Raw genomic sequence first — 42,836 nt, 5'->3', positions numbered from 1 at the left:
GTCGATGCAAAGCCTAGAAAAACCTCTGGCGGTAAAGAAGATGAAGATAAACCCGACACCCTACTACCAGGCGTAAGCACCGACGACCCAAATTCGCGAGGCGATACACCCCGAGCCGCCGTAGATGGCTTAGATGACTTAACCGACAACGCCGATTTATATCTCAACAAATTCGATAGCTTCTTCAAAATGCTGGAGATACTAGAACAAGAGCACGGTGTTAAACAAAGTAAGCCCATCGTTCGTAAGCTACCAGAAGTTGGCCGCAGCAAAAGACACTTTATGGATGACGGGTCTCCAAGGTGCATGACCATTGTGCGTATTGAACATCAAAGCAAAGGCTATTTCTTATTAGAGGTGGATACCTCAGATGGCAAAGCTTCCATTGCCACCAAAGTCATCTCAGCGCGAGCATTAGCGCCAAAAGGTAAGTTACGAGACTTTATACCGGAGATAGAAAGAAGATTGCTCAGCAACCAATTCAGTTGGCCAAAGAAATATTTTGATGCGCTGGTTGGAGAAGGCAATCACAAGAGTGTGTCGCATCAGCCTTCAAAAGACAAAGAGAAGCTGACTGAGGAAAAGATCGAAAGATGGGCTGAGCGATTGGTTGGGGAGCTAGGTTAAAGAGTTTTCCATTACACTAACTCTATTCGTTAAGTATCGAAAGCTTCAAAGCCATTTCTATTAGGGTATCAATGCTAGTAAGGATAGTTATTGTGGCCCAAACTTTATTCTGGAAGAAGTAATAAGAGGCTCGTAATTGTAAGCTGCCGGATTGTCCTAGAAATTAACTTTTTGAACTTATGAGTAGAATGCATAAATATCGCTATGAGCTTAATAATAATATGTGCAATTGAAGGTTGTTAGGTTTTTTTTGGTTTCTAGTCATCACGAATGTCCTTTATATATGGCGGATTGTGGTGTATATTGACTAGTTATGTATTTTTGGTAATTTTTAGTCATTATGGTTGGTGAAATAGATATTGTTGCTTTGTCGAAATTAGCTCTTTCTGGGAAAGAGGCTGATATTAGGCTTTATTTGGCAAAAGCTGTTAAGAAATTAAGAGCAACAGACCTTGAAACAAGTAAAAAAATAGAAGAGTTATTAAAGGATAACCCAACTCGATCTAGAGATGTATTACGTAAATCTATGCCAGAAAGTGACGCTGACAGAGTTTTAGAACCGTCAATGGATAGTGCAATACCTTTATTGAAATCTCAAAAAATGTATGAATCTCAAGTTGATGAGCCAATATTTGAACAGTCAATTGAGGATTCGCTTAAACAGGTTCTTAATGAGAGGCGTAATTCTGAGAAGTTATCTCGATTTGGGCTAAGACCCTGTAGCTCATTGATATTTCAGGGTCCTCCAGGTGTAGGGAAAACTCTAACAGCAAGCTGGTTAGCTTCAAAGTTGAAACTTCCATTCTATACGTTGGACCTTACGGCCGTTATGAGCAGTTATTTGGGTAAGACCGGTAGCAATCTCAGATCAGTGATCGATTTTGCGAAATCACACCCTTGTGTTTTGTTACTCGATGAAATTGACGCCATAGCGAAAAAGAGAAGCGATGAAGCGGATGTAGGCGAATTGAAGAGACTGGTAACGGTAATGCTTCAAGAACTTGAAGATTGGCCTAGTGCGGGTTTGTTAGTAGCGGCAACAAACCACCCTGAGCTTGTGGATCCTGCGTTGTGGAGGAGGTTTGATTTTGTAATTAATTTTAACAATCCTTCTGAAGCGCAAACGGAATCAGCAATTAGAAGTTTCTTGGGTAAAGATCTGAAATACTTTCAAAAGTGGCTGCCTTTGTGTGTTCAAGCTTTAAAAGGTACTTCTTATAGCAATATCAAAAAGACGATTGAGAAATTAAGAAAAACTAGGGTATTGACCCCAGAGTTTTTTGAGAAGTCGTTAATGCAGGCCCTCTTTTGCAATTTGGAAGACATGACAAGGCCTGAGCGTATTGAACTAGCTGTAAAACTGGTGTCAGATTTTAATGTGTCTCAAGTTAAGTCGTCTGAGCTTACAGGGGTAAGTAGGGACACGATTAGAAAGAAATTAAAGGAAAAATTAATTTAAGAGGTTAAGTTTATGGCTAACAATAAAAACTATTTGATAGGGAAAGCTGAGGTTTTGACTGAGTTAACGCCTCCTCCAAAAATGAAGCCAGACTCTAGTGGATTATACTCGATAGATGAGGTAATTAAGCGACTTGCTCCTCAAATTAAGCAGGCCGTTAGCCATGTAAACAACCTTTCAGATGAAGCTTGTCCCCGTGATTATGCTGTAACCAAGGTTACATTACATCCTTCATATATTTCTAAAGGACATTTTCCTAAAAAACTGCTTAGGGAAATGGGGGGTCGATCAATAGGAAGTAAAGCTACAACGGTTAAACCCGATAGATGGACACGTAAGGGAGAGCCTGAAGAATCTCCAACTACCAGCATTTTTGTTGCAGGGAAAAGAGCACAATTAGAGGATTTTGCGAGCGAAGTAGAGCATTACAAGCATAGCACTCTGGGAGCTGACGATCTGTCCAGAATTTGGAGTTTTGAAATTGTAGAACCAAGTGAAAAAATTAAACCTGGAACAGGTACTGAGCTTGAAGGTCATTTTGAAGTTGGTTTACAGCTGATACCTGGAACTTCATCTGATTTTATAAAGACTTCATTCTTACAATACGCGAGTAAACTAGGGTTCATCGTAGCAAGAGATTTAGCTGTAACAGTTTCAAATATATGGTTTTTGCCTATTTCAGGCGAAAGAGAAAATTTAGTACATCTTGCAAAGCATTCTTTTGTTAGAGTCCTAAGACCAATTCCAAGGTTAAGAACTTATGTTCCATCGGTGAGATCATCAGGGATCACAGCCACAGCAGAGCTCCCTGCCGACCCTCCTGTAGCGAATGATGTTCGAGTAGCAATATTAGATGGGGGGTTACCTGAGAATTCAATACTTAATCCATGGGTACACAGATACATAAAATCGGATCCAAATTCAAATGACTATGTAACTGGGGTTGAGCATGGGCAAAGTGTTACGTCGGCTTTCTTATTTGGGCCTTTAACTCCTGGGATGCAGGCTGCAACACCATTCTCGTTTGTTGATCACCACCGAGTGATAGACTCTTCAATTGAAAGTGATGATCCATATGAACTTTACAGGGTATTAGGGCATATCGAAGATATTTTGCTTTCGAGGCAGTATGAATTTATTAATCTTAGTTTAGGTCCCAGCCTGCCTATTGATGATGATGAAATCCATTCGTGGACATCTTTGATTGATGAATACTTAGCAGATGGAGAGACTTTCATGGCGGTTGCTGTCGGCAATAACGGCGATGCTAGTAGTGAGTTTCAGCTTAATAGAGTTCAGGTCCCTTCCGATAGCGTTAATGCTATTGCAGTAGGTTCAGCTTGTTCAACAAGAGATACTTGGGGAAGAGCTTCATATAGCGCCGTTGGTCCTGGTAGAGCTCCTGGGAGGGTTAAACCGGATATCCTTGCATTTGGAGGTTCACATAATGAGTATTTCCATGTGTTCGATAATTCAGGTAATACTGATGTTATTCCTGTTCAAGGTACGAGTTTTGCCTCGCCTTATCTTTTGAGAAAGGCCTCTGGAATAAGAGCTTTGATGGGTCACAGTGTTTCTGCGATGGCGATTAAAGCTTTATTAATAAATGCAGCGCAAGCTAAGAACTATGCGGAAACTGAGGTAGGTTGGGGGAAAGTACCAGATAATATTGAGTCCTTAGTTGAGTCGCCTGAGGGGGTTGCGAGAATTCTATACCAAGGAGAGTTGTTACCAGGTAAATACTTGAAAGTACCTTTACCAATGCCAGATACAGGTATTATCGGTAAGGTAAATATTAGAGCGACTTGTTGCTTTTCTACTCAAGTTGATCCACAAGACTCTTCAATGTACACAAAGGCTGGTGTGGAGATTAGCTGGTGCCCCAAAGAAGGTAAGTCGAAAGAGTCTTTCTTTAAGCAACAAAAAAGGGCTACTGAAGCTGAGCTGAGACGTGATGCCGCAAAATGGGAAACTGCATTGCACGCTAACCTAAATAAGACCGGTAGAGGCCTTTATAAACCTTATTTTGAGCTTCATTACATGGCTAGAGATGGCGGCGGTACGATTAGCGGTACGAAGGCTCCAACAATAAAGTACGCCTTCGTAATTACTCTAAATGCTCCGAAACATAAAGATATTTTTAACGACATTCTTAAGGCTTACAATAATGTTTTAACAGAAATAAAGCCTAGGGTAACGATTCCACAACAGATTAGAGTGTAATGATTGGAGTTAATTTTACTCCACTGAAGTATAAAATATAGAGGCCATATGGATAAAAAAGTTGAAGAACAAATTACAAAAGCTTTCGCAAATAAGAAATATGAGTGGAGGACTATTAGAGGGATTGCAACTGAGGCTAAAGCAACTCAGGACGATGTAAGACAATACATTAAAAATCACGGTTCAGATATAGTCAAATCGTCCTCCCGAAATGAAGGAGGGGAGTCATTATATACTTTAAGGAGCCTGTATCGCGAAAATGCAAGTGTAGGCTCTCGTATCTCTTCAATTTTTCGAAATCGAGGTGCTTAAATATGGAGTTTTTAAACTCAATTCAATCTTCAGTTTGGTTTGCTATGAGTGGGGCTCTTGCCATTAAGCTGTTGGAGCTTGCTGAATTACACAAAGTACCAACAGAAGAGCGTCCAGATTTTAAAGACTTGTTGTATTGGCTACCATTTTTCATTTTACCTCTCCTTGGTGGTGGATTAGCTTTTGTATATGTTTCATCAAATACTTTGCTGAGTCCTATTCTTGCTGTAAATGTAGGTTTGTCAGCTCCACTAATGCTTAGGGCTATGGCTCAAGCAATACCTATAGACCCTCCAGTAATTAAAACTCCCCCAGATGCTTAACTCTGCTGTGAAATTAACCTTCTGAGAGAATGAAACTTTATTATTCAGTATTTGGATAGTTGTGAAGGTTTAACCAGCGCCAGTATGAAACTCTATTTTCCCAGCCTTAAATTTCCAAGCCAAAACACAGGCCATTCAGCCCCGCTCAGTATGAAACTATATTGCGGGGCTACATTTTTGTGACTTAGGAATATAGTTTCATCCCAAACAATATAGTTTCACACTGAGTGTTTGGGTTAATTGTTACTTATTCTCTGAACGGGGCAGTTAGTGAGTAATCTGTTCCACTGCTTGATATTTAAACATTGAATGTCAAAACTTTTATTCCACCCTCTTTTTGGCCCAGAGAGCCAATTCGTATTTTTAAGCTTTGCCTTAAGAGCTGATAACTCTGGTGGCTCAAGACAGTTCATGCCAATGAGAACAATATACTTGAGTGGGAGGTTGGGGACACCTTTATCCATACTAAGATAAATTAAACTGTCTCTAAGCTTTGGAAACAGATGAGTTGATATTAACTCTCCACTTTTTAATTCTTTTGAAAACTTATTAAGTTGTTTTTCTCTTTGGGCCTCGGGAATTGCTCCGTTGTCGGGGTCTTTGATTTCTATTAACCAATACTGATTACTCCATTCAACAACAAAGTCGACAGATTTCAGCATGTGAGAAAGCCCGTGCCCATCTCTACCAGACTCATCTAGTTTAATTGCCGATCTAGCTTGTGAGAAGTCGAAGTATAAATCTTGTTCTCGCCAATTTGGGTTTCTGTCCCAATCTCTCATTTAGCATTTCCCAAAGAGTTTATTACTTCTAAATCATATAGACGTAGATATTCGTCCGCTATTTTATTGGGAGTAACACTGTCATACTTTGAAAAGGCGTGAGGCTCGACTCCGTCAGAAGTTTTTTCTAATGCAAAATAGCTAATGTTATTTGCTTGAGCAAAGTCTAATTCTTTAAGAAAGGCGTAATTGTGGGTAGCTAAGAAAATCTGTACGCCTCTTTCTGCCAGCATTACAAGTATCTTGGCTACATACTGCATTAGTGAAGGGTTTAAGTTTGCTTCGGGTTCATCCCAGAAAAGAGTATTGTTACTAAACATTGAACCATTATGGATAAGCTGCCAAATTAGAGCCAACTTTCTATGTCCCTCTGCCACGAGAGACATTTCTAGTTTCGAATTACCAGACTTTAATTGAAACTCATCACCTGAAATACTTACTTTGCCGCCAACAGTCTTTCGTATTAACTCTAATATGGGAGCCTCATCTTTTAAGGGCATTCCTTTTCGTGCTGGCAGGTAAGCTTGTTTAATAATGTCATAGTAAATTTCCTCAAAGGACAACTCATACTTGTCATATAGAGATATGAAGCCCGGTGCGAAAGATAAAACTTCTTTTACTGGGATAAATACAGGATCAGAGGAAGCGTCAAGACTACCCGTCAACTCGAAGCTTTTATGTCGCGTATTATTAAACTCAAGCCTTTTTGAATTACCGGATGTATCACGCAGTATAATTTTTGCATGAGTAGAGCCTTTTTTGCGCCTTACTAATCTGGACACTTGCCCTAAACTTGGACGAAAAACGTTAATTAACTTTTGCTGCAAACCACTAGAGCTGCTTTGTTGCTGCATACAGTACACAAGTTTCATTAAGTGCGTCTTTCCAGTACCATTTTCACCAATAAAAACATTTATTCCTTGAGAAAATGAAAGCTTAGCTTCTTTGAAAGCACCAAAGTTTTCTAAGTAAAGCTCGTCAAACACTTCAACTCCAAATTCAGCGATTACACTGGTTTTAGTCAGATAATTTTTAGTAATCATATAGGATGACTTGGGTAAAACAAGTTGTTAGTGATTTTTAGTTCATCTTTTTTGATAAAGATTGAGTTGCTAACAGCAGTTGCGCTATGCTGAAATTTCAATCAGTTATAGCGGTATATTATGTCTAGGAAGATTGGCCATACTGAGGCGCAATATCTTAAGTGGATTAAAGAGGGACGCGGTACTGGCGAGTATCAGGATTACAAGCCGTGGTTAACGGTTTATGATGCGCCATCCGATGGCCGTGTACATCGAGTCTTTGGTTATAATTTCAAACGAACACAACATTTAATAACTAAATTTGATCTCGGCGTTTCTTTTTAATTGACTTGCCACGTTTTCGGAAAATTAAAAGGTGTTAAAGTTGCCTTTGAAGTAGGAAATATCATCTCGTTCGGTGTAAGTGCTCTCTAACACTTCTCTAAAATTCAGAACATCTTTTAGATTTTCTGTGTTTAAATCATACTTGCCCCACGCATTGGCCTTACCGTCGGCACCTCTGTCGTAAGCCATGCCTTTCATCAAAACATCGGGAACTTGTTTGGCTAATTGCACAAGCTCTATATTTTCATTAAGCTTCTCTACCAAATACGTTTTTTCTTCATCACTGATAGAACCACTTACAACAAGCTGGCCACTTTGCTCAACAGAAAAGCCCCACTCTTGTTGTGCCAGCTGTGGATCTGACTTTTCCAGTTCACTCATAACGTCTTGGTAATGAGATTGCATATCTCTAAATAAACTGGGTAATTCACCAAAATAAAGCGTTTTAGATACTTTCGCAAACCGATCAGGCTCATAAACACTCACAGACGTTACTTCAATCTTGTGAAGATTAGGGTTGCTTGCCAGAGCAGGCTCATCATGCATATTGCTTTGCGCATGTTGCTGTTTGGCTGCAATGTTAATTTCATCGCTAATGGTTTTATTGCTGTCAGTTAATTGCTTTGTGGTATTAAGCAGGGCCTGACTAATGGCTGGGTTACCTATCTTCATAACATATTCCTTATACGTGAAGAGGGTTTATTTATCGGTAGGTTCTTTAAATTACTTTAGTAAAAGTTTTACCGAAGTTACTACAAGAAGTATGTGAAATCACAGACGAATAGTTAGATATTTATAATTATGAATGGCCTCATGGTTTACTTGGCGATATGGCATCAATTGGTTACCTTGAGGTTGCATAAAACTCTACGAAAGAATTGTACTAACTTGGGTGGAGTTACACATTGATGTCTTTTTTCCGACTATTTACTTGTAAATAGTCAGTAAAAAGTCGTTAAGGTAATTGCGCATTTAGCGCCTTTATAAAAGCTTCTGCAGCTGCGGTTTTAGCGCACTGTAAACGAAATGAATAACTGGCAAGCGGTGGACTGAGGGTGAAATCAAGTGGGCTGAGATCGCGCAGATTAAGCTGATGCAAAAACACCCGTTCATCAATAATGATGCCGTCGACACGTTGGCGCAGCAACATTGCAACCACACTTTGAACATCACCCGCTCGAGTAAAGTCTATGCTTGGCAGTATGGATTCTAACTGGGGGTAGCTGAAGCCATTAACTAAACCCAGCAACCCCCCTTTTTCTGCAAATTCGTGCACATTGGTTGCGCTATAACGGCTATTCGCCGAGGTAACCAGAACATCATTCATGGTAACTAGGTGTCGACTCCAAAGATATTGTTCTGGGTTCGTCACTAGCGCCTTAGATTTGGTGCGACAGTCAATTTGAAACTGCGAAAAGGAATCGGTTCGAGCTGCGGGTAATTGAACTATTTCTAGTTGATAACCCAGCTTTTTGGCCAATGTGCGCACCTTATCAACAATAAGCCCTTTGCCAGCGGCTGTGGTATACGGAGGATAGCCGCCGGTTGGGTAACTTAATACAACGCTCTGAGTTGGAGTATGTGTTGTCGTAGTGGTGATCAGTTGGCCTAACATGCTCAGACCTAAAAGCAGTTTCATCAATGTCATTATTACTTTTACGCTTTTGGCATACCTTTAGGTAGTTACAAACGATGCAGGCAGTAAGGATAAATATAGTCGAGGTATGAATATATTGCAGTGTAATAGGAGTTGACACTAAATAATTTTCAGAAAAACTCTGATGGCCTATTCGTATGCTTAGTTGAGAGCCATAAACTAACTTTGCACTGGTGCAAAAGAAGGTCGAGAATAAATGTAAGCCAGTACAATCACCTCAATGCCCGCGACCATCCACACCACCCAAACGGGTGCGCTACTGAGCCCAAGTGCCACAAGCCCAATGGCCATTCCCAGTGTGGCACCGATTTTACCCTTGATTGGGATCACTTGGTATTGACGCCAAGCCTGAAGACTGGGGCCAAATTTGGGGTGAGTAAGTAGCCATTGTTCGAGCTTAGGAGAAGAGCGAGTAAAGCAAGCTAGGGCGAGAATAAAGAAAATGGTCGTCGGCATGACCGGTAACGCGATACCAATAAAACCTAAGCCAACAAATAAAATGCCAGCAACATGGAGCCAAAAGCAGCGATTAAATAGCGGTACGGTTTGTTTGCGCATAGCGACCCTTGAAATACGCCTAGGCTGAAAGTCGTTTTCAACCCAACTGTATAAAAGCATATCACAGCGGCTGAATTTCGCGAGTTTTCAACTAAGCTAAAACAAAGGCGAATACCAGTGGCGCGCTATAAGAAGTGGAGGTGGACGATAACAGCGAGCGATTGGCAACGATAGGGGTAAAGTATGGAAATCAATCTAGAGCGATTAAAGTCGACGTTATTAGCATTGGCTGAGTTTGGTTACAACCTCGAAGACAAAGGGGTATACCGCCAAGGTTTTACTGATGAAGATTTTGCTGCACGAAAGTGGTTAATGGAATTGGCACAAAGCGAGGGGTTCGAGAGCCGAATGGATGGCGCGGGTAACGTTATTATTGCACTAAGTAACCCTGACATTGCCAACCAGCCCGCCGTGATGATGGGCTCACACTTAGACAGTGTTCCTGCAGGAGGGATGTTTGACGGTACGTTGGGAGTGATTGCTGGGCTTGAATGTTTGCGTGTGATAAAGGAAAACGGTATCAAACTTGAGCGTCCCCTTTGGGTGATTGGTACCAGTGAGGAAGAAGGTCGCTTTGGCGGTATGATTGGCGCCCAAGCCTTAACTGGAAAATTAACCCCGCATCAAATACTCACCAGCCACGATGCCGATGGCTACATGCTAAGTGACGCCATGAAAGACCAAGGGTTAGATCCCATGGGGGCGCTCAGTGCCAAGTTAGAGGCGGATCAGATCCATTGTTTTTATGAACTGCATATTGAACAAGGACCTGTGCTGGATCAAAAAGGTATCCAAATAGGTGTTGTGGAAGGGATCTCTGGCGTTTTTAAATGGATCGTTAAGCTCATAGGCAAAGCCGATCATGCAGGTACTGCACCAATGGAAATGCGCAGCGATGCCTTTATGGGGTTGGCTGATTTTGCTTACCAACTGGATCGTATTATTGCTGAAGAGGGAACAGACAGCACCCGGATCACTGTGGGTAAGGCCGAGCTTAAACCGGGTTTTGCCCACACCATTGCCGGTGAAGTAGATTTTACTGTGGTGGCTCGGGATATGGACGAGACGGTGATGCAATACCTCGAAGCGGCTTGCAGAAAAACCCTTTCGGCGATTGCGAGAAAGCACCACCTGATGTTTGAGTATGAGCAGGTTAGCTGGTTGTCTCCGATGAAGTGCACACCAAAAATTGTTGATTTTATTTCCAAAAAAGCAGAAGAGTTGGGTCTCAATTATCAAGTGATGCCCAGCGGCGCAGGACACGACAGTCAGTTTTTCTCAGAGATTTGCCCCACCGGGCTGATTTTTATCCCTTCCGTAAACGGCGTAAGCCATGCTCCGGATGAGTGGAGTCACTGGCACGATGTCGCGGCCGGTGCCAACCTGTTGTTTCAATGTGTTTTAGACAAGGCCGCTAAAACAACAAGCTAGTTTTTGATTTCTGGACAAATTTGAATCATACACTAGTCTTTGATATTACTAGTAACAGTTTGGACAACAGAAAATCAGGGTTATTTCAGATAGTGAAATAATTGATTTTAGGGATATGAGGATGTGGATCGCCCGTTTAGTCATGCTAGTTATGATCACCATGAGCTGCAATGGGCTTGCGGCCTCCCTGAGGGCGAGTGACGAGGTAGCAACGGCGGGTTTTATCACTCTTAATGTTGAAAATACTGCAGTAAAAAGCCCGCAGCACATTCAAGTTCAACACCTTGATAGCGACTTTTCATTAACGCTGAATCTTGCGCCACAGCAACGCGCCGTCACCATCAGCGGCCTAAGTGATGGCAACTACCGCGCCACGCTAATGACAACAGAAAATAACACCATTATTGCCAACACCACCTTCAAGGTTGAGCATCATGCTGTGAACCTAGCGCTGAGCTTATTTGCCTTGGGTCTCTTTCTTTTTCTCATGCTCGTTGCCTTTATCTCTTATGGCCATGTCAAAAATAACAACACAGAACAAGAGGGGGCACTATGATAGATGCCACTCTGGCGCTGGGGTTGGCGCTCGGATTTGCGCTGCTATGGGTCTTGTTTGGTTGGTGGGTCGGTAAAAAAGTCAAATCACACAATGAATTTGCTTTAGCTGGGCGCAATGTTGGGCTGGCGTTTGCCTGTGCCACGGCAATGGCCACTTGGGTCACCAGTAATACTACCCTGGTGGCGCCGCAACTCACCTATCAGTTTGGTATTTGGGGCATGATAGGTTATGCCTGCGCTGCTTTTGGCCTTATTTTATTTGCGCCTTTAAGTCAGCGCATTAAAACACTCTTGCCCCACGGCTATACCAGTGGCGACTTTATTCGCTTGCGCTTTGGGCGTTTTTCATGGTGGGTGTTCTTAATTATTTCATTTGTTTATGCCATGAGCTGGCTGGTGAGCTTGGGCATGGCCGGTGGCATTCTGCTGAATACGTTAAGCGGTTTAGACTACCACTTAGGAATGTCGATCATTCTGTTGATGTGCGTGGTTTATACCTTGTTTGGCGGCTTGAAGGCGGTCATTGCCACGGATTTTATCCAAGCCGTTATTATTCTTGCCGGCGTCGTTGGGATTGCCATTGTGGTGGCTAGCAACATCGGTCTTGAGCCAATTCATCAAAAACTCAGCGCCGATCACCCCAAATTACTCGACTTACTGTTTCCGGCCGCGGTGATGTTCCTATTCAATAATATCTTCTTTGGTCTTGGTGAAATATTTCACAGTAACGTCTGGTGGTCCCGTGCGTTTGCCTTTAAAGGAGGCATTGGCAAAAAAGCGTATTTAACTGCAGGGTTGCTGTGGTTGCCCATTCCTATTGTTACTGGCTTTATTGCGTTGGCGGCCCCGGTTTTGGGCTTGTACCCTGCCAGTGCCGACATGGTAGGCCCGCTGGTTGCGAGCCAAGTGTTGGGGTACGTTGGTTCGATTATTTTATTTATTGTGGTGTTCTCGGCGTTAGCATCGAGCTTGGACTCGTTGTTAGCAGCAACATCAGACTTAATTAACCAAGATATTTATGTGCAATACATTAATCCCAATTCCAGCGACGAGCAGCGGCTAAAAAGCGCCAAATGGATCATCGTGGGACTGGGGCTCGTCACTTGGTTACTGTGCTTGCCCAAAGTGGCAACCCTAGGGGCATTATTAAACTTTGCTGGTGCCTTCGTGGCCAGCACCATTTGGCCCATTGTGTTTGGTTTGTATTTTGCTCGTTTAACTGGCAACAGTGCTGGGCTGGCAATGTTACTGGGCACCTTATCTGGGTTGGTTGGTTATTTTTATATCGGTTTTTATGTCGCGGCACTGACATCGTGTGCCGTGTCTTTGGTAGTTTGTTTGGTTGCTTGGCGAACCAGTCAGCAATCGTTTCATTGGCAAGAGTTGGACGCTCAGAGTAAGGCGGAGGATGTATGATTTCTCTCACTGCATTTTCAAGCTTGGTTTGGATAGCCATTGTACTGAGTTGTTTATGTCCTGTGGTCCTTGCCGTTATGTTCTTAAAAGATCTTAAAAAGAGGCAGTTATGGTAAGTGCGCAGCAAGTAGAGTTTAATCGAGCGCAGCCTGACGTCTACGGGGATGCACACCCTAAGGCGCTACTCAGGACGATAGAAGAAGACTTCGACCGGCTTCACTGTTTAGAGAATAAACATATTATCAGTGTTGACCATTTAGACAGAGACGTATTGATCCAGCTGTTTCGGTTAGCTGCCAAATATGAAAGTAACCCCGCCAGATTTAGCTCGCCTTTGAGCGGGAAAATCTTGATCAGTGCATTTTATGAACCCAGTACACGTACTCGCCTCTCGTTTGAGAGTGCTTGGCACCGCTTAGGGGGCGATATTATGTCGATCACCGACCGTTCATCAACGGGTATCGCCAAAGGTGAGTCGCTAGAAGACGTGGCGGAAATGTTTAATAACTATGGCGACTGCGTGGTGCTACGCGACACATCGGTGGAGTCCATTGAAGAAATGATCCACTGCTTACGGATCCCCATTATTAATGCCGGTAACGGCATTGACGAGCACCCCACTCAGGCGATGTCGGATTTGTATACCATTTTTAAATGGCGACCCAGTTTACTGTTACCAGATAGTGAAAACTTTAAGCCCATTAAAATTGGTGTTATCGGCGTACCGAGTCAAATGCGCACGGTGCGTAGTTTACTGAAAATGTTTGTACACTTTCCACGCATTGTAGAAGAAATATTCTTGCTGTATGACGACAGTGTTGAAGGTGCGGTGACGCCAGAGCAAATTGCTCAGCTTGAGCAAGCGGGTGTCAAGGTCACTATTGCGCACCACCTGAATTCCGTCCTGCCAGAGCTGGATGTGGTTTACATCAACTCAATCGCTTGGGTCGGTGAAAGTTTTGAGACCTATGGTAAGTCGTTTAAATTAGACGCTAATTCACCGTTTAAATCGGACGCCATTGTCTTACACCCCCTTGCCCGTGGTGAGGAGTTATGTACCAGTGTCGATGCCACTCCTCATAATTGGTACTTCAGTCAAGCTCGTGGTGCGGTATTTCTGCGCCAAGCGTTGCTCACCTGCATGGTGCAGCGAGCCAGTACCGTAATGGATGTAATTTAAGGAGTATATATGTGCGGAATTGCGGGTATCTTTGCTAACAACGATCAGATAGAGCTCGACAATCAGCTATTAGTTAATATGGCTGCTATTCAACACCATCGCGGTCCAGACGGCTTTGGTTATAAGCAAATTCATGGCGTAGGTTTTAGCCATGCTAGGCTATCGATTATAGATTTGAATGAGCAGCGCGGCAGACAGCCCTTTTTAAGCTCGGATAATCGCATCATGCTAGCCCACAACGGGGAGTTTTATGATTATGCGCGGCTGCGGGCGGAGCTGGTGGCGCAGGGGGCACGCTTTCAAAGTAAAAGTGACTCAGAAATTGCCATTCACCTGTATCAGCAGTATGGCCTAGAAGGCATGCTCAAGCACTTACGTGGCGAGTTTGCGTTTTCTTTATATGACCAAAAAACCGATACCTTGCATTTGGTACGGGACAGATTTGGCATTAAGCCTCTTTACTACACTCAAACCGAAGATGAAGTGGTGTTTGGCTCAGAGTTAAAAGTGTTGTTTGCCAACCCCAAAGTGGAACGACGTTTCTCCAGCGAAGGATTATTTCATCAACTGATCCAGGTAATGGTGCCGGGGAGTACGGCATTTGCTAATGTTCACCAAGTTAAACCTGGTCATGTGGTGAGTATCACCCGGTCAAAAGAGGGTTTTAAAATTACCGATACGCCATTTTGGGATGTCGATTTTCCTGCCGCCGAGCAGTATAACCACGCCGAAGAAGAAGACTACTATATTGATGGTGTACGTAAAAAGCTGCTAGAGGCGGTGCAACTAAGGTTAACGGCAGATGTACCTGTAGGCTGCTATTTAAGTGGCGGTATTGATTCGTGCGCCATTTTAGGTCTGTCTTCCGCGGCGGCGCAGGCGCCGATTAAGGCCTTTACCATAGGTTTTGACAGCGCCGACTACGACGAAACTCCCATTGCTAAACAAATGGCCGAGGCCACCAAAGCCGATCATCATATTATGTCGTTAAGTGGCGATGAACTGTATGGCTACTTCGAGCAAACCCTATGGCATACCGAGCGCACCATTTACAACACTTTAGGGGTTGCTAAGTATTTGATGAGCCAGCAAGTGAATCAAGCAAATTATAAAGTGGTGATGACCGGAGAGGGATCGGATGAACTGTTTGCCGGTTATCCGGCTTTCCGTAAAGACTTATTTTTGTATGGTTTAGACGAGCTCGATAGCGAGGAAAAAGCGCAGTGGCAAGCCATGCTCGAGGACAGTAATAAGTTGTTTAAAGGCGCCATGCTGTCGCGAGAGCAGTACGACAGTGCCGCGTTGGATGAGGTGGTAGGCTTTACACCAAGCTGCTTACAACCCTGGTTGTCTTGCAGTGACTTTGCCCATCGACTGGTGGCACCAAAACATCGTGAGGCGTTAACGGGCTACGATCCAGGCAAAGCCATTGCACAAACCCTTGATAGCAAGCAGCTGGAAGGACGTCACCCACTTGATAAAGCCCAGTATGTTTGGATAAAGACCATGTTAGAGGGGCAAATTCTCACTTGGGGCGGAGACAGGGTCGATATGGCGAACTCCATGGAAGCCAGACCCGCCTTTTTAGATCATCACCTAGCAGAGTTTGCTTTTAGCATTCCACCTAAATACCGCATCAAAGATAGAAAAGAAAAGTATGTCTTACGTGAGGCAATGAAAGGTTTGCTGCCCGAAGTGCTCTACAAACGTGAAAAGTTTGCTTTTATGGCGCCGCCGGCCCATTCCGATGAGAAAAAGTGGACGGCAATGCGGGTATTGGCTGATAAGTATTTATCCGAGCAGGCCATTGCCGCGTCGGGTTTACTCGACTTTGATGCCGTAAATGCGCTGTTTGAGCTCCATGACTCGCCTGAGGCCGATGATTCATTAAAAGTGCAGCTTGATGCCGTGATTAACCACTTACTTGGAGTGCAGGTACTGCACAGCAAGTTTATTGCTGCCGATTTACCACAACAAGCGGCAGCACAAGCGGAGTCACTCGGTTGGTCTGCATAATTGTCATGATATGGCTTTAGCGAAACTAACATAAACAATAATCAAAAAAGGCTGAGCAACCTAGTTGCTCAGCCTTTTTTAATATATGCGTTTATCGCGTTCGCTTAATAGCGCAAACCGGCTATTAGAAATAATAGCCGAAGTTGATATTAAAGCGGCGCTCTGTTTCGTCGCTGTCGCCGGCAATAGAGCCACCCACAAATGGTTGGTTCTTCGCGTGGACTAAATCAACGTAGGTGAAAAACGCACCTGCCGCTAACGAAACGCCGGTGACATTCATCCAAGTGTCTTCAGAATTATCTGACTTGTCGTAGATGATGCCATAGTCATTGTAGAACTGTAGACCAGTGATTGGGCCAAACTCCACAGGCATGCTGTAAGCGACGTTAAAGTTCGACATAGTGGCTTCTGCTGCGATTGAGTCGTAGAACGCATATGCACCTACCGCCATGCGGTTGACGTTATCGATATCGTAGTTGTACTCACCGTGCTGAAGCTGAATGTTCCATGGGCCCATGTTGCTGTTTAAGTGTAATGCCCAAGCGTTATAGTCACCCGCTCGATCATTGCCATCGTGCAAACCGCCAGCTAGCGCTGAAACACCAAGTTCAGTGGTGCCGCCATCGTGTTCAACGTGATAGGCATAACGACCTGCGAAGGTGTTGTATTCACCAATTGGCTGCGCTGGGTTGTCATATACGCCATCGTCGGCTTGACGGAAACCAACCACATCGTACGAGTAACGGTCGCTACGGTCTTCAACATAGCCATCTACGCCACCAAGCTCGTCATTTTTAAAGAAACCCAGGTCGAGTTGCCAGTTGTCGCTGAGCTTACGCTTAAACACCACGCCCATGTCGTGATCATCTTCTAAGCCGATATAATAAGTGGTGTTAAAGAACCAGTTGTGTGAGTTATAAGGCCAGTTACCGAAAGGGACTTTGGTCATCCCGACCTGAGCTTGCCAAACATCGGCAAAATCATAATCAAGATACGCGTATTTCACTGCGCTCATGTAGTCGAAGAAGCGGATCTCGGCGTTTAAGCCAAACCCACCTACATTGCCCGAGAAGTTCAGTCGGAAAATATCAAAATCGAAGTCACCGCCACGATTCTTGTTATCGTCATCGTACGAGGTGTGGCTAAAGTTGGTTCTCACCGCACCGCCAACTTTGATAGTTGGTTTAGGGTCGGCTTTGGCAACTTCTACCTTTTTCTTCTCGGCTTTAACTGTTTGCTCTTTTTGACTACGAGCCTGTTCTTTCTTTTCAAGCTGCGTCAATTTCTGTTGAAGTTCAGCAAGTTGACGTTTAAGTGCGTCAATTTCTGAATCGCTGGCAAGCACTGAGTTAGAGCTAAGAGCTAGACCCAACGCCAGTGAGATAGTTGATACTTTTAACATAGATATCCCGTTGTTAAATGATTGAGCGCAAAATCTCGAACAAATAAAAGGTTAATGTTTCCAATGCTTATGACAAGCTATGGATAATAATAGCCTAAAAAATGAACTTTTCTGAAATTTCTGGAGCATTATGCCTCTTAGATCATAAACTTTTCTATTTCCAGAGACAAATATTGACCAACAAATAAAGAAAATTTAACAATTTAGTGTGATTCTTGCTCTATTTCGCCAGTGGACTATATTTTTGATATCAATGGTACGGTGTAGATCCATGAATATTTCATACAAACTAAAAGCTTCATTTGCCGCAGCAATTGCCCTTCCTTTAATCATCATCACGGTGTTGGTGATCAGTCAAACGCGCCAACAAGCCGTTGAGAGTTTTGCCCAGCTCAGTGACCGCGAAGCGCTGCAGGTCGATAATGGTATTGTGATGTTTTTTGATGAAATAGCTAAAGACGTTGACTATTTAGCATCACATGGTCGGGTGCAAGCGGCAAAACAAGATGTTAAAACCTATATGTCTACAGCATCAGCCACCATGCTGGACTCCATGGCAAACAGCAGCACCGAACGTGAAGCGTTTTCGTTGTTTGAACACTTTGGCGAGACTCATCCTGGCATTGCTTACATTTACATGGGGAATGAGCAAGGTGGTTATATTCAGTGGCCACAGGGGAATGTGAACGCTAACTACGATCCGCGCCAGCGGCCCTGGTATATGACCGGTAAAGAGGCCGGAGGAGACACCGTACGCACCAATGCCTATTACTGGGCTGCCGATGACATGGTCATTGTGTCCACGGTAAAAGCCATTCAGCAGGGTGGACGCACGGTTGGCGTCACCGGTATGGATGTCTCCCTCAAAGGGTTGACCAAGATCATCAGTGACATCGAGCTAGGTGAAACCGGTTATCTGATGCTGGTGGAGGACACGGGGAACGTACTGGTAGACGTCAAGCATGCTGATTACCGCTTTAAACAATTGTCCCAGGTCGATAATGGCCGTTATCGCGAGCTGGCACAGAACACCGAAGGCTTGTTTGAACTGGAGATCGATGACAAAGACTATTACGCCAATATTTATACTTCTCCGGAGCTTGGCTGGAAGTTTATTGGCTTAGTAGAGCAAAGTGAGGTAATGGCGCCGGCAAATAATATGACGGTTACCATTGTGCTGATCAGTATTGTATTAATCGTGGTGTTTTTATTGTTAGCGAGCTACATTTCGAAGCTGATCTCTGGACCTATTGTCGAAGTGAGTGATGGTCTTACTGAAATTTCTCAAGGAGGCGGCGATCTCACTCAGCGCCTGAATATTAAAACCGAAGACGAAACTGGCAAATTAGCCAACAGCTTTAACTTATTCTTAAACCTAATTGCTGAGCTGGTAAAACAAATTAATGAATGTGCTCAGCAAGTAAGTACCACAGCCACGCTTACGGCCGAGCAATCAGAGCAGCTAAATGGCGCAACGGGTCAACAGCAACAAGCATTAGAAATGGCCGCCACGGCAATTAACCAAATGGCAGCCACCGCTAACGAGGTGGCCGCAAGCTGCGCCAATGCCGCGGAGTTGGCTGGGCAAACGCAACAAGCTTCTGAAATTGGCCAAAGGGTCATTACCCAGTCGGTCGACAGCGTGGCGTCTTTGTCTGAAGTCATTAATAAAGCGACCTCGGATATTATGCAGCTCGACTCCGAAAGCGAGAACATCATGTCGATTTTGAGCGTTATCCGTGGCATTGCCGAGCAAACCAACCTACTGGCTTTAAATGCTGCAATCGAAGCGGCGAGAGCCGGTGAGCACGGCCGAGGGTTTGCGGTCGTAGCCGATGAGGTTCGAGCGTTATCACAGCGGACCTCCGAATCCACCGAAGAAATTGCCTCTCAGCTCGATAAATTACGTAAAATGAGTGAGCAAGTGTCTGGCGAAATGAAGCGTAGTTTGGAGGTCACCGAGCAGACGGTGGAGTTAACCAACTCGGCGCAGCAGCAATTTAGCGAGATAACCCAATCGATAGTGAACATCAGCGACTTAAATACCCAAATTGCCACGGCCGCGGAGCAACAACAACATGTGGCCGAAGACATTAACCGCAATGTTGTCGAGATCAAAAACGCAGCGGATAACGTCAGCGATATTGCCGCGAACACCAACGACAATGGCGTGCAGCTAAAAAGCTTGTCAGATAAGCTCGCGGAATTGGTGGGCAAGTTTAAGGTATAGCCGGCTCAGCTAGGCTCGCTGACGGTGGTTGAAACTATTTCAGTTTCTTTTGATAACAGTTTACTCAACGGCGTTAAGTGGTATGGTAAAACTATCATTGAATTGACCTAGGAATGACCATGGAACTATCACCTTCTGTTGCCATTGAGCGGACTGAATCTGGGCTGGAGTACATCGCAGTAAACTCACCGCTTTGTCAGGCAAAAATCTTTCTTCAAGGAGCGCAATTAACCGAATTTATTCCCGCAGGTAAAAGCAACCTGATTTGGGTATCGCAAGCCGAAGACTACATGGAAGGCAAGCCCGTACGCGGCGGGATCCCTATTTGTTGGCCTTGGTTTGGAGTACACAAAAACAGCGATTGGCCAATTCATGGGGTGGCGAGGAATTTACTATGGCGGGCTGATAGTGTTGAGGAAACGGCAACAGAAATCAGGGTTAAATTAACCTTGCCGATGCTTCAGGTAGACGAGCAATATTGGCCATACGAATCAACGCTGGCGGTGGAGTTTGTGCTGTCAGAGCAACTCACGGTGCAGTTGACCAATACCAATACCGGCAAGCAAGCGTTCACTCTCACTCAGGCTCTACACACCTATTTTCCGACCCCAGAAATTAGCAATACCACGGTCGATGGCTTACAAGGTGCCAGCTACATTGAGTTTGGCGAAGGGCCATTTGCACAAACCGAGGTGGTGGGGTTCGCCAGAGAAACCGACATGGTTTATACCCAAGCAACTGCCACGCAAACGATTAACACGCCAGCAGGGATCATTGAGGTCAAGCGTGAAAATTCACAGTCTTGTGTGCTTTGGAATCCTTGGGTTGAAAAGTCAAAACGCTTAAGTAACTTCAACGACGAAGAGTATCAAACAATGTTGTGCCTTGAGGCGGCGAATGTGATGGAAGATGCGGTGCATTTAGAGCCCGGGCAGAGTCACACCTTGAGTACATCAATTCGTTGGCTATAACGCCTAATTGATAATAATTATCATTAACATATAATAAAAGAGGTTATACCAATTCGCTTAATTAAGTGGATTGATATTAGTCTACGCTAGCAAGGAGCTAATAATGACCCTCTTTTTTTATTGCTTTGCCGCAGTGTGTTTTTACGTCGCAGCGACACTGGCTAAGTGGCGGCGCAAAAAAGTGCAAACAACCGCGAGCTTAGTGGTGCTAAGTAGCGCTGCTTCGTTGGCATTGGCTATGTGGCGCTCTGGCTTAACGGTTGAGCTGGTGCTCATGGTGTTTGTTATTGCCTTTGCGGTATTAAAACTGGCCATCACCCCAGCCAGTATGGACCACCCCTTGTAACGCCGCCAATAAAAGCCTAACTATTGCTCCCCATCTCTTGCTAAGCTTTAGTGACAAAGTAAGTGATTGAGAAAGGATATGCGAATAATACTGGCGGTTTTATTATGGCTATGTTGTTTTAGTGCCAAGGCGGCTTGGCAAACAATAAAAACGCAGCATTTCAACGTACATTTTCCTGCAGCACTGTCGCAATGGGCCTACTCTGCAGCCACTGAATTGGAAGTGGTGCGCACGCAAGTACTGGCGCAGCAAAATCGAGCATTACCTGGGCGAGCTGATGTCATTATTTATGACCCCAGTAACCTCGCCAATGGTTTTGCTCTACCTAGCAGTGATAACCCCATGATGGCATTGCAAGTTACCCCGCCTCAGGCCGACTCGATGATCGCCAATCACAGCAGCTGGCAACAGCTTCTGATACTCCATGAATACATTCATTTGGTGCATATGTCACAGCCTAGCCGCCATGCTTGGCGACAGCGCTGGCGCGATCTTTATGATATTAGCGATTTACTCGATGCGGTATTACCGCGCTGGGTAAGTGAAGGGTATGCTACCTTGTTAGAATCGCGCTTAACAGGCCGTGGGCGACTATACGATAATTACAGCGAAAGTGTAGTTCGCTATTATGCCCAGCAAGGTGCGCTGCCTAGCTACGCCGAACTCAGTAATGACAACCAAGAATATTTATCGGGCTCCATGGCCTACTTAGTGGGAGTGCGCTTTCTTGCTTGGCTTGAAGATAATTATGGCGAACAGACACTGGATGCGGTCTGGACCCGAGCTCAGGCTGTCAAAGAGCGCAGTTTTGAGCAAGCTTTTCGGGGGGCTTTTGCGGCATCGGCCAAAACACTGTATCGCCGCTTTGTGGCAGAGTATACCTATGCAGCCATGCAACAAGAGCGAGAGGATAGCAGTGAGCTGTGGCAGCAGTTTAGCTTTGCGGCTACCGACATTGCCTTGGCGCCCAGTGCAAATAAGTTTCTAGTTGTAGAGCGCGATAAAAAGGGCTATATGGCGCTCAATGTATACAGTAATGCGGCGGATCCAGAGGCGATTAAGCGCTTTGAAGAAGGTAATCAAGCGTTACTCGCCGCCGACCCTGATGATATTGCTGTTGCCGCTCCCAAAGTATTTGCTAAAAAGCGTTTGGCAACATTGGATGCCCGAGATTATGGTGGTATTTATCACCCTCAGTGGTTAGATGAAGATAGCGTCTATTTCGTTGCTAAAACACCGCAATCAGACCAGGCTTATATCAACGATTTATTTGTCTGGCATATTGAAACGGGGGAGACAAAGCGGCTAACTCAGCACATGGGAGTGAGGCGCTTTACCATTGTAGATAAAGACACCCTCATTGCCGAGGTGAGTCGTCAAGGCTTATCCCAGCTCGAGCGTATCGACTTAGCGCAGCAAACCAGTAGTCGCATACTGGATTCACAACTAGGGGATGTCTTTGACTTCCCTGTTTTAAGTCAAAGCCAAGCGACATTGGCATTTGCTAAGGTTTCGCCCAATCAGCGCTGGCAGGTTTTTTTGTATGATATGGCCAGTCAACAGTTTGAAAGCATTCAACTCCCCGCTGAGTATCAATATATGGCGTCTCTTAATTGGTCTTATGACGGTGACTGGCTTTATTTTATTTCTGGTCGCGATGGTCACTTACGCATCTTACGCTACGCACCTAAGGGACGAGTTTTGCAGCAGCTGGCACCCAGTAATAAGCCGTTACAACAGGTTTGGGTTAACCCTGACGAGCAACTGTTTGCTCGCTATGCCACCCCCAGCGGAGTCAAAGTCGATAAGCTCGATAATGCCAATTGGACAAGGCTTGATGATGTTGTTCATCACCAAGCTGAACTGCAAAAAGCGCTTCATCCCCATCGTTTGCCCGCCGCATCAATCGACCTTTCGGCAAAACAGAAGCAGCCCTATTCGGTGTTGCCTCAGGCGACTTCTTTGGCTTTGGGGGCTGCATTTAATAGCGCCTCGTTTGCCAGTGTGAGTCTTGCGGTGAAGGGGCAAGATGTTTTACAACAGCTGGCTTGGCAAGTGGGCGCGGAGCAAAGCATATCCAATAGCGCCTTGGCGGCGGGGTATGGGCAGTTAAGTTACCGTCAAGGGCAATGGCAAAGCCAACTCAATGTGGCCTATCAAGACTGGCAAGTCGATAAGCAGGCAGGTATAGATTATGTTGCCACAAATCACCGCTTTAATCGGCAACAAGCCAGCCTTTTGAGTGCCTATCGATTTGGCGATCCTTTGGCTTTTATTACGCCAACTTTAGGGGTTCACCATTTGGTTCGTGACAGTGCCCAGTGGTCGGGGCTCAGTTATGGCGTTGATGGCGGCTGGCTTAGCGACACTAAGCTACACGGTGCGGCAATTAACTGGTCGGCCTCTCAGTGGTTGGGAGAGCTTCAAGGTTACAGCTATCAAGTTAATGCTCGGTTGAAGCTTTGGCAGGTGGCCCTTTATGGTCAGGTGCAACAGCGCTACAGTCGTGATATACCTCTGAGCTTAGGTGGCGGCAAGACCACCAGTAGTGAATTACCGGCCAGCTTTGATACTGTCAGTGCGCCCGAGTTACCACACTTTTTTCGCAGCGGTCAGCGCTATTTAGGCTACGAATTTGCAACGTCATGGCGCCAAGGCCAGCCCAAGTTATACTATCAACAACACCAGCTTGATGGTGCCGTGGTGGCGCAAAGCTACGGCGTTAAATGGTCAATGCGCTTGTCTGAGCGTATATTGGGCAAAGCGGTGCACTTTGCGCCGGCAGGTTTGACCGATCTTCGCGTGAGTATGGGAGCGGCACGAGTTGAGGGCAGGGATCTAACTGGGGAAAATCGTGCTTGGTTAAGCTTGTGGTATCAGTTGTAATGGTGAGCGGGGCATGGTGCCCCGCTGGTAATGGTTTAATTATGGTCAGCAACAATTTGAACGCCAGAATAGGCATTATAACCTCTGATCATCACCCAATATCTGCCGCCACCATCGCTTTGGTTACAGCTTTCGTCATTACCCCAGCGATAAGGACGGCAATCCCATGTAGCAGTAGTGGGTTGCTCGCCTTTTCGCACATACATGTCGGCATCGCCTGAGCCGCCACTCATGGTAAAGGTGACATTACTAACGCCTTGAGGGGCATCGTAATAATAATACACCTCATCGCCACGAGCCCCCGATAAATCGGTTTTGGCAACACCAGGCTGAAGCTGCTGTTCATTGCCAGGAAGCGAGACGCTGACTAACTGCGAGGTGGTTGCGGTGGCGCCATTGCTGTCGGTTACGGTTAGTGCAACGGTATAGTCTCCGGCGCTGCTAAATTGATGTGTAAGCTGGGCGCCATTGCCTGCAGTGCCATCGCCAAATTGCCAAGCAAAGTCGGTAATCGGGTCGCCAGAGCTGGAGCTCGAGCCATCAAAGCTACAGCTTAAATCGCTGCAGTTATAGGTAAAGTAGGCCACCGGCTGCGGATCGCTGCTGCCATTGTCGCCAACTGGAATTTCGCCCCCAAAATGACTGGATACCTGAGGCCAGATCTGGCTGATTTTCGCCCCTTTATTGGTGCAACCACCCAAGTGGTGTAGAGCAATCACGTTATTGCTTGCCGCTGCCAGCACTGGAGAACCAGAAGAGCCGCCTGTTGTGTCACAGTAGTAGCCAATGTCAGTACCTGTACCGCGACCGTTGGCATTAGGCTCATTGACAGAGCATAAACCGTTGCTATCTTGGTCCGACTCAATCGAAAGCTCTTTGGGGTTACCGGCACCGTGCTGAGGAATATATATCCGCTCGCCTTGTGAAGGGTCGCGGACATCAAGACCAAAGTAACCAAAGGGTGCCGCCTTGGCAAAATCGTTGATGCTAAACAAGGTGTAATCTAAGGTGTAGTCAGTGGCGAGAAAGTCTTTGCCTGTGACTTTTACTACGGTTTCTTTGACGCTGCCGTTACAACTGGTGTGCTGGTAGTTAAACCATACCTCGGTATTGGCAAGCTCTGAGGCGGTTTCAACACAGTGGTTGTTGGTAAACATGCGGTTATCGGGGCCAACGCGCCAACCTGTACATAAGCCGCTACCATTCATTAATAATCTTGCTACCGGACGGGTGCGTTCAAACTCAACGGGGTTAGATTGTGCCCAGCATTGCACGTCACGACGCTCCATAGCTCCGCAGGTTGAAAGCGGACTCGCATCGTTGAGGTTGGCTATGGCTTGCTGTCCGGCTACGCCATGATAATAGTAGTCAATGGTTGCCAGCTTATCGGTTTTACCTGTGCCTGGGGTGTATTCAATAATCACCGTATCATCTGACACCGACATCGCCGAAAAATGTTTCAGGCCATCATCGCCTGCTGCGGCATTGACCGTTGCTGCAACGAGATCGTCTTGAGTGTACTGGTATCGTTCATTGCCGCTTTGCGAACGCACAACCAGCTTACCGCCATTAGCGAGATTGAGATGCTTAAAATGCAATTTAATATAGCTGGCACCAGGGTGCGTTACCTGTTGTACGATGGTAGCTGAGGCATCGGTATCGATTTGATCACCGCCTTGTGCCACGAGCGGCATATTAAGCTGGTATTTCTTACCAATGGTGGTTTTGCTAACACTGCTGGCATATTGCGCCATTTGTGTGTCATTAAGAGGAGCGTTGGCAACAGCGAGGTTACTGGCCAGTCCCATTGCCATAATTAGCATGAGTGGTTTCATTGTTATTCCTTTTGAGTGTGTGATTGCATCAATGGAAGGCTAATAACATTTAGCTACGCCTTGAACGTGGTTGCTCAAAAACGCACAACATCGATAATCGAGTGCGATAAATGTTGTTTCTTATGCTTATCACGGTAATTGATGCTGTCTGTTTTTTGTTCGCACCTAAAAGAAAATAGAAACAAATAAGAGCTTTGTAAAGTATTTGTTATTTTAAGTTAAATTTAAGTTTGTTTTATGGGGTTTGCTATGAGTTATCTCATTGAGGGGGAGGGTACTAATTCAAGGAAAAAGTCATCCGCTTTTTAGCTTCGGTTATCGATGAGAATAAATGTAATTGGATTTATGGTTTGATACAATCGTGAAAAATATACCCGGATATCAAACTCTGCTTATGAACGAAAGTGAAATCACCTCGAAATTGCAACAAGGCTACTCGCTGTTGTTAAAAGAAGGCAGAAGCCAAGCTTACCTCAACATTCACAATGACATCGTTACATACAGCGGCCACACTGAGCAGACAAAGATTAAGCTTTGTACGCACTTTTTAGCGCTTCAAGATATACTATTTTTTAAGCAAATGGCTTCCCAATTACCTTCTATGACCATTGCGAATATTTTAGCGCAATACAAAGGCAATCCAGATGGGGAATTTCGAGAAAAGTTAATGGCTTGGGTACATCAAACCCTGCCGGGTACATTAACTGAAAAGCTGATAATTAATTATCACAATGCCGGCTTAAACCATTTCGCTATCGAGCTTGTAAAGCTGATAAAGCATTTCAGCAATTATGCAACGGAGACATTATTTACTTTTGCCAGCTCAGCCTTAAATGCTGCCGAAGCAAGCTTAGCTCGTGAAATTTTGCAAACCATACTAGCGCGTTCACCAAGCAATGAGCTTGCACTTTATAATTTAGCTATATTGCATGAAGACTTTGGCCAGTTTGAAGAGTCAAAAGCACTTCACCATAAAAACTTTACGCTAAACCAAAGTGTCTATTCGTATTCACGGCTACTAAATACCGAAAGTAAAGATAAACTTATTGAGCTGTTATCTGAGGTAGAGCCAGTTCAGAGTAAGCAACTAATCAAGGCTGAAGAAATTGATTTAAATTTTTCTCTGGGCTTTGCCTATGACCGTATTGGCAACTATGAGGCAGCCATAGGCCGATTTAATAAAGCAAATGAACTTGCGCGAGTGAATGCCAAACCTATCGATTTAAAGCTGCTACAAGAGAAGCAGGGTAAGCTGAACTTTAAATTAGATAACTCGGAAAGCCCTATATTTATTTGTGGAATGCACCGCTCTGGAAGTACCTTGTTGGAACAGGTCATTGCAAGCCACAGTGCATTTCAAAATGGTGGAGAAACCCCTTTTTTCTCTGAAAAAGTACTCGACTACTGCTTGCAAGGCGCTGATAAAGCAAAAGAGATTGCCACTTTATACAAGAACAAGTTTCCAGATCTACATCGGGTTTCAAATAAGCTACCGGATAATTTTATCTACATAGGGCTAATAAAAGCTCTGTTTCCAAAAGCAAAGTTCATTATCACGCAAAGGAACAAAGAAGATAATTGTATTTCTTTATACTTTCAAAACATGTCGGAACAATATAACTACTCCACATGCTTAAATGAAATCCAAAGCTTCTACGACACCCATAAGCAAGTAGTGAGCGAATGGAAATTACAGTTTCATGATGACGTCTACTTATTCAAATACGAAGACTTTATTGATAATCCTCAACATGAGCTAAAAATGTTGTGTGAGTTTTTAAAAGTGGACTTTGAAGCAGAAATGCTAGAATTTTATAAGTTAAAAAATAACGTTAGGACCGCTAGCTTTCATCAGGTAAGAACAAAGTTAAACAAAAACTCTATTAATAGGTTTGAAAATTATAAAAAGTTTATAGAGTTGTAGAGCTTAACTGAGTCATGTAAGAGCAAAGCTCAGCGATTAGATAAAAACATTCACTCTTTACGCAAGACAATTGAATATCGAGCTGAGCGGTATATTTACATAAGAGGAAGCAGAACATTAGCGTTTTGCTAGTCACATAGCCAGCAACAGAGCTGGGTTCTAGGATAATGTTACCTGCCTCTTGTTATTCGGTTGTATTGCCTAATCTTATCATCTCGCCCCGTAAAAATTAGAGTCTAAGCCCAGCCATCAAAAAAGCCTAGTAGGGCCAGGATTGTCGACCATTTCCCTTTCCCCGCTAGCACAGCATTCAGCTTGACATCGAGGTGCTTTTTGCGAGGGAGTAGGGCTATTATAAATAGCTTTGTTGACACTCATTCATAAGCTCGGTAGTGCTTTTTTACTTAGAAAGTGAAAAGGTGAGGCAGGCCTGCGTTAAGTCAAGTTAATATGTATTGATTTATATACAGGTGTATGGCGGCCTTGCCAAAATCATTAAAAGCGATATGACTGGTTTGGTTGTATTTACAACAATAGCTCGTAAAATGCGCGCCTTCAAAAATAAAACCAATAAAAACAATTGTTTACCTTATGTTTTTGTGGGTTTTACAGCACTTTAAATTTCGCAACATTTTGATAATTGGAGTTGGCATTGAGCGAGTACTTACCGATCATTTCTTCGTTTATTTTGGTTTTTAGTTTTATCCCATTGATCAGGAAAATTCGTAAAAATCGCAGTGTATCGGGACTATCGCTGCTAATGATGAGCTTTGGTGTCGCCCAAAGCCTATACTTTATTGCTTACAATGTCTTTTTTGAGCGTTTTTACATGGTACTGCCTTTTGTTGTGACAGGTACCTTGAGTTCATTAATTTTATACTATTTCGTTAGATACAATGCCAGTAAAAATCAACGTAATCAATTAACCGGGTTACTCTTAGCGTCTTTGTTGCCATTCTTACTGTTGCCAATAGATGGCGTAGAGCCCGCCGTCTTATTGAATGCGTTGACGTATGTGGGTTTAATAATGAGCTCGATTCGAGTGATGCCACAGACGTACAAAACCATTAAAAGTGGCGATGTCTCTAACTTAAGTGCACGTTACTTCTCGCTGCAATTTATCGCTGGGGCAACAGGGCTTGCCGCTGAGTTGAGTCTAAGCCATGTTAGTGTGTCACATATACTGACCTTTGTGATGATTCTGCTTACCAATGCTGCACAAATGGCTTGTATTCAGTACTATCGTTCACGACCTGCTTTAGCTTAGTAGTTATTTGGCGTAGCCTGCAGCTAGCTTGGCTACGCTCATTTAATTCGACCTTCCTCTCGATTGTTACTATATTTACACCTTAGCAAAACGCTTATTAGCACCAGTAACATACTACCGGTATTGTTATTATCAAACAGTCTGCGAGCGCTTAGTTAAGCGTTTAAAAGCAACGCTTCTTTCAGAGCTAAGTGCCTGAAGTGGGTAAATTGTTTTTAAATGATCTTTCTGGCTATAACACCTCTATATAAATGTGTAACAGATTCTTACAAATGTCACATCCGAGATAGCACGAAAGTTGGTACTATAATGCTAGGAAATTATCAATAGGTACAGTCATGCAAGCTAGAACTCTAAAATGGATACTACCCTTTACCGTGCTGATAGTCGGTATTATTGGCTTTTCAGTGGTGAATGCCGTTGCTAAAAGCGAACCCGAGAAACAAGAAGTGGACTCTCGGCCCATCGTTGAAGTCGAAACCTTAGCTGCGCAAGATCACCAAGTAGTGATCCAAAGCTATGGTGAAGTCCTGCCTCTTGAAAGCACGCAGCTATCAATCCAGGTATCTGGTGAGGTGGAATATTGGCATCCTAACTTTATTGCCGGTGGCGTGGTTGAAAAAGGCGAAGTTTTGCTGCGTATTGAACGTGATAATTATGAAGCAGCTGTTTTACAAGCTGAGGCCGAATTAGCCAGAGCGCAAGCGCAATTAATTGAAGAAGAGGCGCAAGCAGAAGTTGCGCGCGATGAAGCTCGGCGTTTCCCGAATAAAAAGCACACCGATTTATTCCTACGTAAGCCACAAGTCATGAGTGCCAAAGCGGCTGTTAAATCAGCCCAAGCGGCGTTAAAGCGTGCCGAACGAGATTTAGAAAACTGTGAAATTATCGCTCCTTACAACGCACTAGTAGTACAAAAAGACGTAGGTGTAGGCCAGTTTGTTACTATGGGGAGCTCAGTGGGGACGATTAACAACATTGAGGCGGCGGAAATTATTATCCCAATTGCAGGTTTTGATTCTGTGTTTTTACCTGAGCGCGTGGCGGGGATCACGGCCAACGTTTATCAACGTGGTACCAATGCTTTCAGTCGCCAAGCTGTGATTGACCGTGACCTCGGGGTGGTTGATGAGCAAACCAGAATGAATAGCTTAGTCGTAAGAATAGACGACCCATACGCGTTAAATAGTGACCAATCAGTAATTAAATACGGTACCTATGTCCAAGTGAGCTTTGCCGGTAAAACCCTTAAGCAAATTTACCGTTTGCCACAAGACATCGTAAATAACCAATCGGTTTGGCTGCTAAATCAAGATAACCAACTTGAGCCGCGCAAGGTGCAAGTGATCCGCGAAGAAGGCGAGTATTTCTTAATTGGCTCAGGGATTAACAGTCGTGACCGCATTGTGATGACGCCACCTGAATACCCACAAAAAGGTATGGCTGTGAAAGTAGCCGGTGCGGACTCGTCGGCAGAACCCAATCAACAGCCAAAAAAGCTATAGCAGCAAGGAGTGATCATGAGTGAGGTAGAACAAAGCTCAAAACGCGGAATTATCGCGTACTTTGCCAATAACCCCGTTGCTGCCAACCTGTTGATGGTGTTTATCCTGATCATGGGCTTGATCAGCTACAACACCATTCAGCGGCAGATGTTTCCAAATATAGAAATTAACTATATTACCGTTTCTGCTGTTTATCCCGGCGCGTCTCCGCAAGAGATTGAAGAAGGGATCCTAGTCAAGATTGAAGAAGCGTTAAAGGACGTAACGGAAATCAAAAAAGGAGTATATCGTGCTGCTCGTGGTAGTGGCAGTGCTCAGCTAGAAATTTATAAAGATGAAGACCTTACTGAGGTTGAAGATAAGATCCGTACTCGCGTTAATAGCATTGCAACGTTTCCGGCGTCAATGGAGCCGGTGCAAGTGCAAATGGTCGAGTTCCGTCAAAACGTGGTGGATATCGCGTTAAGTGGCGATTTACCTATTAGCGAGCTTAAACCCATCGCCAAAGAAATTGAGGATGAGCTACTTGAGATCCCGGTGATTTCATTAGTCGACCGTTCCACGCCCAATTATGAAATTGGCATTGAAGTGGATCCAGATGCTCTTCGTCGCTACAACCTTACTATTAGTGATATCAGTACTGCAATTAGACGCTATTCAACCAATATTTCAGCCGGACAGATCAGAACGGAGTCGGGCATTATTGCGGTGCGGGTTGAAAACCAAATGTACCGTGGCACTGAGTTTAGAAATATTCCCGTAAAAGTCGGTGATAACGGCGCGAAAATTTTGCTGCAGGATGTGGCAATCATAAAAGATGGTTTAACGGAGGGGGAATATTATTTCAGTCTAAATGGTAGTAATGCAGTATTTTTATCCATTAAGGCCACTAAAGATCAGAATATGATCCCCATCGCCAAAGCAGTGCATGAGTATATTGATAAGAAAAATGCAGAGTTACCTGCGGGCCTTATCATCGAGCCTATCGTGGACATGACTTACTATCTTAATGCCCGTTTAGAAATGATGAAAAATAACATGATCCAAGGGGCGTTATTAGTCGCGATTATGTTGACCTTATTCTTACGTTTTAAGTTAGCACTGTGGGTAATGATAGGCCTTCCCGTGTGCTTCTTAGGGGCTTTCCTGTTTATGCCCGCGCTCGGGATCAGCATCAATATTGTCTCATTGTTTGCCTTTATTATGGTACTGGGGATCGTGGTGGACGATGCCATTGTCATAGGTGAGTCCGCTTACTCGGAAATTGAGCGCAAAGGCCATAGCGTACAAAATGTGGTGCTAGGGGCGAAGCGAGTAGCAACTCCTGCGACTTTTGGGGTGTTAACCACGATTGCTGTATTTGCTCCTATGCTGTTTTCATCTGGCCCAGAAAGCGCCTTCTTTAAGTCAATTTCTGGCGTGATTATTTTGTGCTTAATATTTAGCTTAATCGAGTCGAAGTGGATCCTTCCGGCACATATTGCCCACACTAAGATTAAGCCAATGCGTAAAAATAGTCGCCGTGCCGCATTCAATAAAAAGTTCTTTGCTTTTGTAAATGGGCCGTACCGCCGCTTTATTACTCGTTGCGTAGAATGGCGCTGGACAGTGCTATTAAGCTTTATTGCCATGCTGATTTTCAGCATGAGTTTAGTCACCTCTAATCTGGTGCGTTTTATTCCCTTCCCTAAAGTCCCGGAGGACTACCCGCGTATTCAGATCACCATGAATGACAATGTTTCCGATCAGCAAACCATCACAGCAATGCGGGCCGTTGAGGAAATGATGCTGCGCGTCGATAGGGAAATTGAGCAAGAGTTTGGTCAGGGCATGATTAAAGACGTGTACGCTTGGAATGAAAGTCGTACCAAAGGCCAAGTACTCACTTCATTGGTAGACGAAGAGCTACGTCCATTTACTGCGTTTGAGTTAGCACGCCGCTGGCGCGAATCGATGCCAGAGATCACGGCAGTTAAATCGATTGTGGTGACCGATAGTGTTGGTGGTAACGGTGGTGGTGAAGGTGAATTTGGCTATCGCTTAATGGGCTCTGATATTGAAACCCTAAACGCAGCCGGGCGACAGTTAATTTCGCAGCTACAACAGCAACCGGGTTTATTTGATATTAGCTCCAGTATTGACCCTGCCAGTAAAGAAATGCAGCTGGCACTTAAGCCTGTGGCATATGAATTAGGCTTACAGCTTGCCGATGTCGCCATTCAGGTGGGCAATAGCTTTTATGGTGGCGAGGCGCAGCGCGTGATCCGTGACGGTGAAGAAATTAAAGTCATGGTGCGCTACCCAGAACTGGACCGTAAAGCCTTGGCGTCATTGAAACGCACTATCATCACCACACCGCAAGGCAAAGAAGTCATGCTAGGGGATGTGGTGGAGTTCACGGAAAAGCCGGGTGTCAATTATATTCGTCGTGAAGATGGCTTTAGAACGGTTTATGTTTACGGCAGTATCGATGAAGAAGTGATTGAACCCGATGCCGTGGTTGAAAATATCGAAGAGAATATTTTACCGGGCTTGCTGAAGCAGTTCCCCAGCGTGACCACCAAACTCGGTGGCAGCGTGGAAGAACGCCAAGCGCAAACCAATGAGCAGCAGCTGTTTTTTGCTGCCGGCATGCTGATGGTTTATATCCTCTTAGCGGTGCCGTTAAAGAGCTACTCACAACCCTTAATTGTGATGTCGGTGATCCCGTTCAGCTTAGTCGGCGCGTTGTGGGGCCACTTAATCTTCGATTTAGACATGAGCACCATGTCGGTGTTTGGCTTGGTGGCTGCAGCCGGGGTAGTGATTAATGACTCCTTGGTTATGACCGACTTTATTAACCAAGCTCGCGCTCAGGGTGTGAAATTAAAAGATGCGGTTATTGAGGCGGGGTGTGCGCGCTTTAGGGCGATAACCCTGACCTCAATCACTACCTTTGCTGGGGTGTTACCGATTATCTTTGAGACCAGTTTGCAGGCACGCTTTGTGATCCCAATGGCGGTATCACTAGGTTTTGCGGTCTTGTTTGCCACATTAATCACCTTGGTATTGGTGCCTGCACTTTATATCATCCTAACCGATGTTAAAGGAGTGGGGTCGAGCATTAAGGCTAAAATCCGGCGCTCAAGAGGCAAGTCTAAAGACGAACCTTTAGAAGAAGCCGAAGCCTAGCGAAACCACGAAGTGGCAAAAGCCGAGTAGTTCAACTACTCGGCTTTTTTGTTGGTTTTTTCGAAACTCGGTTCGGTGTTACACTGAGACAAAATAACAACGTAGGATGACTCGCTGGTGCAGGAAACAACTCAACCGCAAGCAAAGAAGCAGGCAAAAAGCCTTACTCATCATAACCATGAACGTATCGACCAATATTACTGGATGCGTGACGATAGCCGAACAGACGCTGAAGTTCTCGATCATTTACGCGCTGAAAACGCCTATTGTGAGGCACAAATGGCGCCCCACCAAGCACTGAAAACTCAGCTGTTTGAAGAAATGAAAGGGCGCATCGTCAAAGACGACAGTTCAGTACCAGCAAAAGATGGTAACTATTGGTATGTTAGTGAGGTGAATGGTGATGATGAGTATGCCAAGCACTTTCGTGCTACTGACGAAGCATTAAGCGATAAGACTTTGCTGTTAGATGTCAATCAGCTGGCCGCGGGCAACGAGTTTTATGACATTGGAGATATCACCGTCAGCCCCAACGAGCAGCTGCTGGCTTACAGTGAAGATCTCGATGGCCGCCGCATTTACACGTTGAAATTTCTTGATTTACAAAGCAATACCTACCTAGAAGACACCCTCGAAAACACTGAAGGTCAGGTGGTGTGGGCGAACGATAATAAAACCGTGTTTTACGTCAAAAAAGATCAGCAAACCTTGCTGGGCTTTCAGGTATACCGCCATGTGCTTGGCACGCCGCAAGCCGATGATGTACTGGTGTATGAGGAGCATGACCGTCAGTTTTACATGGGTCTTGGGAAAAGCCGCGATGAGAGCGCTATTTTCATTTACTTGGCGGCGACAGAAACGTCGGATCAGCTGATGCTCAATGCCAATAACCCAAGTGGTGAGTTTACCTCATTACTGCCTCGTGAAGAGGGGCATGAATATGGCTTAGAAAAGTTTGGCGAGCATGTTTATATCGTCAGTAATAAAAACGCCAAAAACTTTAAGCTCGTTCGAGCAAGTGTAGAGAGCGCAGCGGATCCCAGCCAATGGCAAGAACTGGTGGCGCACCGCGAGCATGTTCTAATCGAAGGGTTGGAGTTATTCGATAGCCACTTTGTGGTGACTGAGCGGGAGCAGGGACAAATTCGCTTTGTGGTGCACGACTACCAGGGTCAAAGTTACCACCTAAACTTTGACGATGCCTGTTACTTTGCCACCATAGGCAATAACCCAGAGCCCAGCGCTGATTTTATCCGTATCCAATACTCGAGTATGACCACCCCCAATACGGTGTATGATTGCGATTTAACCACGGGTAAAAAAACACTTAAAAAGCAGCAACAGGTGCTTGGAGATTTCCATCCTGAGCACTACCACTCTGAGCGCCTTCACATCCGCGTGCGTGACGGTGAAAGCGTGCCTGTGTCTTTGGTGTATCGCAAAGACAAGTTTCAACAAGATGGTAGCAACCCATTGCTGCAATATGGCTATGGTTCGTATGGTATTACCATCGACCCTAACTTTTCTAGCCAGATTTTAAGCTTACTTGACCGTGGTTTTGTCTATGCTATTGCCCACATTCGTGGCTCAGAAATGCTAGGGCGCGAATGGTATGAGCAGGGCAAAAAAGCCCATAAACAAAACACCTTTAATGATTTTATTGATGTCACCAAAGCACTTGTCGAGCAAGGCTATGGCTCGAAAGATAAGGTCTTTGCTTCAGGTGGCAGTGCCGGTGGTTTGTTGATGGGGGCGATTGCCAATCAAGCGCCAGAATTGTATCTAGGCATTGGCTGCCATGTGCCTTTCTTAGATGTCTTAACCACCATGCTTGATGAGTCTATTCCGCTCACCACCAATGAGTACGATGAATGGGGAAATCCCAATAATGAAGCGGATTATCAAACCATTTTAGCTTATTCACCTTATGACAACATCAAAGCGCAGGCGTATCCCAATATTTTAGTCACTACAGGCCTTCACGATTCTCAAGTACAGTACTGGGAGCCGATGAAATGGGTGGCAAAATTAAGAGAATATAAAACGGATGATAACTTGCTGCTATTTAAAACCGATATGGACTCGGGTCACGGTGGCGCTTCAGGTCGCTTTAAAAGCCTTCATGAGCGGGCGTTAGAAATGGCATTCTTTATTGCTTTATTAGGTAAGTAAGCCTAAAGGCGCTGCTTGCCGCAAGAGCGGCAAGCAGCGCTACTAATTAGTTTAGGTAGGCTTTTAACATCCACACTAGCTTTTCTTGTTCCTTGATGTAGTCGCTCATTAGCGCGGCGGTCCCTTCGTCTTCCGCTTCACCTGCTTGAGTCAGTATTTCACGTTGCATGGTGATCAGCGTGGTGTAGCCATCCAGCAACGTTTCCAAGGCTTCAATGCCATCGCTAATGCCTTTGGCTTCTTTAATTTTGCTGGTTTCTAAGTAGTCCGAGAAAGCGTGCAGCGGTGCCCCTTCAATGGTTAAAATACGCTCGGCTATCTCATCGACTTTTTCTAATAACAGCGTGTAAATTTCTTCAAACTTTAGGTGTAGTTCGAAAAACTCACGACCTTTAATATTCCAGTGAAACCCGCGGGCATTCATATACTGAATTTGGTAGCTGCTTAGCAAGGTATTCAGAGAACTGACCAGTGCTTGTGTTTTGTCTTTATCTAAACCAATTGAATTAATGTTTGTCATGCGATGCTCCTTGTTGATTCACTCTTAGTATGGCGCAACTATACTTACTTGCCCAATGACTTAAATCAAACCTATTAATCTAAAAAATCAATCAAAAATAAATTTACGTTTCGATTTCCAATATAACTAGAGGTTGGGATGACAGTGAAAAAAACAAGGTCGTGAGGAATAAAGCTTGCCAAATTTTGTCCAACAGAATGGAAAACACAGCAAATTTGATCTGGCGCAATTTGCTGGCACAGCTGCGATTTCTAAGGTTTGAAAGTTGATTTAGGTCAAATTATCGGCAACTCATGAGCGCATAATGAACTTAACCGAACACGAAAGTAGCGTGTTTATTCTATTCCGATAGTTGAGGAAATGACCATGCAAGGTAAAACAAAATCCGAACATAAAATGGAACTCGTGGTAGTGGTTATCGCTTTATTAGCGTTTGTTGTGGGCTTGGTTGGGCATTTAGCCGGAGCCAGTATTGCTAACTCAGATACCTTTGGTTATATAGCAGCTCCTGTGCCGCTTATCACTGGGATCATTGCCTTTATCGCTTATAAAGTCGCGGCAAGCGCAGAGCATTAAGGCTGAGCTAAACGCTCACAGATGTAATCCATAACGGCGCGGGAATAAAGCATGCTGGTGTGGCTGAGGTGAAACACCTTATGCTCGGCCATGCCACTGAGCTTGGTTTCTTCCAGTAACACCGTGCCGTCGGACTTACTGCCTTTTTGCAGCAGTGGCATCAGCCCTATGGGTAGATCACCTGCGATACTGTAGAGCTGCGCAGCAAACGGCCAGTCATGGTTTTCGGTTAGTAAAAACTCCACGCTGTTCTTTAATAGTAACTCTAAGCCCTTGTCATGCATATGCTTGGCAATGGCGCTGCCCTTATGTGGTGTCCCTAAGGTCACCACTTTTTTTACTTGCTTACTGGCACTAGAGCCGCGCTCGAGATAGGCACGTGCGACTAGCCCTCCCATTGAATGACACACTAAGGCTGCCTGAGTATCGGCAATAAAGGCATCAATTTTGGCAAAAATGCTGTCGCGGTCGGGCGTTAAGGTGTTGTAGCTCAGGTTGAGCGTGCGGTAACCCGACTTTTCTAGCTTCGCACTCAATGGTTTCATCACAAACCCCGACATATACAAGCCATGCAACACCACAATGCTGTCGATGGGGCGAGATAAAGCGTGCTGTTGTGGCCAAGCTGCGTCGCTCATTGAATATCCTAAACTATTTCAGGGAGTGCTAGCCGTGAGTGTACCATTACCAAGTGAACAGGAAATGGCTAATTGACCTTTTAGTTGCAAAAATAGCTGAGATCAGAGCTGTTAGTCAAAACCTCAAAAGGCCAAATGGTGAAAGAGCTAATGGATCGTAATATTCAAATCGCCACCGCCATTGAGCAGCAAAGTGTGGTGATTGAAGAGATTAACAAAAGCATCATTCATATCAATGATATTTGTGTTGAAGTGGGGAGCTTTTCCAGCAAACAATTTAGTGCTTCTGAGGAACTGGCTGATAATGCTCATGAGCAAGAAACCTTGCTGTCGAAATTTACTTTGTGAGCACTTACTATTTTAAGTTTACCTAGCAAAGCAAATTATATGGCTGGAGGCATCTAGACAACAAATGCGGTTTTTACTGCATTTGCTCGAAGAAGTCTAGTAGCTATACGTTAGCCAGATTTGTATGTGGTATCATAACTGAATAACAGCAGTTTTAGCTTAATACAGATTTAACATGGGTAAGTAACATGGCGATACAATGGTTTCCGGGACACATGAACAAGGCGCGCAATGAGATCAAAGAGATCATGCCGCAAGTGGATGTCATTATTGAGGTATTAGATGCCCGCATACCTTACAGCAGTGAAAACCCCATGGTGGGGCAATTGCGCGGTGACAAGCCGGTGATCAAAATCATGAACAAAGCCGACTTGGCCGACCCTGAGATGACTGAGCAGTGGATGGCATATTTTGAGCAAGAAAGTGGCGTGAAGGCGCTGGCTTTGAGCCATGACAAGGGCAATGACGTTCAGCGTATTAATGCCTTATGTAAAAAGCTGGCTCCGCATAAGGTGGGACAAGACAAACAGCTTAAAGCCATGATCATGGGCATCCCAAATGTTGGTAAATCGACACTTATCAATCACTTGGCTGGTCGGATTGTCGCAAAAACCGGCAATGAGCCTGCTGTGACTAAGGCGCAGCAACGGATCCGCCTAGACGATGGCATTATGCTTTACGACACCCCTGGCATGCTTTGGCCAAAAGTAGAAAACGAAAACTCGGGCTATCGCTTAGCAGCAACAGGTGCCATAAAAGACACCGCCATCAACTACGAAGAAGTGGCCAGTTATACCGCAGAGTATTTGTTAAAGGCCTACCCAGAGTTACTGCGAACACGCTATAAGGTTGACGAGCTGCCGGATTGCGATTGGACCTTTATTGAAATGGCGGGACGAAAGCGTGGCTGTTTGCGCAGTGGTAATCAAGTTGATACTCACAAGATGTCGGAGATTTTGATCAACGAATTGCGCGATGCGATATTGGGGCGTATTACTATGGAAACCCCAGAGATGCGTGAGCGTGAAGAGCAAATGGTTGCCGAGCTCAGAGCGCAAGCTGAGGCGAAAAAGGCGGCGAAAGAGGAAGAGAAGCGTCAGCGCCGTGCGCGAGCGCGTAAAAATCGTCGTTAAGCCGCGAGCTTAGTTTGGTTTCTACCTTGTTTGGCTTTATATAACGCGGCATCGGCACGTTTTATAAAGCCATCTTCAGACTCATCAATGTGATATTGTGCTACGCCTATACTCACCGTGACTTTGACCTCGCATGGGGCTTGCGCTAACGCCTGGTGTATTTTATCAGCGATGTTAGCCCCTTGCTCAAGATTGGTTTTAGGCAGTAGCACCATAAATTCTTCACCGCCCCAACGACAAACTTTGCCCTCACCACCAATCTGTTGTTTGCAGACATCAGCAAAACACTTTAACACTCTGTCGCCAACCACATGACCATGTTGATCATTCACTTGTTTGAAATGGTCGATATCCATCATTAGCATGGTCACCGGCAATGCCTGGTTGCGTGCCTTAGCCATATGGGCTTGCAAAAAAAGTTCAAAGGCTTGGCGGTTAAAAGTCTCGGTCAATTTATCGAACTTCGCCATTTTCTCTAAGCGCTTTTGATAGTGGTTAAAAGTCAGCTGGGCAATCACCAAAATACATAAGGTTACTAGGCTACCCACCCATAGCTTGGTGGTCAGAATACTTTCGATGGCGTCGGCCTTTTGTAGTCGCTGTTCAACCACTAAACGCCACCCCAGATCAGCTATAAAGCGGCTATGAACAAAGGTGGTTTGCTGATCGTTTTCTTGGTGAAACTGATGGTTGGGTTGTGTAAGAATTTGTCCAGCTTGGGTTGGAAAGCGGCTTTGGATATTGCCACCAATGGCGTTGTCATAAAATAATAAGCGCCCTTTATGGTCGATAAAGTACACCTTACGAGCATAGGTTTTTTGGTATTGCTCGATCAACACTTGTAAATCCGCCAGTAACACGCCCACGCCGATAATGCCTTTCACTTCACCTTGATGCATTATTTTATGATTCACATACACAATTGCTTGGTTATTATCCCGCGGGTCTATGTCGACATTGAGGTTGTAGTCTTGGCTTCCTTGAGTGCTGGCACGGTACCAATGGTTCTGCTCATCGCGTAGATCCAGTGTTTGCTTATTGCTGTTGTAGTGATAGTAGGTAAGCGTGTCATCATCGACAACAAAGCTGGTCTTAGCGTTATGCAGCTGTCGTACAGATTCTAGGAAATCGAATAAGGCGGCTTCACTGCGTGTATCTGAGGCCAGCCAGCGTTTGACAAAGGTATTATGTGCCATTTGTTTGGCGGCGATGATCGGTGCTTGCAGGCGTTTTTGAATATCGATATCGATGAGGTGACTGGTGAGTGGCAGGGCGTCATCTTGAATACCACTGTATAGTGACTGCTTAGTATGCTCGATACTAACCCAGCTGGTAAAAATAAATCCAACCAGCAATAACAAACTAAGTAGCAAATTATAACGATATCGCGGTGCGTTCATCAGACTGCAGATTTGCTGAAAACTCTATCATACTGAGAGATGGCGATGGTGACTATTACACGGGATTACAGCAATAAAAAAAGCCCTAAATAGGGCTTTTTGATTCATATCTACCGTCACCGATATGAGCAATGTAGCAAGTAAAATGTGGGGTGTTAGGTTTGCGTCTGGGGTGCAAGTGCGCCTAACATCCTTGGTAGTTATGGCTACCAGCCATGTTTCGGGTCAAGAAACAGTGGTCTCAACTACTACGTCTTAATGCAGCGAGAAAACAAAACAAGCCGTCACTCTTGCCTTGTTGAGATTGATTATCAGTTAGATCTTACTGACTGTCAACCATGTTTTTGAAAATAATTCTTATTTAGATCTATCTGTTTGAGTCCGCTGTATTTTTATATTTTGAGTGTGTTGTGTTTATTATGTTACTTGGTTGTGTTTTTTGTTTGGAAAGAGGTTGCAGTAAGCAGAGAGCTTGGTATTAAAATCGCCTCGTACATCACGATTGCTTTACTTGAACGGTCTAATGCAATGGGGTGGAGATGAACAGTTTCTTAGTGCAAAAGCCTTTATGGCTGGTGGACGTCGCGCAGTTATTCCTGAGCTTACTGTAGTTGATGTTTCCAGAGAGTCTTGCCCATACAATGCTACACCTTTTGAACACGCCTAGTTAAGGCGCTTCTTTAAACTACTTTAAATTTGAAAGTGCAATGTAAGCCTTTAAGGGACATAAGGGTTAACATCTAACCATTAATAATTGATTAGGCAGTATTGAAACCGATAAGTGCGCCCACTTTTCATTAATTGATGATAACGTCGATGTTCAGCATGCGTTTTTATTTGGTCAGCAGGTATTTTGAGCAATAATGCGCTGAGAAAATCACCGAAATGCCGCGTTTAGCTGACAATTTTCCCAATAACAAGCACCTAACTATAAGCTGCCAGAGGAAAAAGTCCGACTGTGGTTTCGCATTAGAAACTTTTTCGTGAATTGATTGCATTTTAGGCGACTTCAAGGATGATGTTCGCTACAAGAGGTGATATACTCCCGCCGAATAATTTTTCTACTTTAAATAGAGTAAAACAATGGCAGATTTATCGAAATACAGAAACATTGGTATTTTCGCGCACGTTGATGCGGGTAAAACTACCACCACTGAGCGTATTCTAAAGCTTACTGGTAAAATTCACAAAACTGGTGAAGTACACGACGGTGAGTCAACTACTGACTTCATGGATCAGGAAGCTGAGCGTGGTATTACTATCCAATCAGCAGCGGTAACTTGTGAGTGGAAAGGCCACCGTTTAAACGTTATCGATACTCCTGGACACGTTGACTTCACAGTAGAAGTATACCGTTCACTTAAAGTACTTGATGGTGGTATCGGTGTATTCTGTGGTTCTGGCGGTGTTGAGCCGCAATCAGAAACTAACTGGCGTTATGCGAACGAATCAGAAGTAGCACGTTGTATCTTTGTAAACAAGCTAGACCGTATGGGTGCTGACTTCTACCGCGTAGTTGAGCAAGTGAAAAAAGTACTAGGTGCAACGCCACTTGTAATGACTCTGCCTATCGGTATCGAAGACGAATTCAAGGGTGTAGTAAACATCATTGAAAAGAAAGCGTACATCTGGGATGACACAGGCCTTCCAGAAAACTACGAAATCACAGACATTCCTGAGGACATGGTTGATGACGTTGAAGAGTACTACGAGCAGCTAGTTGAAACTGCAGTAGAGCAAGACGATGACCTAATGGAAGCGTACATGGAAGGTGAAGAGCCGACTATTGAACAGCTTAAAGCGTGTATCCGTAAAGGTACTCGTGACCTAGCGTTCTTCCCAACTTACTGTGGCTCTGCATTTAAGAACAAAGGTGTACAACTAGTACTAGACGCAGTTGTTGATTACCTACCTTCACCAACTGAAGTTGATCCTCAGCCACTTACTGACAAAGAAACTGGTGAGCCTACTGGTGAAGTTGCAACTGTTGACGCTGATGAGCCACTAAAAGCGCTTGCGTTCAAAATCATGGACGACCGTTTCGGTGCACTTACGTTCATCCGTATCTACTCTGGTCGTATGAAAAAAGGCGATACAGTACTTAACTCTGCAACAGGTAAAACTGAGCGTATCGGCCGTATGGTTGAGATGCAAGCAGACGAGCGTAACGAACTAACTGAAGCTCAAGCAGGTGACATCATTGCAGTTGTGGGCATGAAGAACGTTCAAACAGGTCACACACTATGTGATCCTAAGCACGAATGTACACTAGAAGCGATGATCTTCCCTGATCCAGTAATCTCTATCGCGGTAGCACCTAAAGATAAAGGTGGTAACGAGAAGATGGGTATTGCTATCGGTAAGATGGTTGCAGAAGATCCGTCGTTCCAGGTTGAGACTGACGAAGATTCAGGTGAAACTATCCTTAAAGGTATGGGTGAGCTTCACCTAGACATCAAGGTAGACATCCTTAAGCGTACTTACGGCGTAGACCTAATTGTTGGTCAGCCTCAGGTAGCTTACCGTGAGACTATCACGCAAGAAATCGAAGACAGCTACACGCACAAGAAGCAGTCTGGTGGTTCTGGTCAGTTTGGTAAGAT

General features: G+C 44.7%; 35 protein-coding genes. 25 read left to right on the top strand and 10 right to left on the bottom strand.

The features are described 5' to 3' along the window. The 5 genes from ACNKW2_RS14655 to ACNKW2_RS14635 form a co-directional block, all read left to right on the top strand. On the top strand, positions 1–627 hold a 627-nt coding region (locus ACNKW2_RS14655; protein ID WP_419149215.1), incomplete at its 5' end, for a Tn7-like element transposition protein TnsE. Positions 628–967: 340 nt separating this feature from the next. Then, entirely contained in the window at positions 968–2,086 is a 1,119-nt protein-coding gene (locus tag ACNKW2_RS14650) for an AAA family ATPase (RefSeq protein ID WP_419149214.1), read from the top strand. Positions 2,087–2,098: 12 nt separating this feature from the next. Further along, positions 2,099–4,309 carry a S8 family peptidase gene (locus ACNKW2_RS14645; protein WP_419149213.1) on the top strand — a complete coding sequence of 737 codons (2,211 nt, stop codon included), beginning with the start codon at positions 2,099–2,101 and terminating at the stop codon, positions 4,307–4,309. A gap of 48 nt (positions 4,310–4,357) precedes the next feature. Next, positions 4,358–4,621, top strand: coding sequence for a hypothetical protein (locus ACNKW2_RS14640; RefSeq protein ID WP_419149212.1), 264 nt, complete (start codon positions 4,358–4,360; stop codon positions 4,619–4,621). 2 nt (positions 4,622–4,623) lie between these two features. Next, positions 4,624–4,944 carry a hypothetical protein gene (locus tag ACNKW2_RS14635; RefSeq protein WP_405128292.1) on the top strand — a complete coding sequence of 107 codons (321 nt, stop codon included), beginning with the start codon at positions 4,624–4,626 and terminating at the stop codon, positions 4,942–4,944. Positions 4,945–5,180: 236 nt separating this feature from the next. On the opposite strand, the gene ACNKW2_RS14630 is transcribed toward ACNKW2_RS14635, so the two are convergent. Continuing rightward, positions 5,181–5,726 (bottom strand): hypothetical protein, encoded by a 546-nt coding sequence (locus ACNKW2_RS14630; protein WP_419149211.1) that lies wholly within the window; start codon positions 5,724–5,726, stop codon positions 5,181–5,183. Further along, entirely contained in the window at positions 5,723–6,769 is a 1,047-nt protein-coding gene (locus ACNKW2_RS14625) for an AAA family ATPase (protein ID WP_419149210.1), read from the bottom strand. The genes ACNKW2_RS14630 and ACNKW2_RS14625 overlap by 4 nt, the downstream gene beginning before the upstream one ends. Before the next feature lie 120 nt (positions 6,770–6,889). Between ACNKW2_RS14625 and ACNKW2_RS14620 the strand changes: the two genes are divergently transcribed. Continuing rightward, positions 6,890–7,093 (top strand): hypothetical protein, encoded by a 204-nt coding sequence (locus ACNKW2_RS14620; protein WP_419149209.1) that lies wholly within the window; start codon positions 6,890–6,892, stop codon positions 7,091–7,093. 24 nt (positions 7,094–7,117) lie between these two features. Here ACNKW2_RS14620 and ACNKW2_RS14615 read toward each other — a convergent pair whose 3' ends face one another. The 3 genes from ACNKW2_RS14615 to ACNKW2_RS14605 all read right to left on the bottom strand — a co-directional run bounded on the left by ACNKW2_RS14615 (position 7,118) and on the right by ACNKW2_RS14605 (position 9,308). Beyond that, positions 7,118–7,765 carry a hypothetical protein gene (locus tag ACNKW2_RS14615; RefSeq protein ID WP_419149208.1) on the bottom strand — a complete coding sequence of 216 codons (648 nt, stop codon included), beginning with the start codon at positions 7,763–7,765 and terminating at the stop codon, positions 7,118–7,120. Positions 7,766–8,048: 283 nt separating this feature from the next. Next, positions 8,049–8,732: a substrate-binding periplasmic protein gene (locus ACNKW2_RS14610; protein WP_419149207.1), complete on the bottom strand. Its 684-nt coding sequence runs from the start codon at positions 8,730–8,732 to the stop codon at positions 8,049–8,051. A 177-nt stretch (positions 8,733–8,909) separates the two neighbouring features. Further along, positions 8,910–9,308: a YbaN family protein gene (locus ACNKW2_RS14605; RefSeq protein ID WP_419149206.1), complete on the bottom strand. Its 399-nt coding sequence runs from the start codon at positions 9,306–9,308 to the stop codon at positions 8,910–8,912. Positions 9,309–9,491: 183 nt separating this feature from the next. Between ACNKW2_RS14605 and ACNKW2_RS14600 the strand changes: the two genes are divergently transcribed. The 5 genes from ACNKW2_RS14600 to asnB all read left to right on the top strand — a co-directional run bounded on the left by ACNKW2_RS14600 (position 9,492) and on the right by asnB (position 15,909). Next, positions 9,492–10,739 carry a Zn-dependent hydrolase gene (locus ACNKW2_RS14600; RefSeq protein ID WP_419149205.1) on the top strand — a complete coding sequence of 416 codons (1,248 nt, stop codon included), beginning with the start codon at positions 9,492–9,494 and terminating at the stop codon, positions 10,737–10,739. A gap of 121 nt (positions 10,740–10,860) precedes the next feature. Further along, positions 10,861–11,295 (top strand): hypothetical protein, encoded by a 435-nt coding sequence (locus ACNKW2_RS14595; protein WP_419149204.1) that lies wholly within the window; start codon positions 10,861–10,863, stop codon positions 11,293–11,295. After that, entirely contained in the window at positions 11,292–12,713 is a 1,422-nt protein-coding gene (locus ACNKW2_RS14590; protein WP_419149203.1) for a sodium:solute symporter family protein, read from the top strand. Before ACNKW2_RS14595 ends, ACNKW2_RS14590 begins: the two co-directional genes overlap by 4 nt. A 109-nt stretch (positions 12,714–12,822) precedes the next feature. Beyond that, positions 12,823–13,893: an aspartate/ornithine carbamoyltransferase family protein gene (locus ACNKW2_RS14585; protein ID WP_419149202.1), complete on the top strand. Its 1,071-nt coding sequence runs from the start codon at positions 12,823–12,825 to the stop codon at positions 13,891–13,893. Positions 13,894–13,902: 9 nt separating this feature from the next. After that, entirely contained in the window at positions 13,903–15,909 is a 2,007-nt protein-coding gene (gene asnB, locus ACNKW2_RS14580; RefSeq protein ID WP_419149201.1) for an asparagine synthase (glutamine-hydrolyzing), read from the top strand. A 124-nt stretch (positions 15,910–16,033) separates the two neighbouring features. Here the strand turns inward: asnB and ACNKW2_RS14575 are convergent, their stop codons facing one another. Then, positions 16,034–17,311: a carbohydrate porin gene (locus ACNKW2_RS14575; RefSeq protein WP_419149200.1), complete on the bottom strand. Its 1,278-nt coding sequence runs from the start codon at positions 17,309–17,311 to the stop codon at positions 16,034–16,036. Positions 17,312–17,582: 271 nt separating this feature from the next. Here ACNKW2_RS14575 and ACNKW2_RS14570 point away from each other — a divergent pair, with 271 nt between their 5' ends. From ACNKW2_RS14570 to ACNKW2_RS14555, 4 genes are all read left to right on the top strand, one after another. Next, entirely contained in the window at positions 17,583–19,541 is a 1,959-nt protein-coding gene (locus ACNKW2_RS14570) for a methyl-accepting chemotaxis protein (RefSeq protein WP_419149199.1), read from the top strand. 119 nt (positions 19,542–19,660) lie between these two features. Further along, the gene (locus tag ACNKW2_RS14565) at positions 19,661–20,512 is read left to right on the top strand and encodes a D-hexose-6-phosphate mutarotase (protein WP_419149198.1); all 852 of its coding nucleotides are present in this window, start codon (positions 19,661–19,663) and stop codon (positions 20,510–20,512) included. A 103-nt stretch (positions 20,513–20,615) separates the two neighbouring features. Next, positions 20,616–20,858 carry a hypothetical protein gene (locus ACNKW2_RS14560; protein WP_419149197.1) on the top strand — a complete coding sequence of 81 codons (243 nt, stop codon included), beginning with the start codon at positions 20,616–20,618 and terminating at the stop codon, positions 20,856–20,858. Between the two features lie 78 nt (positions 20,859–20,936). Further along, the gene (locus tag ACNKW2_RS14555; protein ID WP_419149196.1) at positions 20,937–23,744 is read left to right on the top strand and encodes a TolB family protein; all 2,808 of its coding nucleotides are present in this window, start codon (positions 20,937–20,939) and stop codon (positions 23,742–23,744) included. A gap of 35 nt (positions 23,745–23,779) precedes the next feature. Here the strand turns inward: ACNKW2_RS14555 and ACNKW2_RS14550 are convergent, their stop codons facing one another. Further along, positions 23,780–25,579: a PKD domain-containing protein gene (locus tag ACNKW2_RS14550; protein ID WP_419149195.1), complete on the bottom strand. Its 1,800-nt coding sequence runs from the start codon at positions 25,577–25,579 to the stop codon at positions 23,780–23,782. Positions 25,580–25,973: 394 nt separating this feature from the next. On the opposite strand from ACNKW2_RS14550, the gene ACNKW2_RS14545 reads away from it, so the two are divergent. From ACNKW2_RS14545 to ACNKW2_RS14525, 5 genes are all read left to right on the top strand, one after another. Then, positions 25,974–27,503, top strand: a complete 1,530-nt coding sequence (locus ACNKW2_RS14545) for a tetratricopeptide repeat-containing sulfotransferase family protein (RefSeq protein WP_419149194.1) — start codon at positions 25,974–25,976, stop codon at positions 27,501–27,503. A 652-nt stretch (positions 27,504–28,155) separates the two neighbouring features. Next, positions 28,156–28,770 carry a SemiSWEET family transporter gene (locus tag ACNKW2_RS14540; RefSeq protein ID WP_419149193.1) on the top strand — a complete coding sequence of 205 codons (615 nt, stop codon included), beginning with the start codon at positions 28,156–28,158 and terminating at the stop codon, positions 28,768–28,770. A gap of 338 nt (positions 28,771–29,108) precedes the next feature. After that, positions 29,109–30,275 (top strand): efflux RND transporter periplasmic adaptor subunit, encoded by a 1,167-nt coding sequence (locus ACNKW2_RS14535; RefSeq protein ID WP_419149192.1) that lies wholly within the window; start codon positions 29,109–29,111, stop codon positions 30,273–30,275. Between the two features lie 15 nt (positions 30,276–30,290). Further along, positions 30,291–33,446: an efflux RND transporter permease subunit gene (locus tag ACNKW2_RS14530; RefSeq protein ID WP_419149191.1), complete on the top strand. Its 3,156-nt coding sequence runs from the start codon at positions 30,291–30,293 to the stop codon at positions 33,444–33,446. Positions 33,447–33,560: 114 nt separating this feature from the next. Further along, positions 33,561–35,618 (top strand): S9 family peptidase, encoded by a 2,058-nt coding sequence (locus ACNKW2_RS14525; protein ID WP_419149216.1) that lies wholly within the window; start codon positions 33,561–33,563, stop codon positions 35,616–35,618. Between the two features lie 46 nt (positions 35,619–35,664). Here ACNKW2_RS14525 and ACNKW2_RS14520 read toward each other — a convergent pair whose 3' ends face one another. After that, positions 35,665–36,138 (bottom strand): Dps family protein, encoded by a 474-nt coding sequence (locus tag ACNKW2_RS14520; protein ID WP_419149190.1) that lies wholly within the window; start codon positions 36,136–36,138, stop codon positions 35,665–35,667. 366 nt (positions 36,139–36,504) lie between these two features. On the opposite strand from ACNKW2_RS14520, the gene ACNKW2_RS14515 reads away from it, so the two are divergent. Continuing rightward, positions 36,505–36,714 (top strand): hypothetical protein, encoded by a 210-nt coding sequence (locus ACNKW2_RS14515; RefSeq protein ID WP_336567958.1) that lies wholly within the window; start codon positions 36,505–36,507, stop codon positions 36,712–36,714. On the opposite strand, the gene ACNKW2_RS14510 is transcribed toward ACNKW2_RS14515, so the two are convergent. Further along, entirely contained in the window at positions 36,711–37,352 is a 642-nt protein-coding gene (locus ACNKW2_RS14510; protein WP_419149189.1) for a PGAP1-like alpha/beta domain-containing protein, read from the bottom strand. The genes ACNKW2_RS14515 and ACNKW2_RS14510 overlap by 4 nt on opposite strands. Before the next feature lie 150 nt (positions 37,353–37,502). On the opposite strand from ACNKW2_RS14510, the gene ACNKW2_RS14505 reads away from it, so the two are divergent. Further along, entirely contained in the window at positions 37,503–37,700 is a 198-nt protein-coding gene (locus tag ACNKW2_RS14505) for a hypothetical protein (protein WP_419149188.1), read from the top strand. A 188-nt stretch (positions 37,701–37,888) separates the two neighbouring features. Beyond that, entirely contained in the window at positions 37,889–38,833 is a 945-nt protein-coding gene (gene ylqF / locus ACNKW2_RS14500) for a ribosome biogenesis GTPase YlqF (protein ID WP_419149187.1), read from the top strand. Here the strand turns inward: ylqF and ACNKW2_RS14495 are convergent. Continuing rightward, positions 38,830–40,233, bottom strand: coding sequence for a sensor domain-containing diguanylate cyclase (locus ACNKW2_RS14495; protein ID WP_419149186.1), 1,404 nt, complete (start codon positions 40,231–40,233; stop codon positions 38,830–38,832). The two genes, ylqF and ACNKW2_RS14495, sit on opposite strands and share 4 nt — an antisense overlap. A gap of 523 nt (positions 40,234–40,756) precedes the next feature. Here ACNKW2_RS14495 and ACNKW2_RS14490 point away from each other — a divergent pair. Both ACNKW2_RS14490 and fusA read left to right on the top strand, forming a co-directional pair. After that, complete coding sequence (locus tag ACNKW2_RS14490; protein WP_419149184.1) at positions 40,757–40,900, top strand: hypothetical protein; 144 nt, start codon at positions 40,757–40,759, stop codon at positions 40,898–40,900. A 416-nt stretch (positions 40,901–41,316) separates the two neighbouring features. Next, positions 41,317–42,836: elongation factor G (gene fusA, locus ACNKW2_RS14485; protein WP_419149183.1), on the top strand; the 1,520-nt coding region annotated here is incomplete at its 3' end.

Origin of the sequence: Pseudoalteromonas 'SMAR' (assembly GCF_048515945.1) — a bacterium.
GTDB lineage: Bacteria > Pseudomonadota > Gammaproteobacteria > Enterobacterales > Alteromonadaceae > Pseudoalteromonas.
This window is presented reverse-complemented; position numbering and strand designations above follow the sequence as displayed.

What these genes read in the sequence shown, in the direction of transcription:
- ACNKW2_RS14515 (WP_336567958.1), top strand. Translation starts at nt 36,505, where the DNA reads ATGCAAGGTAAAACAAAATCCGAACATAAAATGGAACTCGTGGTAGTG.
- ACNKW2_RS14625 (WP_419149210.1), bottom strand. Translation starts at nt 6,769, where the DNA reads ATGATTACTAAAAATTATCTGACTAAAACCAGTGTAATCGCTGAATTT.
- ACNKW2_RS14555 (WP_419149196.1), top strand. Translation starts at nt 20,937, where the DNA reads ATGCGAATAATACTGGCGGTTTTATTATGGCTATGTTGTTTTAGTGCC.
- ACNKW2_RS14645 (WP_419149213.1), top strand. Translation starts at nt 2,099, where the DNA reads ATGGCTAACAATAAAAACTATTTGATAGGGAAAGCTGAGGTTTTGACT.
- ACNKW2_RS14610 (WP_419149207.1), bottom strand. Translation starts at nt 8,732, where the DNA reads ATGAAACTGCTTTTAGGTCTGAGCATGTTAGGCCAACTGATCACCACT.
- ACNKW2_RS14570 (WP_419149199.1), top strand. Translation starts at nt 17,583, where the DNA reads ATGAATATTTCATACAAACTAAAAGCTTCATTTGCCGCAGCAATTGCC.
- ylqF (WP_419149187.1), top strand. Translation starts at nt 37,889, where the DNA reads ATGGCGATACAATGGTTTCCGGGACACATGAACAAGGCGCGCAATGAG.
- ACNKW2_RS14565 (WP_419149198.1), top strand. Translation starts at nt 19,661, where the DNA reads ATGGAACTATCACCTTCTGTTGCCATTGAGCGGACTGAATCTGGGCTG.
- ACNKW2_RS14590 (WP_419149203.1), top strand. Translation starts at nt 11,292, where the DNA reads ATGATAGATGCCACTCTGGCGCTGGGGTTGGCGCTCGGATTTGCGCTG.
- ACNKW2_RS14495 (WP_419149186.1), bottom strand. Translation starts at nt 40,233, where the DNA reads ATGAACGCACCGCGATATCGTTATAATTTGCTACTTAGTTTGTTATTG.
- ACNKW2_RS14605 (WP_419149206.1), bottom strand. Translation starts at nt 9,308, where the DNA reads ATGCGCAAACAAACCGTACCGCTATTTAATCGCTGCTTTTGGCTCCAT.
- ACNKW2_RS14650 (WP_419149214.1), top strand. Translation starts at nt 968, where the DNA reads ATGGTTGGTGAAATAGATATTGTTGCTTTGTCGAAATTAGCTCTTTCT.
- ACNKW2_RS14545 (WP_419149194.1), top strand. Translation starts at nt 25,974, where the DNA reads ATGAACGAAAGTGAAATCACCTCGAAATTGCAACAAGGCTACTCGCTG.
- ACNKW2_RS14510 (WP_419149189.1), bottom strand. Translation starts at nt 37,352, where the DNA reads ATGAGCGACGCAGCTTGGCCACAACAGCACGCTTTATCTCGCCCCATC.
- ACNKW2_RS14585 (WP_419149202.1), top strand. Translation starts at nt 12,823, where the DNA reads ATGGTAAGTGCGCAGCAAGTAGAGTTTAATCGAGCGCAGCCTGACGTC.
- ACNKW2_RS14530 (WP_419149191.1), top strand. Translation starts at nt 30,291, where the DNA reads ATGAGTGAGGTAGAACAAAGCTCAAAACGCGGAATTATCGCGTACTTT.
- ACNKW2_RS14615 (WP_419149208.1), bottom strand. Translation starts at nt 7,765, where the DNA reads ATGAAGATAGGTAACCCAGCCATTAGTCAGGCCCTGCTTAATACCACA.
- ACNKW2_RS14505 (WP_419149188.1), top strand. Translation starts at nt 37,503, where the DNA reads ATGGATCGTAATATTCAAATCGCCACCGCCATTGAGCAGCAAAGTGTG.
- asnB (WP_419149201.1), top strand. Translation starts at nt 13,903, where the DNA reads ATGTGCGGAATTGCGGGTATCTTTGCTAACAACGATCAGATAGAGCTC.
- ACNKW2_RS14640 (WP_419149212.1), top strand. Translation starts at nt 4,358, where the DNA reads ATGGATAAAAAAGTTGAAGAACAAATTACAAAAGCTTTCGCAAATAAG.
- ACNKW2_RS14635 (WP_405128292.1), top strand. Translation starts at nt 4,624, where the DNA reads ATGGAGTTTTTAAACTCAATTCAATCTTCAGTTTGGTTTGCTATGAGT.
- ACNKW2_RS14595 (WP_419149204.1), top strand. Translation starts at nt 10,861, where the DNA reads ATGTGGATCGCCCGTTTAGTCATGCTAGTTATGATCACCATGAGCTGC.
- ACNKW2_RS14535 (WP_419149192.1), top strand. Translation starts at nt 29,109, where the DNA reads ATGCAAGCTAGAACTCTAAAATGGATACTACCCTTTACCGTGCTGATA.
- ACNKW2_RS14550 (WP_419149195.1), bottom strand. Translation starts at nt 25,579, where the DNA reads ATGAAACCACTCATGCTAATTATGGCAATGGGACTGGCCAGTAACCTC.
- ACNKW2_RS14490 (WP_419149184.1), top strand. Translation starts at nt 40,757, where the DNA reads ATGCAATGGGGTGGAGATGAACAGTTTCTTAGTGCAAAAGCCTTTATG.
- ACNKW2_RS14575 (WP_419149200.1), bottom strand. Translation starts at nt 17,311, where the DNA reads ATGTTAAAAGTATCAACTATCTCACTGGCGTTGGGTCTAGCTCTTAGC.
- ACNKW2_RS14520 (WP_419149190.1), bottom strand. Translation starts at nt 36,138, where the DNA reads ATGACAAACATTAATTCAATTGGTTTAGATAAAGACAAAACACAAGCA.
- ACNKW2_RS14630 (WP_419149211.1), bottom strand. Translation starts at nt 5,726, where the DNA reads ATGAGAGATTGGGACAGAAACCCAAATTGGCGAGAACAAGATTTATAC.
- ACNKW2_RS14620 (WP_419149209.1), top strand. Translation starts at nt 6,890, where the DNA reads ATGTCTAGGAAGATTGGCCATACTGAGGCGCAATATCTTAAGTGGATT.
- ACNKW2_RS14560 (WP_419149197.1), top strand. Translation starts at nt 20,616, where the DNA reads ATGACCCTCTTTTTTTATTGCTTTGCCGCAGTGTGTTTTTACGTCGCA.
- ACNKW2_RS14600 (WP_419149205.1), top strand. Translation starts at nt 9,492, where the DNA reads ATGGAAATCAATCTAGAGCGATTAAAGTCGACGTTATTAGCATTGGCT.